43 protein-coding genes and 1 tRNA gene (1 of these 44 running past the window's edge) are annotated in these 57,671 nt (G+C 62.7%); 17 read left to right on the top strand and 27 right to left on the bottom strand.

Annotated features, from left to right (window positions below; all coding sequences use genetic code 11):
* The first annotated feature begins 139 nt into the window (after window positions 1–139).
* A complete protein-coding gene (locus NKI08_RS15665; protein ID WP_352770628.1) occupies window positions 140–802 on the top strand; it encodes a haloacid dehalogenase type II in 663 nt (220 codons plus the stop codon).
* Window positions 803–977: 175 nt separating this feature from the next.
* The gene (locus tag NKI08_RS15660; protein ID WP_352770625.1) at window positions 978–1,802 is read left to right on the top strand and encodes a L,D-transpeptidase; all 825 of its coding nucleotides are present in this window, start codon (window positions 978–980) and stop codon (window positions 1,800–1,802) included.
* Between the two features lie 357 nt (window positions 1,803–2,159).
* On the opposite strand, the gene NKI08_RS15655 is transcribed toward NKI08_RS15660, so the two are convergent.
* From NKI08_RS15655 to NKI08_RS15625, 7 genes are all read right to left on the bottom strand, one after another.
* A complete protein-coding gene (locus NKI08_RS15655) occupies window positions 2,160–2,579 on the bottom strand; it encodes an Ohr family peroxiredoxin (RefSeq protein WP_352743187.1) in 420 nt (139 codons plus the stop codon).
* Window positions 2,580–2,634: 55 nt separating this feature from the next.
* Window positions 2,635–3,696, bottom strand: coding sequence for an alpha/beta fold hydrolase (locus NKI08_RS15650; RefSeq protein WP_352770622.1), 1,062 nt, complete (start codon window positions 3,694–3,696; stop codon window positions 2,635–2,637).
* Window positions 3,697–3,742: 46 nt separating this feature from the next.
* The gene (locus NKI08_RS15645) at window positions 3,743–4,495 is read right to left on the bottom strand and encodes an SDR family oxidoreductase (protein ID WP_352770619.1); all 753 of its coding nucleotides are present in this window, start codon (window positions 4,493–4,495) and stop codon (window positions 3,743–3,745) included.
* 91 nt (window positions 4,496–4,586) lie between these two features.
* Window positions 4,587–5,243, bottom strand: coding sequence for a VOC family protein (locus NKI08_RS15640; protein WP_502899613.1), 657 nt, complete (start codon window positions 5,241–5,243; stop codon window positions 4,587–4,589).
* Between the two features lie 221 nt (window positions 5,244–5,464).
* Entirely contained in the window at window positions 5,465–6,112 is a 648-nt protein-coding gene (locus NKI08_RS15635; protein WP_352501766.1) for a cysteine hydrolase family protein, read from the bottom strand.
* A gap of 47 nt (window positions 6,113–6,159) precedes the next feature.
* Window positions 6,160–6,696, bottom strand: coding sequence for a hypothetical protein (locus tag NKI08_RS15630; RefSeq protein ID WP_352679875.1), 537 nt, complete (start codon window positions 6,694–6,696; stop codon window positions 6,160–6,162).
* 131 nt (window positions 6,697–6,827) lie between these two features.
* Complete coding sequence (locus tag NKI08_RS15625; protein ID WP_502899612.1) at window positions 6,828–8,147, bottom strand: epoxide hydrolase family protein; 1,320 nt, start codon at window positions 8,145–8,147, stop codon at window positions 6,828–6,830.
* A 207-nt stretch (window positions 8,148–8,354) separates the two neighbouring features.
* Between NKI08_RS15625 and NKI08_RS15620 the strand changes: the two genes are divergently transcribed.
* The gene (locus NKI08_RS15620) at window positions 8,355–11,216 is read left to right on the top strand and encodes an ATP-binding protein (protein ID WP_352770613.1); all 2,862 of its coding nucleotides are present in this window, start codon (window positions 8,355–8,357) and stop codon (window positions 11,214–11,216) included.
* A gap of 149 nt (window positions 11,217–11,365) precedes the next feature.
* On the opposite strand, the gene NKI08_RS15615 is transcribed toward NKI08_RS15620, so the two are convergent.
* Window positions 11,366–12,901 carry a helicase HerA-like C-terminal domain-containing protein gene (locus NKI08_RS15615; RefSeq protein ID WP_352770610.1) on the bottom strand — a complete coding sequence of 512 codons (1,536 nt, stop codon included), beginning with the start codon at window positions 12,899–12,901 and terminating at the stop codon, window positions 11,366–11,368.
* 275 nt (window positions 12,902–13,176) lie between these two features.
* Between NKI08_RS15615 and NKI08_RS15610 the strand changes: the two genes are divergently transcribed.
* The 4 genes from NKI08_RS15610 (at window position 13,177) to NKI08_RS15595 (ending at window position 17,484) form a co-directional block, all read left to right on the top strand.
* Window positions 13,177–14,619 (top strand): methylmalonyl-CoA mutase subunit beta, encoded by a 1,443-nt coding sequence (locus NKI08_RS15610; RefSeq protein WP_352770607.1) that lies wholly within the window; start codon window positions 13,177–13,179, stop codon window positions 14,617–14,619.
* Window positions 14,616–16,736, top strand: coding sequence for a methylmalonyl-CoA mutase (scpA, locus tag NKI08_RS15605; protein ID WP_352770604.1), 2,121 nt, complete (start codon window positions 14,616–14,618; stop codon window positions 16,734–16,736). Before NKI08_RS15610 ends, scpA begins: the two co-directional genes overlap by 4 nt.
* 134 nt (window positions 16,737–16,870) lie before the next feature.
* Window positions 16,871–17,101: an AbrB/MazE/SpoVT family DNA-binding domain-containing protein gene (locus NKI08_RS15600; RefSeq protein WP_352770601.1), complete on the top strand. Its 231-nt coding sequence runs from the start codon at window positions 16,871–16,873 to the stop codon at window positions 17,099–17,101.
* Entirely contained in the window at window positions 17,098–17,484 is a 387-nt protein-coding gene (locus NKI08_RS15595; RefSeq protein ID WP_352501760.1) for a type II toxin-antitoxin system death-on-curing family toxin, read from the top strand. The genes NKI08_RS15600 and NKI08_RS15595 overlap by 4 nt, the downstream gene beginning before the upstream one ends.
* Here the strand turns inward: NKI08_RS15595 and NKI08_RS15590 are convergent.
* On the bottom strand, window positions 17,481–17,954 hold the full coding sequence (locus tag NKI08_RS15590; protein WP_352501759.1) for a GreA/GreB family elongation factor: 474 nt from the start codon (window positions 17,952–17,954) through the stop codon (window positions 17,481–17,483). The two genes, NKI08_RS15595 and NKI08_RS15590, sit on opposite strands and share 4 nt — an antisense overlap.
* A 131-nt stretch (window positions 17,955–18,085) precedes the next feature.
* On the opposite strand from NKI08_RS15590, the gene NKI08_RS15585 reads away from it, so the two are divergent.
* On the top strand, window positions 18,086–19,462 hold the full coding sequence (locus NKI08_RS15585; RefSeq protein WP_352770597.1) for a TIGR03808 family TAT-translocated repetitive protein: 1,377 nt from the start codon (window positions 18,086–18,088) through the stop codon (window positions 19,460–19,462).
* Here NKI08_RS15585 and NKI08_RS15580 read toward each other — a convergent pair.
* Entirely contained in the window at window positions 19,455–20,459 is a 1,005-nt protein-coding gene (locus NKI08_RS15580) for an asparaginase (RefSeq protein WP_352770594.1), read from the bottom strand. The two genes, NKI08_RS15585 and NKI08_RS15580, sit on opposite strands and share 8 nt — an antisense overlap.
* 25 nt (window positions 20,460–20,484) lie before the next feature.
* On the bottom strand, window positions 20,485–21,651 hold the full coding sequence (locus tag NKI08_RS15575) for an acetyl-CoA acetyltransferase (protein WP_352770592.1): 1,167 nt from the start codon (window positions 21,649–21,651) through the stop codon (window positions 20,485–20,487).
* Window positions 21,652–21,874: 223 nt separating this feature from the next.
* Here NKI08_RS15575 and betI point away from each other — a divergent pair, with 223 nt between their 5' ends.
* The 5 genes from betI to betB are packed head-to-tail and all read left to right on the top strand — an operon-like array spanning window position 21,875 to window position 28,175.
* A complete protein-coding gene (gene betI, locus NKI08_RS15570) occupies window positions 21,875–22,465 on the top strand; it encodes a choline-binding transcriptional repressor BetI (RefSeq protein WP_352770589.1) in 591 nt (196 codons plus the stop codon).
* The gene (gene betC, locus NKI08_RS15565; protein WP_352770587.1) at window positions 22,462–23,991 is read left to right on the top strand and encodes a choline-sulfatase; all 1,530 of its coding nucleotides are present in this window, start codon (window positions 22,462–22,464) and stop codon (window positions 23,989–23,991) included. Before betI ends, betC begins: the two co-directional genes overlap by 4 nt.
* Window positions 23,991–24,998 carry a pyridoxal-phosphate dependent enzyme gene (locus NKI08_RS15560; protein WP_502899611.1) on the top strand — a complete coding sequence of 336 codons (1,008 nt, stop codon included), beginning with the start codon at window positions 23,991–23,993 and terminating at the stop codon, window positions 24,996–24,998. Before betC ends, NKI08_RS15560 begins: the two co-directional genes overlap by 1 nt.
* Window positions 24,999–25,001: 3 nt before the next feature.
* Window positions 25,002–26,654 (top strand): choline dehydrogenase, encoded by a 1,653-nt coding sequence (gene betA, locus NKI08_RS15555; protein ID WP_352501752.1) that lies wholly within the window; start codon window positions 25,002–25,004, stop codon window positions 26,652–26,654.
* 57 nt (window positions 26,655–26,711) lie between these two features.
* Window positions 26,712–28,175: a betaine-aldehyde dehydrogenase gene (gene betB, locus NKI08_RS15550; protein WP_352770581.1), complete on the top strand. Its 1,464-nt coding sequence runs from the start codon at window positions 26,712–26,714 to the stop codon at window positions 28,173–28,175.
* On the opposite strand, the gene NKI08_RS15545 is transcribed toward betB, so the two are convergent.
* A complete protein-coding gene (locus NKI08_RS15545; RefSeq protein ID WP_352540729.1) occupies window positions 28,139–30,409 on the bottom strand; it encodes an AGE family epimerase/isomerase in 2,271 nt (756 codons plus the stop codon). The two genes, betB and NKI08_RS15545, sit on opposite strands and share 37 nt — an antisense overlap.
* A gap of 17 nt (window positions 30,410–30,426) precedes the next feature.
* Window positions 30,427–31,941, bottom strand: a complete 1,515-nt coding sequence (locus tag NKI08_RS15540) for a phosphomannomutase/phosphoglucomutase (RefSeq protein WP_502899610.1) — start codon at window positions 31,939–31,941, stop codon at window positions 30,427–30,429.
* A gap of 205 nt (window positions 31,942–32,146) precedes the next feature.
* Between NKI08_RS15540 and NKI08_RS15535 the strand changes: the two genes are divergently transcribed.
* Both NKI08_RS15535 and NKI08_RS15530 read left to right on the top strand, forming a co-directional pair.
* A tRNA-Pro gene (locus NKI08_RS15535) sits at window positions 32,147–32,223 on the top strand.
* Window positions 32,224–32,775: 552 nt separating this feature from the next.
* The gene (locus tag NKI08_RS15530; RefSeq protein WP_352770577.1) at window positions 32,776–33,750 is read left to right on the top strand and encodes a site-specific integrase; all 975 of its coding nucleotides are present in this window, start codon (window positions 32,776–32,778) and stop codon (window positions 33,748–33,750) included.
* On the opposite strand, the gene NKI08_RS15525 is transcribed toward NKI08_RS15530, so the two are convergent.
* The 4 genes from NKI08_RS15525 to NKI08_RS15510 all read right to left on the bottom strand — a co-directional run bounded on the left by NKI08_RS15525 (window position 33,725) and on the right by NKI08_RS15510 (window position 39,139).
* Window positions 33,725–35,344: an ABC transporter ATP-binding protein gene (locus NKI08_RS15525; RefSeq protein ID WP_352503453.1), complete on the bottom strand. Its 1,620-nt coding sequence runs from the start codon at window positions 35,342–35,344 to the stop codon at window positions 33,725–33,727. The genes NKI08_RS15530 and NKI08_RS15525 overlap by 26 nt on opposite strands.
* Before the next feature lies 1 nt (window position 35,345).
* On the bottom strand, window positions 35,346–36,464 hold the full coding sequence (locus tag NKI08_RS15520; RefSeq protein ID WP_352770575.1) for an ABC transporter permease: 1,119 nt from the start codon (window positions 36,462–36,464) through the stop codon (window positions 35,346–35,348).
* Window positions 36,457–37,380, bottom strand: coding sequence for an ABC transporter permease subunit (locus NKI08_RS15515; RefSeq protein WP_352770573.1), 924 nt, complete (start codon window positions 37,378–37,380; stop codon window positions 36,457–36,459). The genes NKI08_RS15520 and NKI08_RS15515 overlap by 8 nt, the downstream gene beginning before the upstream one ends.
* Window positions 37,381–37,546: 166 nt before the next feature.
* Entirely contained in the window at window positions 37,547–39,139 is a 1,593-nt protein-coding gene (locus NKI08_RS15510; protein WP_352770570.1) for a peptide ABC transporter substrate-binding protein, read from the bottom strand.
* Window positions 39,140–39,520: 381 nt separating this feature from the next.
* Here NKI08_RS15510 and NKI08_RS15505 point away from each other — a divergent pair, with 381 nt between their 5' ends.
* Window positions 39,521–40,000, top strand: a complete 480-nt coding sequence (locus NKI08_RS15505; RefSeq protein WP_084641571.1) for a TadE family protein — start codon at window positions 39,521–39,523, stop codon at window positions 39,998–40,000.
* A gap of 1 nt (window position 40,001) precedes the next feature.
* On the top strand, window positions 40,002–41,786 hold the full coding sequence (locus NKI08_RS15500; protein WP_352770566.1) for a pilus assembly protein TadG-related protein: 1,785 nt from the start codon (window positions 40,002–40,004) through the stop codon (window positions 41,784–41,786).
* Between the two features lie 15 nt (window positions 41,787–41,801).
* Here the strand turns inward: NKI08_RS15500 and bglA are convergent, their stop codons facing one another.
* From bglA to NKI08_RS15450, 10 genes are all read right to left on the bottom strand, one after another.
* Complete coding sequence (gene bglA, locus NKI08_RS15495) at window positions 41,802–43,430, bottom strand: beta-galactosidase BglA (RefSeq protein ID WP_352770563.1); 1,629 nt, start codon at window positions 43,428–43,430, stop codon at window positions 41,802–41,804.
* A complete protein-coding gene (gene glgX, locus NKI08_RS15490) occupies window positions 43,420–45,453 on the bottom strand; it encodes a glycogen debranching protein GlgX (RefSeq protein ID WP_352770560.1) in 2,034 nt (677 codons plus the stop codon). The genes bglA and glgX overlap by 11 nt, the downstream gene beginning before the upstream one ends.
* The gene (locus tag NKI08_RS15485; RefSeq protein ID WP_352614900.1) at window positions 45,453–47,081 is read right to left on the bottom strand and encodes an alpha-D-glucose phosphate-specific phosphoglucomutase; all 1,629 of its coding nucleotides are present in this window, start codon (window positions 47,079–47,081) and stop codon (window positions 45,453–45,455) included. The genes glgX and NKI08_RS15485 overlap by 1 nt, the downstream gene beginning before the upstream one ends.
* A gap of 3 nt (window positions 47,082–47,084) precedes the next feature.
* Window positions 47,085–48,530, bottom strand: coding sequence for a glycogen synthase GlgA (gene glgA, locus NKI08_RS15480; RefSeq protein WP_352770557.1), 1,446 nt, complete (start codon window positions 48,528–48,530; stop codon window positions 47,085–47,087).
* A 3-nt stretch (window positions 48,531–48,533) separates the two neighbouring features.
* Entirely contained in the window at window positions 48,534–49,799 is a 1,266-nt protein-coding gene (gene glgC, locus NKI08_RS15475; RefSeq protein WP_023679306.1) for a glucose-1-phosphate adenylyltransferase, read from the bottom strand.
* Window positions 49,800–49,834: 35 nt separating this feature from the next.
* Complete coding sequence (gene glgB, locus NKI08_RS15470; protein ID WP_352770553.1) at window positions 49,835–52,048, bottom strand: 1,4-alpha-glucan branching protein GlgB; 2,214 nt, start codon at window positions 52,046–52,048, stop codon at window positions 49,835–49,837.
* Window positions 52,049–52,194: 146 nt separating this feature from the next.
* Complete coding sequence (locus tag NKI08_RS15465; RefSeq protein ID WP_352770550.1) at window positions 52,195–54,663, bottom strand: glycogen/starch/alpha-glucan phosphorylase; 2,469 nt, start codon at window positions 54,661–54,663, stop codon at window positions 52,195–52,197.
* 175 nt (window positions 54,664–54,838) lie between these two features.
* Complete coding sequence (locus tag NKI08_RS15460; RefSeq protein WP_352470952.1) at window positions 54,839–55,621, bottom strand: ATP-binding cassette domain-containing protein; 783 nt, start codon at window positions 55,619–55,621, stop codon at window positions 54,839–54,841.
* Between the two features lie 2 nt (window positions 55,622–55,623).
* Complete coding sequence (locus tag NKI08_RS15455) at window positions 55,624–56,685, bottom strand: ABC transporter permease (RefSeq protein WP_352503463.1); 1,062 nt, start codon at window positions 56,683–56,685, stop codon at window positions 55,624–55,626.
* Between the two features lie 154 nt (window positions 56,686–56,839).
* Window positions 56,840–57,671 carry the 3' portion of a sugar ABC transporter substrate-binding protein gene (locus NKI08_RS15450; protein WP_502893787.1) on the bottom strand. The gene runs 146 nt beyond the window's last position, so only the last 832 of its 978 coding nucleotides appear in the window; its start codon lies beyond the right edge, outside the window; it ends in the stop codon at window positions 56,840–56,842.

Raw genomic sequence — 57,671 nt, 5'->3', positions numbered from 1 at the left:
TTCGATGCTTGTTGCGGCGCATTGGAAGATGCTTTGGCGGCCGCCGTCAACCGGCTTGGCTGAGATTTGTTGAGGCCAGCGGGCTGGCGGACTGCAATCAGCGCTTGCGCCTTGCCTTACGCGGCCTCAAAATTGTCGAATGCAGTTCGCGGCTTACGTTTTCGACGCCTATGGCACGCTGTTCGACGTGCATGCGGCCGTGCGCCGTCACGCCGACCAGATCGGGCCGGACGGCCAGTTGCTGTCCGAGATCTGGCGCGCCAAGCAGCTGGAATATTCCTGGGTCAGGACGCTGATGGGGGCCTATGCCGATTTCTGGCAGCTCACCGAGCAGGCCCTCGACTTCGCCCTGCGCAAGGTTCCGTCCGCCGATGCCGGACTGAAAGCGAAGCTGCTCGAGGCTTATTGGCGGCTGGACTGCTATCCGGAGGTGCCGGCCGTGCTCAAGGCGCTCAAGGCATCGGGGGCAAGGCTGGCGATCCTGTCCAACGGTTCGCCTGAGATGCTGGAAGCGGCCGTCAAATCCGCCGCGCTCGACCAGGTCCTGGACGACGTCTTTTCCGTCGACAGCGTCAGGCGCTTCAAGACCGATCCGTCGGTCTACGACATGGTCACCACGGGCTGGCGCCTCTATCCGGGCGCTGTCTCTTTCCAGTCATCCAACCGCTGGGACGTCGCCGGCGCCACCAAATTCGGCTTCAGGACGGTGTGGATCAACCGCGCCAATCAGCCAGAGGAATACCGGGATTTTCCACCGGCCCTGATCCTGCCGTCCCTTGAAGGTCTGGTCGCCGGGGTTTGACGGCCGGACATGTTGCCTCGGCGCAACAGTGACGATCCAGTCACAGCTTTGCCTTTGTTTGTCCACCCTGCGGCCAGAATTGGAACCGCCTATCGCGCCGGGCATTGCTCGGGCAACCGCGCGCAACCGGGCGCATTCACGCTTTGTTGCGATTTAAGACTTAAAAAAGGCAATCATGTTCACATCCCCATCGTCCTCTCTGCGCCTTAGCCGTCGCGGTTTTCTCAACGCGGCCGCCCTTGGCGCCGCCTCGGTCGCGGTCTCCAGTTGCACCACGCTGTCGCAACAACCGGTCGAGCCGCCGCCGCCGACCTATGTCGAGCCGGCGCTCGGCGACTATGTGACGATGTATGGGCCGATGTCGGATGGCGGCTTCGAGCTGCCGGCCATACCGGTCGACAAGATCGACCCGCAGTTCCTGCGCCAGATCGTTGACGATCCGACCGGGCAGCAGCCGGGCACCATCGTCGTCGACACCACCAATCACTTCCTCTATCTGGTGCGCCCGGGCGGCCAGGCGATCCGCTACGGTGTCGGCCTCGGCCGCGCCGGCTTCGAATGGTCGGGCGATGCGGTGGTCCAATGGAAGCAGAAATGGCCGAAATGGACGCCGCCGGACGACATGATAGCGCGGCAGCCGGAGTTGAGACCCTACAGCGCCGAGAATGGCGGCATGCCCGGTGGGCTCAAGAACCCGCTTGGCGCGCGGGCGCTCTATCTCTTCCAGGGCAACCAGGACACGCTCTACCGCTTGCACGGTTCGCCGGAATGGCGGTCGATCGGCAAGTCGGTGTCGTCGGGCTGTGTTCGCCTGATGAACCAGGACATTATCGATCTCTACGACCGAGTGCCGAACAAGACCCCGGTCGTGGTGACGGCCGACATCGGCCAGCCGATGGTGGCCACAGCAAACCGCAAAGCCATCCCGATCGACGCCGGCGTGCCGGAAGGATCGATCCTGCTCGGCCCGGTCAAGGCGATCACAGACTCGATCTTCTGAGCTGACGGAAGCGCGGAGGCGGGATTGCTCACGGCTCCTGCTGGTTTTGCCGAGCGTCGGCTTGCCCGTTCCGGTGCCCGCCTTTGGATTTGACGCTTTCGTTGAGCAGCGGATTTTGCCGCGCCGTGTGCAGACGCCGGCGGTGACAGCTCATGAGCCAGAGCGGACATTTCGCGCTCAGAAGGGATTATCACGGTGACCGGAGGGATACCCCTCCTGTCATCCTGAGCGTATTTGTGCTGGATGCCCTCTCACAGGTGCGATGCCGTGGCAGGTTTTTGTAGACCTTGGCGAGAAGGAATGATCCAAAATGTAACCCTGGCCATGCCAATTGCTTCAACGATCGATGCAATCCACTCAGAGCAGGTTGATCGCAATTTGCACGTTGCCGCGCGTCGCTTTCGAGTACGGACAAATGTCGTGCGCCTCGTCGATCAGGGCTCGTGCGGTATTGTACTCCACGCCAGGCAGGCTGACGTTGAGCCGAGTGCTGAGAGAGTAGCCGTCGTCCCCGAGATTCAGATCAACCTCGGCATCGATTCTCACTCCGGCCGGCAGCGTAATTTTTTGTTCGTGAGCCACAGACGCAACCGCGCTTGCGAAGCTGGCCGACCAGCCGGCTGCAAGCAGTTGCTCCGGGTTGGTGCCGATGCGCGCCGATCCGGGTATGGAAAGCCTGATGTCCAGAAGGCCATCAGAGCTGCGCGAGGCGCCATTCTCGCGGCCACCTGTGGTTGCGGTCCTGGCCGTGTAAACAACCCTTGCGATCGGGTTCATAGGCATTCTTTTGGTGGTTGTCGTACCTGCCGGAGGGGCGGCGCCGCGAACTCGATCACGCGTCGACCTCGACAACGGCGTCGGCAAAGGCCTGTGGCGCTTCCTGAGGTAGGTTGTGTCCAATGCCGCCCATGACTACCCGGTGGCTATATTTGCCTGAAAACATCTTGGCGTAAGCGCTGGCGTCCGGATGCGGCGCGCCATTGGCGTCGCCCTCGAGCGTCATCGTGGGCACGGAGATGACGGGTGCCTGAGCAAGCCGCTGCTCCAGTGAATCATATTGCGCCTCGCCTTCTGCCAGGCCGAGCCGCCAGCGATAATTGTGGATGACGATCGCGACGTGATCCGGATTGTCGAAGGCCGCAGCACTCCGCTCGAACGTGGGCTCATCGAAATTCCATTGCGGCGAGGCGAGCTGCCAAATCAGCCTGGCGAAATCGCGCGTATATTTCTCGTAGCCGATACGGCCGCGATCGGTAGCGAAGTAATATTGGTACCACCATTGCAGCTCGGCCTTCGGCGGCAGCGGCAGTTTGCCGGCTTGCTGGTTGCCGATGAGATAGCCGCTCACCGAGACCATCGCCTTGCAGCGTTCCGGCCACAGGGCGGCGATGATGTTCGCCGTCCGAGCGCCCCAGTCGCAGCCGGCAATCGTCGCCTTCTCGATACCCAGCGCATCCATCGGTGCGACGATGTCGGCAGCAATGGCCGACTGCTGACCATTGCGCATCGTCTCGTCCGACAGGAACCGCGTCGTGCCGTATCCGCGCAGGTAGGGCACGATCACACGGCGGCCTTTCACCGCCAGAATGGGCGCAACGTCGACATATGTGTGGATGTCGTAAGGCCAGCCATGGAGAAGGATAACGGGCGGACCGTCGGCAGGGCCGCCCTCTGCATAGCCGACATTAAGGACACCGGCATCGATCTGCCTGGGTGCGCCGAACGAGTTCTTTGCCGTGTGCATCGCAGCCGCCGTCGTCTGGTCGACTCCGCTGGGCGCCGCCTTCGCTGTCGCGGTCATGCCGAGTTCGGCAAGCGTCATGCCCATTGCGGCTGCACCGATCAGGCGACGGCGGCGCTTATCGATTTTGTCGCAAACACTGATCGTGTTCATAGTGATGTCTCTTTGTGATGAGGCAATGTGCTTTGTTCCTGCGTAGTCACGAGACGAGCTGCTGGCCGCCGTCGACGTCGTATGTCGCGCCCGTCAGCGCCGTGTTGCTCATGATGTGAACGGCGAGCGCGGCGACATCAGCCGGTCCGACGACACGTCGGATTGGCAGCGTCCCGCGCAGTTCGTCGCGCCGCTTGTCGAGGTTGTCGCCGAGCAGCGACGCCGACAGTGGCGTGTCGACGAAGCCTGCGGCGATCAGGTTGACGCGTATCGGCGCGAGCTCGAGCGCGAGATTGGCGATGAGCGCGGGGAACGCGACGGTAACCGTCGAGACGATCGCGAGGCCTGGTTTTGGGCGGCGTGCGCCCGTGCCGCCCATGAATATCAGTGAGCCGGCCGACCCGACCTTGCCAGCGGCGCTGCGTGCCACATTGAGCGCGAGCAATAGGTGGTCCGTGAGATCGTGTCGTGCCTCCTCGGGAGGAATTTCGAGGGGTGAGCGATAATGGGGAGCGCCGGCAGTAACCATCACATGGTCGATCAAGTCCGGCAGATCTTGAAAGAACGACTTCAGCTGGGTCGCATCGTTGGCGTCGAAGGCGGCGGTGCCCTCAGCGCTAATCTCGCGCGCTGCTTGATCGAGGCGGTCGCGATTGCGTCCGGTGAGGATGACGCGGGCGCCTTCGGCGCGGGCACGCCGGGCGGTCTCCAGACCGATGCCGGCGCTACCGCCGATGACGACGACGGTCTGGCCAAGAAGTTCAGGTTCGCGCTGAGTGGGGATGGCTGCGGTACTCATGATTTCCTCCGATAAAGGCCGTCAGGCTGCCACGATCTCCGCAGGCCGCGGACGAATACGGCGGCAGTGTGCCGCCGTCTGGAAGCTCGTCCTACTGCGGCAGTTCCTCGCCAGACTGCTCGGCCACCATGTATTCGGCGTACCAGTCCGGCCAGTTCTCGTCGCGCTGGCCGCCGGTCCGCTTCTCGTGCTCTCCGTGGGCGACCGACGCGCGGCGCATTGCGGCGGCCAGGTCGCCCTCGGAGGCGAAGCTCGTCGCCTTCGAGTCGATCCGGCCCGGAAACCGGATGGTGATCTCCTGGAGCAGCCAGCCGTTCCCGTCGGGATCGCTGAACGTTGCAAAGGAGACGTAGCTGCGTCCCTCCGGGTCCCGACCATTGACAGCAGGCTGTCCCGGACCGGCACGGTGGAACACTTCGCTCACATCTGCACCGTGAGCGATGAGCTCGGCGCGCGCCGCTACGATGTCGGACACGATGAGATAGAGACCCTGTGTCGACCCCGGCGCGGCCGAGGTGACAGCCTTGCCGAAGTGGATCGAGCCAGGCGAGCCCGGAGGCGTGAACTGCACAACCCGGAACATGTCGCCGACCGCGAAGTCGGCATCGAGCCGCCAGCCGAGGCCCTCGTAGAACTGCTTGGAGCGGTCGACGTCTGCGACCGGAATAACGACAACCTCGAACTTCAGGTCGACGGGACGTGCGCTTGCGGTGTCGGAGGTCTTTTCGCCCTGACGGGCCGTTGCGATGTCTGACATGGTCGTTTTCTTTCCAGTTGGGTGGGACCTGGTCCTGCCCGATCGTTGCCACGTAATGACCGAGCCTGTTCTGGATCTCTCTGCTGCATGTCGGCCAGAGCCAAGTTCTCTTCGACGTATTTTGACGCATCGAGCGCACGGAAACGGTCCGCCGGTGTGCAGAGTGAGATGCGCACGGTTGGCCATTCCCTCGCGTGTGAGATCGATCATCACTACGCCTCGGCGGCCGAGGTCTGGACGGCAGAAATCGAGTCGATGATTTGGTCTGTCGTGACAATCGCGCTGGCGTAGTTCGGCATGTTGATGTCGAGAGCCGCGTGCATCTCCTCATCCGAGTAGTCTGCCGTCGCGTCCCTCACCATGGTTACGTCGTAGCCGAGCTCGGCGGCGAAGCGAACGGTCGCTTCGACGCAGGTGTGTGCGATCAGTCCGATGACAATGAGTTTCTGGATTCCGTGCCTTTTCAGCTGCAGATCCAGATCCGTATTGGCGAACCCACTGGAACACCAATGTTCGGTGGCGACGGTTTCGCCTGGCTTGGGCTCGAACTCGGACCGAATCTCGCCGCCCCAGGTGCCGTATTCAAAGCTCTTGCTCTTCCATGCTCTCTTCTGGACGGGCGCGACGTAAGTCCATGTCTCATAGTCGCCCGGACGGTATCGATGATGCATTGCATAGAAGACGCGAAGCTTAGCTTGACGCGCGGCATTCAGGACTTGCAGCATGTGAGGCACGCAGCCGTTCGCCTCTGCGACAGCCCGGATGCGGGGCCATATCTTGCCCCCATCGGAAATGAAGTCGTTGTACGGATCGATCACCAGAAGTGCGGTGACCTCCCGGTCATGTGCGTGCCTCGTCATTGTGCCTCCTCCATGGAGCGGCTACATCACAAGAAAGATGCTGCCGCTCAGTTCCTGAGCGCGGCTCGTTCGATGCTGGCCGCAAAAAGCGGCGTCTCGCCCTTGTTGTGAGCGATCGACATGGGCTGGCGCTGTGACCGAAGCACCTCGAACGGGATGCCCTGGCGCTCGAAGAAGGCCATGAATTCCTTCGTGGCCCAGGACCGGACGTGGTTGGTAAACTCACATCGGCGACTGTCGATAGCCTTGACGCTCAGCTCCCAATGCACATGGATCGTGGTGCGGCCCGTAGGCGTGAAGAGGTCTGAAACCGACTCCAGGATGAGGTGATCCTTGCGGCCAAGCGTCTCGACATAGTGTTGCACCATCAGGCTGCCGCCGATGATCTCGACATTGATCGACATGCGCTTGCCATCCGGCGCCGTCGTGAAACCCGCCGCTATGTGGGCAGGCGAACACCCCTGATATTCATGTTCGGACAGCGCGAAGCACCAGTTGGGAATGTCAATCTTCTCGATCGGCGCGTTGATGATAGCCGTAAAGCTTGAATCGACGATTTCATGGTCCTCGACGGGGGCTGCCATCTTCGTGATGGGTTCGTGCGATGCGGAAGATTGCGCGATTGCTGACATGGCGTTCTCCTTTATCCCGGGTTCAATCGGGTTGCCTTGGACAGTCGAGCAGGTGTGACTGCAAGCGGAACCCTGTGAGGGGTTCAGATTTGCTGGCGCAGCGGACGAAATGCCGTCCGGAGTTCGGCGGTGAAGGCCGCGGGCTGCTCCCAGGCTGCGAAATGGCCGCCCTTGGGGAGCCGGTTGTAATGGATAAGCTTCGGATACGCCTTTTCAGCCCAGCTCTGCGGCGCCTGGTAGATCTCGTCCGGGAAGGCGCTCACAGCGACCGGGATCTTGATGCCCCTGGGGTCGAAGAAGCCTCCCGTCGGGTGGTGCGCGTTGTCCCAGTAAAGACGCGCCGAGGAGATCGCCGTGTTGGTCAGCCAGTACATCGTGACATTGTCCAGGATATCGTCCTTCGTCAGCCCTTCCGCCTGCCCGTCGAAGACGCGTGCGATCAGCTCGTAGCTGCGGATGTCGTGGTCGAGCATCCACGCTGCGAGACCAACCGGCGAGTCGACGATGCCGTAGAGCGTCTGCGGGCGATTGTTCATCTCGATCGCGTAGCCCAGCCCGTTCTTGTAGAAGTCGTCGAGCTGGTCCCAGGCGCGCTTCTCGTCGGGCGAGAGGCCGGCGGGCGCCGGGCCGCTGGCGGCAAGCGCCTTCGAGATGTCGGCGGGCACGGTGGCAGCCATGTTGGTGTGGATGCCAAGCAAGCCCGGAGGCTCTTGCAGCGCCATCGTCTCCGACACGGCGTTGCCCCAGTCGCCGCCCTGTGCGACGTATTTCGTGTAGCCGAGACGCTGCATCAGCGTAGCCCACGCCTTGGCGATACGGGCAGGGATCCAGCCAGGTGCCGTCGGCTTGCCGGAGAACCCATAGCCCGGCAAGGACGGGATCACCACGTGGAACGCATCCGCCTCGGTCCCGCCGTATGCAGTTGGATTGGTGAGTGGCTCGATGACCTTCAGCTGCTCTATGATCGAGCCAGGCCAGCCATGCGTGACGATGATCGGCAAGGCATTCTCATGCCTGGAGCGGACATGGATGAAGTGGATGTCCAGCCCGTCGATCTCGGTGATGAACTGCGGCAGGGCATGGAGCCGGGTCTCCATCTTGCGCCAGTCGTAATCCGTCGCCCAGTACTTCGCGAGCTTCTGCATTGTGGCGAGCTGCACGCCCTGGGTGTCGTCGGCCACATTCTCCTGGTCCGGCCAGCGGGTCGCGGCGACGCGTCGGCTAAGCTCGTCGATTTCCTCCTGAGGAAAGCTGACCTTGAAGGGCCGGATCGCATCGCCCGCGGCTGCGGCGACCGATGGGAGCAGGCTGGCAGTACCTACGGCGGCAATGCCCATTGCGGCCGTGCTCAAAACCAGGCGGCGGTCCTGATCGATTAGTTCGGGAGTCTTGGTCGTATTCATGGGTCTCTCCTGGGGGGTGCTCGGTGCTGCCGAAAACTTACGCCCACAGGACGAGAATCGCCCGTTATGTGTTGTGAGCCCCCTGTTAGTGGCTGTCAGCGCTGGTGGCTCCGGGCAGCGGGGTCCTGCCACCGTTCGCCTATGGTGCAGGTGCTGTACTTGACTTAGACTATCGGCTTGGTGGCGGGCGGCTCCGAGAGAAGCGCCATGACGATAGTGGCAGGTCAGGCCAAGGACGGACTGTCGTTCGGTCCTTTCCATCTGGTTGCGCGCGAAAGGCTCGTCACAAAAGACGGCTCTCCCTTGGCGCTGGGCTCGCGTGCACTGGACATTCTCATTGCCCTGATCTCCACGCCGAATGAAATCGTCGGCAAAAAGGATCTGATGTCGCGGGTTTGGCCCGATGTCGTAGTCGAGGAAGGCAGCCTGCGGTTTCACATGACCAGGCTCCGCAAGGCGCTGGGTGACGGAAAGGACGGCGCACGATACATCGCGACACTACCAGGGCGGGGTTATTGCTTCATCGCGCCCGTCTCGCAGATCGGCGGTCCGCGCGATGAAGAGCCTGCAGCTGCCGCCAGTTTTCCGCACGCGAATCTTCCGAGCCGCTTGGGCCGAATGGTTGGCCGGGACGACGACGTTCTCCAGCTGTCGGCTCGACTGAATGCGGGGCGCTTCGTCACAATCGTTGGCGCGGGCGGCGTCGGCAAAACCACCGTCGCGATCGCGGTCGGACATCACCTCATTGACGCCTTCGCGGGCGCTGTGCTGTTCGTCGACCTGGGAATGCTCGGCGATCCCGACCTGGTGACGACAGCCGTTGCCTCCATGCTTGGGCTGTCGGTTCAATCGAGTGACGCGACGCCCAATCTGATCGCCTACCTGCGCAACAAGCGGATGCTTTTGATCCTCGATACCTGCGAGCATCTCGTCGATGCGGTGGCGCCTCTGGCCGCAAGCATCATCGACGCGGCGTCGCAGGTCCACATTCTGGCAACAAGTCGCGAAGCGCTTCGGGTCGAAGGCGAGCATATCTACCGATTGGATGCCCTTGCCTGTCCGCCGGACGACCCAAGGCTTACGGCGGCGGTTGTCCAGACGTTCCCGGCCATTCAACTGTTCGTGGAGCGCGCGGTGGCAAGTGGCGCGCGCTTGGATGTCAGCGATGCGGAGGCCCTGATCGTCGCAAGCATCTGTCGAAAGCTTGACGGTGTGGCGCTTGCAATCGAGTTGGCGGCCCGGCGGGTCGAGTCTTATGGATTGCAACAAACCGCCGCGCTTCTCGATCAACGTCTGACTTTGCTATGGCTGGGATCGCGGACCGCGCCACCGCGTCAAAAGACCCTGCAGGCCACGCTGGATTGGAGCTTTGGGCTACTTACCGACATGGAGCGCGCAGTGCTTCGCAGGCTCGCTGTATTCCTTGGTCATTTCACGCTCGATGCGGTCTTGGAAGTCGTCACAAGCGCTGCCCTCGACAGATCGACCGTTCTTAATGCAATGGATAGTCTTGTTGCCAAGTCGATCATAGCGACGCGCCCGCTCGGAGCGATGATGCGCTATCGGCTCCTGGATACCACGCGCGCCTACGTCCTCGATATCAGCATAGATGACGCCGAGGCCGCCGATCTAGCGGTGCGCCACGCCGCCTACTATCGAAGATGGCTTGAGCAAACAGGTATCGAGTGGCCAGGTCTGGCGACCGGCGAGGAGCGGGCTCCTCACTTCGCCGCCATCAACAATGTGCGGGCCGCTCTGGAATGGTGCTTCGGCGAGGGCGGAAACGCCGATATCGGCATCGGACTTGCCACTGCTGCCGCGCCTGTTTTCCTGGCGATGTCCTTGTTGCCGGAGTGTCATCGCTGGTCAGAACGCGCGATATTCGCTCTCGACGATGCCGCTCTTGGCGGACTTGACGAGATGCATCTCCAGGCAGCCTTGGGTGTGTCCCTGATGTTCATGCGCGGAGGGCGTGATGCGGCGCGCGTCGCCCTGGAGAAAAGCCTGGCGATCGCCGAAGAACGCGGTGATACGTTGGATCAAGTGCGCCTGCTGGGTCCGCTCAACATGTTCCACCTGCGGACAGGCAACTTCGTGACCGCCCTCCAGTTTGCAAAACGCTGTTCAGCCATAGCCGCGACCCTGGAGGATCCGGTCGCGATTGCGTTGGCGCATACCATTCTGGGGATATCGCTTCACCTTCGTGGTGACCTGGCCGAAGCCCGCGCGGAGCTTGAGGCAGCGCTGGATCGTGGGCCACGCTCTCAGCGAACCACAACGGTCTATCTCGGTTTCGAGGGCAAAATCCTGGCCAAGGCTATCCTGGCGAGGAACCTTTGGCTGCAAGGCCATCCGGACCAAGCCATGGAACGTGCTCGACAGGCCGTCGAAGAGGCCGCCGCCATGGACCACTCGCTGACTCTGGCGATCGCCCTGATCTGGGGAATATCGGTGTTCCTGTGGGCCGGGGAACTGGAGAGCGCGGAGGCACACATCGACATGCTGATTTCCCGCGCCGAGTCCCATTCCATGGCCCCTTATCTGCTGGTCGGTCGGGGATTCAAAAGCGAAGTCGCAATCCGGCACGGGGATGCGACAGGTGGGGTCGGGGGCCTCCAGAGTTCTCTCCAAAAGCTCCACGCAGCACCTTACGAATTGCTCACGACCGAGCTCAACCTCTCGCTGGTTAGAGGACTATCCGCGATCGGTCAGGTCGGCGAAGCAGCCGCGCTGATCGCTCATTCAGTCGGTCAAGTCGAAAAGAACGGTGACCAATTGTACCTTCCGGAGTTGCTGCGGATGAAGGGAGGCCTTCTTCTCCAACAACTGTCGGGACGCAATCGCGACGAGGTCGGCGCATACCTAATGCAGGCACTGGAGTTGAGCCGGAGTCAGGGCGCGCGGGCATGGGAGCTGCGAACCGCAATTGACATGACAACGTTGATGGCCGCGCGAGGCGAGATCGACGGCGCTCGCGAGCTCTTGCAATCGGTTGCGGAGCATTTCGTAGAAGGCGCGAGTACGGAAGATTTGAAGGCTGCCGCGCGCCTGTTGGCGACGCTGAGCTAGCTACCGCCGATACGCGTTTACACTTTTGCAGACGGTCCGACGGCAGCTATGGCGCATAGCCGCCGTCCGCTGTCCTCCAGATCTGCTACTGGCGCTTGATGCAAGACAGAATTGCCAACACCGATGCCCGCCTTCGGGTCCGATGCCCCTCACCTGCCCCTGGACAAGCTCCCCAAAATCCCGCGGACGATCGCCCGTCCGACCGACGAACCGATCGAGCGCACCACGGATTTGATCGCCGCCTCCGCCACCGTCTGCCGGTTGGAGGGGCGCGGCGCCCGCCGGCCGCCGGGCTGAGGAGCGGGCTCGTCATTGCCGAAACCGGGAATGGTCCAGCGCGAACGGCCGCTGTCCTGTTGCTGCGCCTGCGCCTCCTGGGCGTCCTTGGCCTTCTTCTGCAGCATCTCGAAAGCCGATTCGCGGTCGACGGTCTGGTCGTACTGTCCGGCAACTGGGCTCTCAGTGATCAGCTTGCGGCGCTCTTCGGGCGTGATCGGGCCAAGGCGCGAGGATGGCGGGCGGATCAGCGTCCGCTGCACCATGGACGGCACGCCCTTGGCTTCCAGCGTCGAGACAAGCGCCTCGCCGGTGCCGAGCTGCGTGATCACGGTTGCGCAGTCGAAATCGGGATTGGGCCTGAACGTCTCGGCCGCCGTCTTGACGGCCTTCTGTTCGCGCGGCGTATAGGCACGAAGTGCGTGCTGCACGCGGTTGCCCAACTGGGCCAGCACTGTTTCAGGGATATCCAGCGGATTTTGCGTGACGAAATAGACGCCGACACCCTTCGAACGGATCAGCCGGACCACCTGCTCGACGCGGTCGACCAACACCTTCGGCGCGTCGTCGAACAAAAGATGCGCCTCGTCGAAGAAGAAGACCAGCTTCGGCTTGTCGGGATCGCCGACCTCGGGCAGTTCCTCGAACAGCTCCGACATCAGCCACAGAAGGAACGTCGCATAGAGCCGCGGATTCATCATCAGCTTGTCGGCGGCGAGCACGCTGATGGCGCCGCGTCCATCGCGCGTGGTGCGCATAATGTCGGATATCCGCAATGCCGGCTCGCCGAAGAAATTGGCAGCGCCCTGCTGCTCCAGAACCAGCAGCGTGCGCTGGATCGTGCCGACCGAAGGTTTCGTTACATTGCCGTAGCGGGCGCCGATCTCTTCGGCGCGGTCGGCGATGTTGGCCAGCAGTGACTGCAGGTCCTTCAAATCGAGCAACAGAAGGCCTTCCTCGTCGGCGATGCGGAAGGCGATGTTCACAATGCCTTCCTGCGCCTCGGAAAGGTTCATCAAGCGCGACAGAAGCAGCGGCCCCATCTCCGAGATGGTGGCACGGATCGGGTGGCCCTGCTCGCCGAACAGATCCCAGAAGATGACCGGGAATTCCTGGAACTCATACGGATCGAGCTTGACCTGCTCGGCCCGCTTGACCAGGAAATCCTGCGTTGTGCCCATCATGGCGATACCCGACAGGTCGCCCTTGATGTCGGCGCAGAATACCGGCACGCCGGCATTGGAGAAACCCTCGGCCAAAATCTGCAGGGTCACCGTCTTGCCGGTGCCGGTCGCGCCGGTGACCAGGCCGTGACGATTGCCATATTGCAGCAAAAGCTGTTCGGGCCGCTGATAGCTGTCGTCCGGCTTGCGGCTGGCCCCTATGAAGATGCTGGTATCGTCGGCCATGTGTGCGGTCTCCGCAAACCTATAGGGTTGAATGCCCTGATCCCTTGAAGAAAAGGGAACCCCGCCGCAGGTATAGTGAGGCCGTTGCGCAGCGACAATGGGCGTTGTCGAAAATGGCTTTTGGAGCTTGCGGAACCTGCCCATGTTTGGCAATCGGTTAACGGTCGCCGTCACGGAAGGCGTGTTGCACGGGACGTGTGCTGCATTGTGATATGGGACCGCGGACCGTAGACTGACATAGTTGGCCGCTGCGGCCGCTAGAACGAGGAGAACCGATGGGTGCCGGTGCCTTGACCCAGGATGCCGAACTTCCGAACGCCGACCGGCAACGATGGCTGACGCTGGCGGAGAAGGCGCTGGCCGGCGGGTCCTTCGAGGAAAAGCTCGTCTCGCATACGGACGACGCCATCCGCATCGAGCCGCTCTATGAGCGTTCGGTAACCGCCGAGCCTGTCGTGCGCGCCAACCCGGGATCACCGTGGATCGTCAGCCAGCGCATCGACGATCCGGACGTAGGCCGCGCCAGTGCGCAGGCGCTGGAAGACGTCGCGCAGGGTGCCACCGGACTGTCGCTTGTCTTCGAGGGTGCGCCGAACGCCTTCGGCTATGGCTTGCCGAGGACGGCGGAGGCGCTGGAGGGCGTGCTCGACGGCGTGCCGCTCAACCGCATCCAGATCCGCATCGACGCCCATCCCTGGAGCCGTGCCGTGGCCGACTGGCTGGTGGCGTTTTTGACCAAGCGCCGCTCCGACCCGGCAAAGCTCAACCTCTCCTTCGGCATCGATCCGGCGGCGATCTTTGCCGGGACCGGCAGGCTGCGCATGTCGATCGAGGCTTTGCAGGCTTCGATGCCGCAGTCGCTGGCGCATTTCTTTTCGATGGGTGTGCCCGGCGTGTTGCTGGAGGCCGACGGGCGGGTATTCCACAATGCCGGCGCCACCGAGGCGCAGGAGCTTGGCACCATGCTCGCCTCGGCCGTCTCCTATTTGAGGCTGTTCGAGAAGGCGCGCCAGCCGCTCGTCTACGCGGCGCCGCATATCGGGTTTGCGCTCAGCGTCGACCAGGACCAGTTCGTGTCGACGGCCAAGGTCAGGGCGTTGCGCAGGCTGTGGGCGCGTGTCCAGGAGGCCTGCTCGATACCGCCCTCCACCGCCAGCATCCATGCCGAAACCTCCTTCCGGATGATGACGGCGGCCGACCCAGAAACCAACATCCTGCGCACCACCATCGCCGCTTTCGCGGCTGCCGCCGGCGGCGCGGATTCGATCGCCATCCTGCCGCACACGATCGCGTACGGCCTACCCGCGGGTTTTGCTCGCCGCGTTGCCCGCAACGCGCAACTGATCATGGCCAATGAAAGCCATATCGACCACGTGGCCGATCCGGTTTGCGGTTCGGGCGCCGTCGAAGCGCTGACTGCGGAGCTCTGCGCGGCGGCCTGGCAGGAGTTCCAGCAGATCGAGGCGGAAGGCGGCGTGCTGACCAGCCTTGAGCAAGGGCACATCCAGAGGCGCGTCCAGGCAGCTTCCGCCCGCCGCAACACAGCCTACCAGGCCGGCGAACGGGCGATCGTCGGCACGACGCTGCACCCGTCGAAGACCGAGCGTCCGGTCGAGACGCTGGCGGCTGAGCGGCGGCCTGCCTTCACCGAAGGCGTTGCGGTATGCGAGCCGCTATTTCCGATCCGCATCGATCAGTCGATCGGAGCCGTACCATGATCCCGGATTTCAGCCAGATCGCCTGGTCGCCGCCCCGGCGGGCGCCGGTCGAGATCAAAGGCCAGCGGATGACGCCGGAAGGCATTGCCGTCAAGCATCTCTACAACCAGGGCGATCTCAAGGGCTTGCCACATCTCGATACCTATCCGGGCCTGCCGCCTTTCGTGCGCGGCCCCTATCCGACGATGTATGTCCAGCAACCCTGGACGATCCGGCAATATGCCGGCTTCTCGACTGCCGAAGAGTCCAACGCCTTCTACCGTCGCAACCTTGCCGCCGGCCAGAAGGGCCTGTCGGTCGCCTTCGATCTCGCCACGCACCGCGGCTATGACAGCGACCATCCGCGCGTCGCCGGCGATGTCGGCATGGCCGGCGTCGCCATCGATTCCATTCTCGACATGCGCCAGCTGTTCGACGGCATACCGCTTGACGAGATGACGGTATCGATGACGATGAACGGCGCGGTGCTGCCGATCATGGCGCTCTATATTGTGGCGGCGGAGGAACAGGGCGTTGCGCAGAAGGACCTCACCGGGACCATTCAGAACGACATCCTGAAAGAGTTCATGGTGCGCAACACCTACATCTATCCGCCAAAACCTTCGATGCGGATCGTGTCGGACATTTTTTCTTACACGTCGAAGCACATGCCGAAGTTCAATTCCATCTCGATCTCCGGCTACCACATGCAGGAGGCGGGAGCGACGGCGGACCTCGAGCTCGCCTACACGATTGCAGACGGTATCGAATATGCCCGCGCCGGCGTCGCGGCCGGCCTCGACATCGACCGTTTCGCGCCGCGCCTTTCCTTCTTCTGGGCGATCGGCATGAATTTCTTCATGGAAGTCGCCAAGCTGAGAGCAGCGCGCCTTTTGTGGGCCAGCCTGATGCTGAAGAACTTTTCGCCGAAGGACGAGCGCTCGCTGTCGCTGCGAACCCATTGCCAGACTTCGGGCTGGTCGCTGACGGCGCAGGATCCCTACAACAACATCATCCGCACCATGATCGAGGCGATGGCCGCCACTCAAGGGCATACGCAGTCGCTGCACACCAATTCCTTCGACGAGGCAATGGCGCTGCCGACCGACCATTCGGCCCGCATCGCCCGCAACACACAGCTCATCCTGCAGAAGGAATCCGGCACGACGCGCATTATTGACCCGTGGGGCGGCTCCGCCTATGTCGAACGGCTGACACATGATCTGGCGGCGCGTGCGCTTGCGCATATCGAGGAGGTCGAGAGGCTCGGCGGCATGGCCGCGGCGATCGAAAAGGGTCTACCGAAGCTGCGCATCGAAGAGGCTGCCGCGCGCACCCAGGCGCGCATCGATTCCGGCGAACAGATCGTGGTCGGTGTCAATGCTCACCGTCCCGGCACGGACATCGAAGTCGACGTGCTGAAGATCGACAATGCCGAAGTCAGGGCGCGGCAATTGTCGAAGCTGCAGCGGCTGAAAGGCACGCGTGATGTCGCCGCCGTCGAGAGCGCGCTCGATGCGCTTACCCGTGCTGCCGGGAGTAACGCAAACCTGCTGGAATTCGCCATCCGGGCCGCACGCGCCAACGCCACGGTCGGCGAGATTTCGCTGGCGCTGGAAAAAGTTTTCGGCCGCCATGTCGCCTCGGTGCAGACGATCTCCGGCGTCTATCGCAACGCGCTCGGCGACAATCCGGTGGTCGACCGGCTGCAGGACAAGATCGTAGCGTTCGAGGAAAAGTCCGGCGGCAAGCCGCGCATTCTGGTCGCCAAGATGGGGCAAGACGGCCATGATCGCGGCCAGAAAGTGATCGCCACCGCCTTTGCCGACCTAGGCTTCGACGTCACCGTCGGGCCGATGTTCCAGACTCCGGACGAGATCGCCAGGCTGGCGGTCGAGCATGACGTGCACGTCGTAGGCGCCTCGTCGCTGGCAGCAGGCCATTTGACGCTCATTCCCGAACTTAAGCTTGCACTGAAGAAGCTCGGCCGCGACGACATGCTGATCGTCGCCGGCGGCGTCATTCCGCCGCAGGATTACGACGCAGTCCGGCAGGCAGGCGCCACTGAGATCTTCCCGCCCGGCACGGTCATACCGGAAGCGGCGGACCGGCTGATGGACCGGCTGCTGACTGACTGACTTGACAGGTAGAAGTTTTCCGTTATAATTGTTGTTAGAACAGTGCAATATGGAGTCTCCCTTCGCACTGCTAGTTGGACTGAGCCGGTGCTCAGTCCAACTAGCAGTGCGAAGGGAGACTGAAGGAGTTTTCAATGAACATTACCGTGCGTAAAATCGGCAATTCCGAAGGTGTGATCTTGCCTCGGGAAGTGCTTGATCGGCTAAATGTTCGGGCAGGAGATACGCTTGTGGCCGCCGAGAACGCAGGCGAACTTCGGCTTCGTCGGCTTGAAAGCGATCCCGAGAAATTCGAAAGCAAGATGAAGATAGCGCGTGAACGGATGAAGAAGTACGAGGTTGCCTACCGCGCGCTCGCAAAATGACCGAGCATCATTCGAGGGAGTTCGTGGAGGCGCTTCACGCCGAGCAGTTGCGCCTTCACGGAGGAGCAGCGGGAATCCGCGATCAAGGAATGCTGGAGTCGGCGCTTTACAGGCCGCAGCAAAGAGAAATCTATGGCGAGCCCGATCTCTGTGAACTCGCAGCCGCCTATCTTTTCGGCATTGCCAAGAACCATCCATTCGTCGACGGCAACAAGCGCACGGCTTTTGCGGCGGCCGATCTGTTCCTTTATTTCAACGGGCTGAGCATCGAAGCCGAGCAGGCGGACATTATTCAACTGGTCATGATGGTCGCCGCCGGCGAAATCGACGAGGCCGGCGCCTCAGCGTTCTTCCGCGATCATGTCGTCAAGCTCGAAGACTAACTGTCGGAGAGCTTGACGATCTCCCATTCCTTGCCATTGACCACGGCAACTTCGCCGACCTTCTTGCCGAACAAGGCCATCGCCATCGGCGACATATGAGAAATTGTCCCCTTAGCGGGATTGGCTTCGTCCTCGCCGACGATCTTCCAGTGCACCTTCTTGCCGTCGTGGCTTTCCAGCGTGACGCCCATGCCGAAGCGAACCATGTCGCTGCCCGGTTCCGGCACCGAAAGCTCGGCGCTTTCGCGCCGCGCCGTCCAGTAGCGGAGATCACGCGACACCAGCGCGATGCGCTCGCGGTCGGCCCTCTTTTCGGCTCTGCCCAGTTCGTCGCGCAGAGCGGCCACCTCCGCATCGATCAGCGTCAGGCCGCGTTCCGTCACCAGATTACGGTGATGACTGATCGGCCGCTCGCCGATGCCGGCGATGGCGTTTTCGCTGTCTTCCTCGCGGGTGAAAGCCCTGCTCATTTATCGAACTTATGCCTGACGCGACGACTCCACAAGCCGTAGCCGGCGAACCGACGTCGGAGCCGATCCGGGCCGATCCTGTCTGGCACGAATCCTGCGGCGCGACCGTTGAACGCAAGGAATCTGTGCCGATGTTGAACAGACGAACGCTGCTTGCGCAGACCGCCGGCTTTGCCGTCATGGGGCTTTCGCTCGGCAAGGCAGCGGCGAAAAACCTTCCCGGCATCGAGAAAGCCGCGATGCGTGGCGCGATCAACGCGACCGAGCTCGGCGTCCGGCCCGGTGCGCTTGACGATCAGAGCAAGGCTTTCACCAAGCTGCTGCGCGACGCGCACGACCGCGACATGCCGGTGTTCCTGCCGCCGGGGATCTATATCGTTTCCAACCTGTCGCTGCCCGGCCGGGTGCGCCTGTCCGGCGTGCCGGGCGCATCGCGGATCGTCTATGGCGGCAATGGCCATCTCATCATGGCCGAACGGGCCGAGCATATCGAACTCAGCGGGCTGGTGTTCGATGGCAGCAACCGCTGGATGGGCGACTACACGCAAGGCCTGCTCGATCTGCGCCGCATCGCCCATCTGGTCGTCGACAATTGCCAGCTTACCGGCAGCGGCAAGAACGGTCTGGCGCTCGAGCACGCCTCGGGCCGAATCCAGCGCTCGGAGATATCCGGTGCGGCCGATGCCGGCATCTATTCGGTCGAGGCCGATGGCCTGGAAATATCAGGCAATAGCGTCTCCGACTGCGCCAATGGCGGCATTCTCGTGCACCGCTGGCAGGCGGCTGAAGACGGCACCATCGTCAGCGGCAACCGGATCGAGCGCATCCAGGCGCGCAGCGGCGGAGCCGGCCAGAACGGCAACGGCATCAATGCGTTCCGCGCCGGCAACGTCATCATCTCCGGCAATATTGTCTCGGACTGCGCGTTCTCGGCGATCCGCGCCAACACTTCCAGCAATTTGCAGGTCACCGGCAACACCTGCTCGCGTTCGGGCGAGACGGCCGTGTATTCCGAATTCTCGTTCGAAGGCGCCGTCATCGGCAACAACATCGTCGATGGCGCCGCGAACGGCATTTCGATCGTCAATTTCAACGAGGGCGGCCGCATGGGCGTGTGCTCCGGCAACATCGTCCGCAATCTGTCGACCAGCGGCCCCTACCCTGCCGACGCGCCCGGCTTCGGCGTCGGCATCAGCGTCGAGGCCGACACCACCGTTTCCGGCAACGTCATCGAGAATGCGCCGCTCTGCGGCATGCAGATCGGCTGGGGACCGTTCATGCGCAATGTGGTCGCCACGGGAAACGTCATCCGCAAGGCGGGGACCGGCATCGTCGTCACCGTGGTCGAAGGTGCCGGAACGGCAATCATCTCCGACAATGTCATCGACGGAGTCCAGAACGGCGCGATCGTCGGCCAACGCTGGGCCGAGCCGGTGACCGGCGACCTCGCTGCATCAGGCAATACCGGCTATGCGCATTTGACCGTCGAGCGCAACCACGTCAGTTGAAGGTGGCCGTCGGCCGGAGCGCGCCAACCTTGGCGCCGATCCGGCTCTCGATAGGCGGATTTGCCTGTTCGGTCAGTTTCGCTGCGAGCGCCTGGTCGGCTTGCAAAAGCTTAGCCAGCACGGCCGCGACCATCACTTCAGCGGCGCGGCCGGCGCCATCGTCGCACTTCAGCGCGATGCCAAGGCCAAGCTCCGGAAGGGCTGCACAAAAAACACCTTCGGCGCCTCCCTTGACGAAAATCCGGCCCGGTGCGGCGTCCATCATCGCGACATCGGACCTGCCCGTGCCGGCGACGAAAAACGGCTCGGCCATGCAGACGGAAAGCAGCCGCTTCGCCGCCCGGGCGCGCACCGGCTCGAACCCGGCACCTGTCGCCATGCGGGCAAAGCCAAGGGCAAAGCTGCGCAGCGGCACGGCATAGGTCGGAATCGAGCAGCCGTCGGTGCCGCGGTGATCGGCGTCATGGGCAGCACCGGTCACCGCCTGCATCGCTTCGCGCACCATCTCCTGCGAGGCATGGCCAGCCTTGACGTAACCACGATGGGCGATGCCGCTGTGAACGCAGGTGCAGAGAAAGCCCGAGTGCTTGCCGGAACAATTGTTGTGCAGCGCGTTCGGCACGCTGCCGGCGCGGGCAAGTGCCAACGTCGCTCCATGGCTCGACGGCCAATGCGCGCCGCATTCGAGTGCCGTCTCGTCCAGGCCGGCCTTCGCCAGCATGGCGCGCGCCAGCTCGACATGTGGCGGCTCGCCGGAATGCGAGGCGCAGGCCAGCGCCAGCTCCCGATCACCGAAGCCGTAGGCATCGGCAGCGCCGCTCTCGACCAGCGGCAGCGCCTGGATCGCCTTGACCGCCGAACGCGGGAACACCGGTTGTGCCGTGTCGCCGATCTCCCAGACAGGCTTGCCGCCGGCGTCGAAGACGGCAACAGCGCCGCGATGGGCACTCTCGACGATTGCGCCGCGCAAGACTTCGACCAGAACCGGATTTGTCATGTCACCTCCCGCAATGCGGGCGGGTTTATCTGATCCGGTCGAGAATGGAAACGTAGTTGGCGACCGCGGCACCACCCATGTTGAAGATGCCGCCGAGTTTTGCTCCCGGCACCTGGATGCCGCCCGCCTCGCCGACAAGCTGCATGGCGCTCAGCACATGCATCGATACGCCGGTGGCACCGATCGGGTGGCCCTTGGCCTTAAGTCCACCGGACGGATTGACCGGCAGCCTTCCGTTTTTCGCCGTCTCGCCATCCAGGGCCAGCTTGGCGCCCTCGCCCGGCTTTGCCAGGCCCATCGCCTCATACTCGATCAGTTCGGCGATGGTGAAACAGTCATGCGTCTCGACGAAGGACAGGTCGCCGAGCGTCACGCCCGCCTGCTTCAGCGCCTGGTTCCACGCCTGCTCGCAGCCTTCGAAGGCGAGAATGTCGCGCTTCGACATCGGCAGGAAATCCTGCACATGCTCATTGGCGCGGAAGGCGACGGCGCGGCGCATCTTCAGCGCCGTGGCCGTGTCGGCAAGGACAAGCGCGGCGGCACCGTCCGACACCAGCGAGCAGTCTGTGCGCTTCAGCGGACCGGCGACGAAGGGGTTTTTTTCGCTTTCCTGCCGGCAGAACTCGTAGCCGAAATCCTTGCGCATCTGCGCGTAGGGATTGTCGACGCCGTTCTTGTGGTTCTTGGCGGCGATCATCGCCAGCGCATCCGACTGGTCGCCGTAGCGCTGGAAATAGGCTTGGGCGATCTTGCCGAAGACGCCGGCGAAACCTGCCGGCGTGTCACCGTCCTCCGGCAGATACGAGGCCTTGAGCAGGTTCTTGCCGATCTCGGGACCGGGCGTCGTCGTCATCTGCTCGGCGCCGACCACCAGCACGATACGGGCGGCATTGGCGTCGATGGCGCGGATGCCTTGCCTGACCGCCGCCGAGCCGGTGGCGCAGGCGTTCTCGACGCGGGTCGCCGGCTTGAAGCGCAGCCGGTCGTCGGCCTGGAGGACCAGGCTCGCGGTGAAATCCTGGGCGGAAAACCCGGCGTTGAAGTGGCCGAGCACGATCTCGTCGACGTCATCTGGACCGATGCCGGCATCATCGAGCGCCTCGACTGCCACCTTGGTGATCAGGCCCTCCAGCGTCTCGCCTTCGAGCTTGCCGAAGCGCGAATGCGCCCAACCGACGATGCATGCTGTCATGGCGATCTCCATTCTGTGGACCGGGCTACGCGATACTGCGCGCGCATCAGCATTGTTCAAGCATGAACCGTTCTGCCGGCCTCGCGAAGGGGCCAGAACCGCACAATCGCTTGATCTTGATCATCTGGTCATAGTGCCTGGCTTTTGCCAGCAAATCAGGGTGGATTTTTGTTGATTGATGCGTCAATAAAAAATAATCTTGCCCCAATAGGCCGGAGCAAGAATGCCGAAACTCGGAATGGAGCCGTTGCGCCGCAGGGCGCTAATCGATGCAACGATCTCGGCGATCGGCGAGCGCGGTTCGCTTGATGTGACGATGTCGGAAATCGCCGGGCGCGCCGGCGTGTCCTCGGCGCTTGCCCACCATTATTTCGGCGTCAAGGACGAATTGCTGTTGGCGACGATGCGGCACATCCTGAGCGAGCTCACCGCCGATACGCGCCGTGCACTTCGCGCGGCCGGCACGGCGCGCCAGCGCGTCTCGGCGGTGGTCGCGGTCAATTTTTCCGACATCCAGTTCCAGCCCGAAACGATCGCCGCCTGGCTCGCCTTCTATGTCGAGGCGCAAAAATCGGCAGCACTTCGACGGCTGCTCAAGGTCTATGCGCGGCGGCTGCATTCCAATCTGCTCAGCGGGCTGACCGGCATCCTGCCGAGAAGCGAGGCCGACCGGGTCGCCGAAGCGACGGCGGCGCTGATCGACGGGCTCTATATCAGGCGCGCGCTGAAGGACGGTGTTCCCGATGCCGCGACCGCGATTGCACTGGTCGAGGACTATCTCGAAACGAAGCTCAGCGGACGGCAGAAGCAGTGACATCCAAGCGACCCAACATCCTGATCGTCATGGTGGATCAGCTCAACGGAACGCTGTTTCCGGATGGGCCGGCGGACTTCCTGCACGCGCCGCATCTGAAGGCGCTCGCCGCGCGTTCGGCGCGTTTTTGCAACAATTACACGGCCTCGCCGCTCTGCGCGCCGGGCCGCGCCGCATTCATGAGCGGCCAATTGCCGTCACGCACCGGGGTCTATGACAACGCCGCCGAATTCGCGTCTTCGATCCCGACCTTCGCCCATCATCTGCGCGCCGCAGGTTATCACACCTGCCTATCCGGCAAGATGCATTTCGTCGGGCCGGACCAGTTGCACGGTTTCGAGGAGCGGCTGACCACCGACATCTATCCGGCCGATTTCGGCTGGACACCCGACTATCGCAAACCCGGCGAGCGCATCGACTGGTGGTATCACAATCTCGGCTCCGTCAGCGGCGCCGGTACTGCCGAGATCACCAACCAGCTGGAATATGACGACGAGGTCGCCTTCCATGCGGTGCAGAAGCTCTATGATTTTGCCCGCGTCTCCGACGATGCCGCACATCGGCCCTGGTGCTTGACGGTTTCCTTCACCCATCCGCACGATCCTTACGTCGCACGGCGGCAATACTGGGACCTCTACGAGGACTGCCCGGCGCTCGAGCCTGAGGTCGGCTTTATTCCTTACGAAAGGCAGGATCCGCATTCGCGGCGGCTCTACCGCGCCAGCGACTATGACAGCTTTGACATCACAGCGGAGCAGATCCGCCGCGCGCGCCGTGGCTATTTCGCCAACATCTCATATCTCGACGACAAGCTCGGCGAGCTGCTGTCGGTGCTCGAGCGCACGCGCATGCTCGACGACACGATCATCCTGTTCTGCTCGGATCACGGCGACATGCTCGGCGAGCGCGGCCTGTGGTTCAAGATGTGCTTCTTCGAAGGTTCGGTGCGGGTGCCGCTGATGATCGCCGGCAAAGGCATCGCCGCCGGGCTGATCGACACGCCGGTCTCCAACCTCGACGTGACGCCGACGCTTTGCGACCTCGCCGGCATCGACATCAGCGCGATTGCGCCGTGGACCGACGGCCAGTCGCTGCTGCCGCTGCTGAATGGAAAGAAGCGCTCCGCGCCGGTGCTGATGGAATATGCCGCCGAAGGCTCGAACGCGCCGATGGTGGCGCTGCGCGAGGGCCGTTACAAATTCATCCATTGCGAGATCGATCCGCCGCAACTGTTTGATCTTGAATCGGATCCGCTGGAATCGACCAACCTCGCCGCCGATCCGGCCAATGCGGCTTTGGTGACCGCTTTCTCCGACAAGGTGCGGGCGCGCTGGGACATGGCGGCGTTCGATGCAGCGGTGCGTGCCAGCCAGGCACGCCGCTGGGTGGTCTACCCGGCGCTGCGCAACGGCACCCATTATCCCTGGGAATTCCAGCCGCTGCAGAAGGCATCGGAGCGCTACATGCGCAACCACATGAACCTCGACCTTCTCGAAGAGCAGAAGCGCTTTCCGCGAGGCGAATGATGGCAGACCATCTCGTCCCCTCGCTCGACCATCTCAGGCAGGCCTATGCCGTCACCTCCAAGGCGACGCAGGTCACGCCGCTCCTGGAATCGGCGGCACTTGCCCGCGAGACCGGCGCCGCCCGCATCTTCGTCAAGGCCGAATCGCTGCAATGGGCAGGATCGTTCAAGGTGCGCGGCGCCTACTGGCGGCTGAAGAAGCTCTCGCCTGACGAAACCAAAAAGGGCGTCGTCGCCTACTCCTCCGGCAATTTTGCGCAGGGGCTAGCGGCGGCTGGCCAAGCGCTTGGCATTCCCGTCACCATCGTCATGCCGATCGACGCGCCGGCCGCCAAACGCGATGCCACGTCGGGGTATGGCGCGCGTGTCGTGCTAACCGACCATGGCGAGCGAGCGCGTGAGGAAGTCGCCGCCGCCAGAGCGCGTGAGATCGCCGCGAGCGATGGCTTGGCGCTGCTGCACCCGTTCGACGATCCGGAGATCGTCGCCGGCCAGGCCGGCGCCGGACTGGAGGCACTCGACCAGCTCGCCGCCAGGCAAGTGGAGGCCGATCTCTTGTTCTGTTCGGTCGGCGGTGGCGGGCTGATAGGTGGCGTTTCGCTGGCCTTCCACTATCTGTCGCCCGCCACGGAGATCATCGGCGTCGAGCCGGAAGGTTTTGACGGCATGGGCTCGTCGCTCGCGCATGGCGCCATCGAAACCATGCCGATCGGACCGAGATCGATCTGCGACGGGCTGATGTCGCGGCGGCCCGGCGACGCGCCGTTCGCAGCGGTGACGACCGCCGGCGTTCGCGGCGTCACTGTCGATGATGCGTCGGTGCGGCGCGCCATGCACATTGCCTTCGAGCGGATGAAGCTGGTGCTTGAGCCATCCGGCGCTGCCTCGCTGGCGGCGGTGCTCGGCGGCAAGGTCGACATAACCGGCAGGACCGTTCTGGTGATGGCAACCGGCGGCAACGTCTCGCTCGCCGATTTCATGGCGCATATGAACCATGGGCGCATATGAACCATGCTTGAAGCGGATTTCGTCATCATCGGCTCCGGCTCGGCCGGCTCGGCCATGGCCTACCGGCTGTCGGAGGACGGCAAGCATTCGGTGATCGTCATCGAATATGGCGGCAGCGATATCGGGCCGCTGATCCAGATGCCGTCGGCGCTGTCGATCCCGCTCAATATGAGCCTTTACGACTGGGGCTTCGTCAGCGAGCCGGAGCCGTATCTCGGCGGCCGCGTGCTAGCGACGCCGCGCGGCAAGGTCATCGGCGGCTCATCCTCGATCAACGGCATGGTCTATGTGCGCGGCCATGCACGTGACTTCGACCATTGGGCCGAACAGGGTGCCGCCGGCTGGGGCTTTGCCGACGTGCTCCCCTATTTCAAGCGCATGGAGGACAGCGCAGGCGGCGAGAATGGCTGGCGCGGCCACGGCGGCCCGCTGACTGTGCAGCGCGGCTCGAGGACGAACCCACTCTACGGCGCCTTCGTCGAGGCGGGCCGCCAGGCCGGTTTCGAGCTGACCGACGACTACAACGGCGCGAAGCAGGAAGGCTTTGGGCCGATGGAGCAGACCATTCGCGGCGGTCGTCGCTGGTCGGCGGCGAGCGCCTACCTCAGGCCGGCACTCAGGCGGAAAAATGTCAGTCTGGTCAAGGGTTTCGCCCGGCGGGTAATCATCGAGAATCAACGCGCCACCGGCGTCGAGATCGAAGTGCGCAAACGGATTCAGATGGTCAGAGCGCGGCGTGAGGTGATCGTTGCGGCGTCCTCGATCAACTCGCCCAAGATCCTGATGCTATCCGGCATCGGCCCTGGCCAGCACCTTAGGGAGAACGGCATCCCGGTGATTGTCGACCGGCCCGGCGTCGGTCGCAATCTGCAGGACCATATGGAACTCTACATCCAGCAGGAATCGACGAAGCCGATCACGCTGAACTCGGTGCTGAACCCGTTCTCGAAGGCGCTGATCGGGGCACAATGGCTGTTCTTCAAGTCCGGCCTCGGCGCCACCAATCATTTCGAGGCGGCCGCCTTCGTACGCTCGGGCGCCGGCGTCGACTATCCCGATATCCAGTATCACTTCATCCCGGCCGCGGTCCGCTATGACGGCAAGGCGGCGGCCAAGGCGCACGGCTTCCAGGCGCATGTCGGGCCGATGCGGTCGAAGTCGCGCGGTTCGGTCACGCTGCGCTCGCCCGATCCCAAATCGAAGCCGGTGATCCGCTTCAACTACATGTCGCATCCGGACGACTGGACGGAGTTCCGCCACTGCATCCGGCTGACCCGCGAGATCTTCGGGCAAGCGGCCTTCGATCCGTACCGCGGCAAGGAACTGTCGCCGGGCTCGCATGTACAATCGGATGAAGAGCTCGACGCCTTCATTCGCGACCACGCCGAAAGCGCCTACCACCCTTGCGGCACCTGCAAGATGGGCCGTGCCGACGATGCGATGAGCGTCGTCGATCCGGAATGCCGCGTCATTGGCGTCGAAGGGCTTCGGGTCGCCGATTCCTCGATCTTCCCGCGCGTCACCAATGGCAATCTCAACGCTCCGTCGATCATGACCGGCGAGAAAGCCGCCGACCACATTCTCGGGCGTACGCCGCTGCCACCTTCCAACCAGGAACCATGGATCAATCCGCGCTGGCAGGTGTCGGACAGATAGGCCATGATCCGGCGGACGCACAGTCCTCATGCCGCGACAACGATTTGGAGAACAGTCATGCGCGCCCAGCCAACGGCATCGCATTATGTCAACGGCCGCTATATCGACGACGAGCGCGGCGCAGCGCTGCCGGTTATCTATCCGTCAACCGGCGAGACCATCGCCATGCTGCGCTCGGCGACGCCGAACGTGCTGGAGCTCGCGATCGAGGCCGCGCGTGCAGCACAACCGGCCTGGGCGCGGCTGAAGCCGGTCGAACGCGGCCGCATCCTGCGCCGCGCCGCCGACATTTTGCGCGCGCGCAATGCCGATCTGGCGCGCATCGAGACGCTGGACACTGGTAAACCGATCCAGGAGACGCTGGTTGCGGACGCCCCGTCGGCGGCCGACTGCCTGGAATATTTCGGCGGCGCCGTCGCCGCCTTTAATGGCGAGGCCGTGGATCTCGGCGGACCCTTTGCCTATACCAGGCGCGAGGCGCTCGGCGTTTGCGTCGGCATTGGCGCCTGGAACTATCCGATCCAGATCGCCGGCTGGAAATCCGCACCCGCCCTCGCAATGGGCAATGCGATGGTTTTCAAACCATCGGAAAACACGCCGTTATCAGCGCTGGCGCTCGCCGAAATCTATACCGAGGCCGGGCTGCCCGACGGGCTGTTCAACGTGGTGCAGGGTTTTGGCGATGTCGGCGCCGGCCTTGTCGGCCACGATGTCGTCGCCAAGGTCTCGGTGACCGGCTCGGTGCCGACCGGCCGCAAAGTGCTGTCGCTCGCCGGCTCGAAGATGAAGCACGCGACGATGGAGCTCGGCGGCAAGTCGCCGCTGATCGTCTTCGAAGACGCCGACCTCGAAAACGCCATCGGCGGCGCGATGCTCGGCAATTTCTATTCGACCGGCCAGATCTGCTCCAACGGCACGCGGGTCTTCGTGCAGAGTAGCATCCATGACCGTTTCGTCGAGAGGCTGACCGAACGGACGAAGAAAATCCGCATCGGCGATCCGCTCGATCCGGACACGCAGATGGGGCCGCTGGTCTCGAAGGCGCAGCACGACAAGGTGGTCTCTTACATCGAGGCCGGCAAGCAGGATGGCGCGGTGCTCGCCTGCGGCGGCAACGTGCCTTCGCTGCAGGGTTTTCAGGGCGGCTTCTTCGTCGAGCCGACGGTGTTCACCGGTGTCACCGACACGATGCGCATCGCCCGCGAGGAGATTTTCGGGCCGGTTATGAGCGTGCTGAAATTCGACAGCGAGGACGAGGTGATCGATCGCGCCAACGACACCGAATTCGGCCTCGCCGCAGGCGTGTTCACGCGAGACCTGGCGCGCGCCCATCGTGTCATTGCCGAACTGCAGGCCGGCACCTGCTGGATCAACGCCTACAATCTGACGCCGGTCGAAATCCCCTTCGGCGGCTTCAAGCAATCCGGCATCGGCCGCGAGAATTCGCTCGCGGCACTGGCGCTCTATTCGCAGCTGAAGTCGGTCTATGTCGAGACCGGGGATGTCGCCAGCCCGTACTGATCCTTGGGCGCCGTGCCGTCCAGATACTGCGTCAGCGCGCAGACGAGATGATAGAAGATGCTGGCCGGCACCTCGCTCGCCAAGGAGCGGCCACGCTCGTCGATGCGGTCGATCCACAGGCCGAGCGGCGCCGGATTGATGTGCCAGCGGAACAGCCGGCCGACCCGTGCTTCGATCTCCGGCTTCAGGTCGGGACCGCCCGAACCGTCCAGCGCGATCGCCGCCTTGATCGCTTCGGCCTGCGGCCAGCTGCGCGAGACGCGGTCGAGCGGCAGTCCTTGCCGCGAGACGGCGCCGTAGGCGAGGCCCGTGGCGCGGTTCAGGCCATTGGCGATCGCCGACGCGTAGAGCTTCCGCGCAAGGCCGGTCAAGCCGCTCTGGCCGCTGCGGCCGGCGAAGTCGACCAGCAGCGAGGCCCATTCGAAATGATGGCCGGGTTCGGTCCACGTGCCCTTCTCACCAGGGGTCGGCCGCCATTCATGGTCGAAATACTCACCCAGCGTCCAGCTTTCCGGGTCGAAGAAATGGCTGCGAAACAGATCGACGATGCGCGCGGCGCGACGAAGATGGGCGCGCTCGCCGGTCGCCTGATGCCAGGCCAGGAATGCCTCGAGCAGATGCATGTGCGGGTTGGAGCGGCGCTCGCCCTCGCCGCTCGAGGTCTCGCGGAAGCCGGTCAGGCGTTCGTCCTCGAGATGCGCGTCGATGAACGCAAAGGTCTCCTGGCCAAGCCGCAACGCATCGGGATTGCCGCACATATGGGCATGCGCCAGCGCCAGGAGCACGCAGGAATGGTCATAGGCATCCTCGGCGGCGTCGGCGACGGTGCCGTCGACGTTGAGCGTGCGTACCCAGCCGCCATTGTCGGTACGCCCGTGCCTGGCCATGAATTCGAGGCCGTGGCTGATCAGCCGATCGGCCGGGCCGTTCCAGCCGCGCGCCTTGGCGACGGCGAAGGCGTAGATCTGCCTGGCCTGCGTGCGCATGCGCTTGGGTTTCATCAGAGGGGCGGCATCGAAGCCGAGCGCCTCGTGGAACCCGCCGTGGCGCTCATCGACGCCGACCGTCGACCATAAGGGCACCGTCTCCTCGAACAGCCAATGGTGCACGCGGCGCTGCCAGGCGCCGCTTTCGATGACGCGGTCGTCGGCGGGCGTGAACCTGGTCTCAAGGCGGCCGCTTTTTTCGAGCTGCTCGACGATCTTCTTGACGTTCTGGCTGTGACTGACCGGTGCAACGAAAGTGGCGTCGGCGGTCGACACGATGGCGACGTCCTTCAGGCCTATGGCCGACAGCAGGCGGCCGTCGCTGCGGATATAGGAGTTCTCGCAATCGATGGCGACGACATCGCCGACGATGACATTGCCCTGCGTGTCGGAGGGGCCGACGTCGAGCAGCGATTGCCAGGAGCCGAGATCGTTCCAGCGAAAGCCGGCCGGCACCATGGCGATGCCGCTGGCGCGCTCCATGATCGCATAGTCGATCGATGTCGATGGGATGGCGGCATAGAGATCCAGAGGCATGTAGAGGCCGGAAAGATCCGATGTCGCAGCCTGGTAGGCAGCCTCTGTGGCGCTCCAGATGTCGGGCTGGAAGGCCATGAACGCGTCGCGCATGGCACTTGCGCGAAACAGGAAGATGCCGGTGTTCCAGTAGAAATTGCCAGCCTTGAGATAGCTCTGCGCCGTGGCGAGATCGGGTTTTTCGACGAAACGCGAGACATCGCAGATGCCATCGCGCTCGCCGGCCACCTCGATGTAGCCGTAACCGGTCTCGGGTTGGGCGGGCTTGATGCCGAACACAACCAGCCTGCCTTGGCGCGCGGCCGCCGTGCCGGCCTCGATGCTCCGCCAGAATTGCTGTGGCGTCGCGATCTCATGATCGGACGGCACCACCAGCACCAGGCTGTCGCCGAATTCCGACAGCGTGCGCAGGCTTGCCAAGGCGACGGCCGCGGCGGTGTTGCGTCCGGTCGGCTCGAACAGCGGGCCGCCGCCGGAAAGCTCGTGACCGGCAATGTCGGCATGAACGCGGTCGGCATGCCTTTCCGAGGCAATCAGGAAAACCGGCGTTTCGCCTTCCGGCCGCGCGGTCAGCCGGCGCAGCGTCTTGGCCAGCATTGAGCCGTCGCCCGAGAAATCATGGAACTGCTTGGGATTGTCCTCGCGCGACAACGGCCACAGCCGCGAGCCGACGCCGCCGCTCATCACAAAACTGACGATCCGTTCGATCATGAAAACAAGCCCCGCGTTCAAAAAGTCTGATTGTAGGCGCCGACTTCGGGGCTGCGGCGCAGCACCGCATCGACGGCTTCGAACATCTGCCGGCGCCGCTCGGACGATACCGGGCTCTCCACCACCACCACAAGCTCCGGCTTGTTCGATGATGCCCGCACCAACCCCCATGTACCATCCTCCGCCACGACCCTGACGCCGTTGACGGTGATCAGTTCGCCGATCTTCTGGCCGGCGAAGACCGTGCCCTCGTCCTTCATCTTGCGAAAGTCGCCTACGACGCGCTCGACGACGCCGTATTTGAGCTCGTCGGCGCAGTGTGGCGACATGGTCGGCGTGCCAAAGGTCAGCGGCAGATCGCGATAGAGGTCAGCCATGCTGCTTTGCGGGCTGCGATCCAGCATCTGGCAGATGGCGATGGCCGTGACCAGGCCATCGTCATAGCCGCGGCCGATCGGAGGATTGAAGAAGAAGTGGCCCGATTTCTCAAAACCAGCAACGGCGCCGAGTTCGGCCACCCGCCGCTTGATATAGGAGTGACCGGTCTTCCAATAGTCGGTGACCGCGCCATTCTCCTGCAGCACCTTGTCAGTCATGAACAATCCGGTCGACTTGACGTCGACGACGAAAGTCGAGCCGGGATAGAGGTGCGAAATGTCGCGCGCCAGCATGACGCCGACCTTGTCGGCGAAGATCTCGTTGCCTTCATTGTCGACCACGCCGCAGCGATCGCCGTCGCCGTCGAAGCCTAGCCCGACATCGGCGCCCGTTTCCAGCACCTTGTCGCGAATGGCGTGCAGCATCTGCATGTCTTCGGGGTTGGGATTGTAATTGGGAAACGTATGATCGAGCTCGACGTCGAGCGGGATGACCTCGCAGCCGATACTTTCCAGTGCCTCGGGAGCGAAAGCCCCGGCGGTGCCGTTGCCGCAGGCGGCCACCACCTTGAGCTTCCTGGAGATACGCTTTCCCGCGGTCAGATCGTCAAGGTAGGTTTTGCGGAAATCCGCAACGAAGGCGTAGGAGCCACCACCGACAAGGTCGAAATCGCCTGACAGCACGATCGCCTTCAGCGCGCTCATCTCCTCCGGACCGAAGGTCAGCGGACGCGCCGCGCCCATCTTGACGCCGGTCCAGCCATTCTCGTTGTGTGAGGCAGTGACCATGGCGACGGACGGCGTGTCGAGCGCGAACTGGGCGAAATAAGCCATCGGCGACAGGGCAAGCCCGACATCCTTGACCCGTGCGCCGGCCGCCATCAGCCCGGAAACCAGCGCCAGCTTGATGGCAAGCGAATAGGAGCGGAAATCGTGACCGGTGACGATGTCGGGTCCGGCACCCAGGCGACGGATCAGCGTGCCGAGCCCCATGCCGAGCGCCTGGACGCCGATTAGATTGAGTTCCGGCGTTTCGTTCGAGCCGGGATGGCCGAACCACCAGCGCGCATCATATTCGCGAAACCCGGACGGCATGACGAGCGCCGAGGTTTCGAACTCGAATGTGTTTGGTCTGGCATCGCTAACGATCTTCATCGACAAGGCTGCAAACTCCAGGCGGCTGAATCAGGTGCTTCGAGGCAAGTGGACGGTTACCCAGATGCCCTTTAAGCCGTGTTTGTGCGACAGGAAACTGAAACCTGTATGACGTGGCGGCGAAAGCGAAAGAAATGCGACAGAAGCGCTGCCATTGGCGCTTGCAGTAACCAAACTCGGCGGCTATAAGCCCGCGGTCTGGTCACGGAGTGTAGCGCAGCCTGGTAGCGCACATCGTTCGGGACGATGGGGTCGCAGGTTCAAATCCTGCCACTCCGACCAGAAAAAACATTGTCCAACCCGGGAGGCAATGGCTCAGGGCTCGTAGGGGCTCTTCCAAGTTGCGCCTGTACATTCGACAAAAAGAGGTTTGGCCGAGGAGAGGCTACGCGGTGCCCGCAGTGGCATCGGATCGCGGCTATTGCTAACGCATGTTCGTCACCGAAAAAAGCGAGATTTCCAAGGCACCGGAAACCTCCCCCGCTTCGAAACGCCAAATCGTCCCGTGAAGGCCGGCGTGAGATTTACACCTCAGTTGCAACCGGAACATGGGATAGCCCGAGCCACCATTTTGATGCGGCTGTCAGCTACCCTCCGGGAATGCACCAAGACTCGTCGTCCGGCGGGAAAGCCAAGCCGGCGCGATTCTGCGCCGCCTTTCGCAAGTCTTTGCATCTCACGGCACTATCGCCCATTTTGCTTGTTGCAAAGCCGGTCTTGTCGCCTCTTCTAGTGATCCCCGTCCGCAGGACGAACAACTTCGGAGCAAAAAAGGGGACCATTGTGACGACCCATCATCATGCCCGCACGGGAGCGGTGTCTAGCGCTTCAGGTATGCTGCGCCCTCAACTCGGGCCTGCCGCCGCAGGCAAATATCAGCGCCCGATCTCCAGGGCCGATGCCCGCCGCCTGACTGTCGGTGACATCCTCGCCGCCTATACCGAAGCACGCCAGGCCAAGATTGCCGGTCGCAAGGAATTTCTCGCCAGGATGCGTTTTCTGAACGAATTCTTCGGCACCGAGCCGGTCGCCAACATCAATGGAGATCGCTGCCGCGCCTATGTCGAGCACCGTTCGCGCGAGCGCAATCGGGTAGAGCGTGAGCGAATCGCCAAGCTCAACGCTGCGGCGATGGAGACCCGCCGTGCGTTACTCCCGGCGTGGCGAGACAAGGACTTTACATCAGGCCCGCGTCGCGATCTTGAGGACCTCCGCTCGGCGATCAACTTTTGGGCCAAGGAATACGGTCTCGATCCGAAGCCGTCCGTCACCTTGCCAGACAAACCAGCAGCGCGCGAGCGCTGGCTGACGCGCGAGGAAGCAGCGGGACTGCTGCGCGCGGCATTGCGGCTGCGCCGGAAGCACGGTCAGTACGCTCATCTCTGCCGCTTTATCATTGTGGGGCTCTACACTGGCTGCCGACATCGTTCAATCCTGCAACTCAATTGGGATGGCGAGGCCGCAGAAGCTTGGCCGGACCTAGGCCGCGGCGTGCTCTACTGCAAAGATCAGCACGCGAAAAAAAGCAAGAAATGGCGTCCGCCGACGCGACTGCCGTCACGGCTGATCGCCCATATGCGCCGCTGGAAGCGTATCGATTGCGACTGCGGGCCGGTCGTCCATGACAGCCTGGGCGAACCGACAAAGCGCATCGAGAAGGCGTTCCGCACCTGCCGCGTGGAAGCCGGGCTCGGCGACGATGTCACCCCGAATGTGCTTCGCTATACCCGCGCCATGTGGCCTGTGCTGTGCGACGTCGACATGTGGCGCATCGCCAGCAAGGCTATGCGCTCAGGCGAAATCGCGTGACATCGATGGCCGCGGCCATCAGTGTCTGTGTGTAGGTTGCCTGCGGATTGCTGAAGATCGCCTCGGCCGGCCCCTCCTCGACGATCTTGCCCTGTTTCATGACGATGATGTAGTCGGCCATGGCGCGCACAACGGCGAGATCGTGGCTGATGAACAGATAGGACAGTTCGTGGTCGGCCTGCAGCTTGCGTAACAATTCGACGATCTGCTTCTGCACGGAGCGGTCCAGCGCCGAGGTCGGCTCGTCCAGCACCACCACTTTAGGCTTGAGTATCATGGCGCGCGCAATGGCGATGCGCTGCCGCTGACCGCCGGAGAATTCATGCGGATAGCGGTTGCGCGTGTTCGGGTCGAGCCCGACTTCGAGCAAGGCATCGACCGCGCGGAGATCGCGCTGCCTGCCCGACAGATTGGGCTCGTGGACCAGGAGCCCCTCGGTGATGATCTGGCCGACGGTCATGCGTGGCGACAGCGAGCCGAACGGATCCTGGAAAACCAGCTGCAATTCGCGCCGCAGCGGCCGCATCGCCTGGCGGTCGGCGTGGGAAATGTCGCGGTCACCAAGCCGGATGATACCGTCGCTGGGCAGGAGCCGCAGCAAGGCACGGCCGAGCGTCGATTTTCCCGAGCCGGATTCGCCGACGATGCCGATCGTCTGGTTGCGCTTCAGCCGTATCGAAATGCGATCGACGGCGCGCAGCAGCAGCGGCTCGCCGCCAAGAAATCCGCCGCCGATCTTGAAGGTCACCTCGACGTTTCTGCCTTCAAGCAGGACAGGGGCATTCGGAGGCGGCGGCGCCTTGGTGCCGGTCGGTTCGGCGGCAAGTAGCATCTTGGTGTAGCCGTGCTGCGGGTTGGCGAAGATCGCTTCCGCCTCGCCCTCCTCGACCACCTCGCCATAGCGCATCACATAGACCCGATCGGCAAAGCGCCGGACGATGCCGAGATCGTGGGTGATGAAGACGATCGCCATGCCGAGCTTGCGCTGCAATTCGGCGAGCAGCATGAGGATCTGCGCCTGGATGGTGACGTCGAGCGCGGTCGTCGGCTCGTCGGCGATCAGTATGTCGGGGTCGTTGGCCAGCGCCATGGCGATCATGACGCGCTGGCGCTGACCGCCCGACAACTCGTGCGGATAGGATTTCATCCGCCGCTCCGGATCGGGAATATGGACCAGCCGCAGCAGCTTGAGCGCCTCCTCGCGCGCCGCGGCGGCGCCAAGTCCGCGATGCTTGCGGATCGGCTCGATCAGCTGGTTGCCGATCGAATAGAGCGGGTCTAGCGACGTCATCGGCTCCTGGAAGATCATGCTGATCTTGCGGCCGCGGATCTTGTTGAGCTCGGGTTTGCTCAAGGTCAAAAGATTGCGGCCGCGATAATCGACTGTGCCGCTGGCTTCGCCGTTCGAGGCGAGCAGGCTCATCGCCGCCATCATCGTCTGGCTCTTGCCGGAACCGGATTCGCCGACGACGGCGACGGTTTCGCCTGATTTGACGTGGATATTGATGCCCTTCACCGCCTCCACCACACCGTCGAGGGTGCGGAAGCGGACTCGAAGGTCCTTGACGCTGAGAATGGTATCGGAAGCAGCCATCTCAACGATCCTTCGGGTCGAGCGCATCGCGCAGCCCATCGCCGACGAAATTCAGCGCGAACAGCGTGGAGACGAGAAAGAAGGCCGGGAAAAGAAGCAGCCAGTTGGCCGAGCCGATGTTCTGGGCGCCAACCGAGATCAGCACGCCCCAGCTGGTCATCGGCTCCTGGACGCCAAGCCCGAGGAACGACAAAAAACTCTCCAGGATAATGACCTGCGGCACCAGCAGCGTCATGTAGATCACCACCGGCCCGAGCAAATTGGGGATCACATGGCGCAGCAGAATGCCTCGCTGGCCGACGCCCATCGCTTCCGCCGCCTGGACATATTCCTGCCGGCGGATCGACAGCGCTTGTCCGCGAACGATGCGCGCCATGTCGAGCCACAGCACCGCGCCGACCGCCAGGAACATCAGCACGAAGTTCCTGCCGAAGAACACCACCAGCATGATGACGAAGAAGATGAACGGCAAAGAATAAAGCACGTCGACGACACGCATCATCACCTCGTCGACCCTGCCGCCGGCAAGGCCGGCGGTGGCGCCATAGAGCACGCCGATAACCACGGCCACAATGCCGGCAAGCAGGCCGATGGCTAGCGATATGCGCCCGGCCATCAGCGTTCGGGACAGGAGATCGCGGCCGGTATTGTCGGTGCCGAACAGGAAATATTGCTGCTTGATCGAGGCACTCATCACCATTTCGAGACCGTCCGGCGATTTGCTCTCGATCTTTGTGTCATCAAAGGTATCGGAACGATCAAGGTAGCGAATGTTGCGGTCATCGATCGGCTTGGACGATTTGACGGTAACGAACACACGGCTGTCCTCCTGCCGCCACTCCGTAATGTCGACGCGCATACGCCTGATCGCCTCATCGAGAGCGCCTTCGATCATGTCGGCCTTCGGATAGGCGGAGAAGCTCGGCGGCGTACGGACATAGTCGGCATAGATGGTGGTGTATTGGTGCGGCACGAGATAGGGCCCAAACACGCTGATGACGGCGATGAAGGCAAGATAATAGAGGCTGAACATGGCCGCGCGATTGGCCTTGAGGCGCGCCCAGGCGTCACCCCAAAGGGACCGGCCGACGACCGGTGCGGCAACTGCGATATCAGTCATAGCGCACCCTCGGATCGACGACCCCATAGAGGACGTCGACGATCAGGTTGAAGACAATGGTGAAGAGCGCGATGACCACCACCGTCCCCATCACCAGCGTGTAGTCGCGGTTGAGTGCAGCAACGACAAAATGGCGGCCGATGCCCGGGATAGAGAAGATGGTCTCGACGATGACCGAGCCGGTGAGAAGGGCTGCGGCTGCCGGACCGGTGAAGGAGACGATCGGCAGGATGGCGCCGCGCAGCGCATGCTTGACGACGACCGACCAGTCGGACAGGCCGAGAGCGCGCGCGGTGCGGATGTGATGCGAGTGCAGCGATTCGATCATCGAGCCGCGCATCAGGCGGGCAACGATGGCGATCTGCGGCAGAGCGAGCGTCAGTACCGGGCCGACCTTGTTGATGAGGGCTCCGTCGCCCCAGCCACCGATCGGCAGCAGCTTCCAGGTCAATCCGAATACAAGCTGGATTACCGGCGCGATGACAAAGGTCGGTATGGTGCTGCCGGCGGTCGCCAGCGCGATCACCGAATAGTCGGCAAGCTTGTTCTGGTTGAGCGCGGCAACAGTGCCGAGCACGCTGCCGAGGAGCAGCGCCAGAACGAGCGCCGAAGCGCCGAGTTGGATCGAGATCGGCAGGCCTTCCCTGAACAGCTCGCCGACGGTGAAATCCGGCATGTTGTAGCTGGGGCCGAAATTGCCGCGCAGAAGATTGCCTAAATAATGGAGGTACTGCAGCCAGAGCGGGTCGTTGAGCCCGAACTGGGCTTCGAGATTGGCCCTGATCTCGGGGCTCAGGCCCCGCTCCTGGTTGAACGGGCCGCCCGGCGCGACGCGTATCAGGAAGAACGCTATAGTCACGATGACGAACAGCGTCGGGATGGCGGTCAGGAGCCGCCGGAAAACGAATCGCAGCATCGATGCCCCGCTTGATCCAGAGCAGCGCGCGTCCGGCTGGACGATTGCGCTCTAGCCTTCAAATCTTCGCACCGACATTGTCGAAAATCGAATCCGGTTCCCGGGCCGATGCGATGGCAAACCGGCGCCGCCGCGCATTGAGTCGCGCGGCGGCCTGGCTAAGGTATCAGTCCTTGCTGATGAAGCGGGACGGATGGATGTCCATCACATTGTCGTCGAAGCCGTGCAGCTTCGAGGAAACGATGTCGTGGTAGCTGTAGTAGAGAAGCGGGATCTCGCCGACGTCGTCGACGAGGACGCGCTCGGCCTCGGCGAGTTCCTTCATGCGCTGGTCGGGCTTGCCGCCGGCGGCGGCAGCCTTGTCCATGGCCGCCTCGAATTTCGGGCTGTTATAGCTCGAATAATTGTTGCCGCTGGCCTTGCGAGATATGCCGAGGAAGGTTTCCGGGTCCTTGTAATCGGCGATCCAGGCGGCACGCGCCACATCGTAGTCGCCCTTCTGCTCGAGGAAGGAGTAGTGGGTCTTGGTGTCGGTGTTGAGCAGCGTGACCTCGACGCCAAGCGGCTTCAACTGTTCCTGGATGGCGACAGCGGTGTTCTTGTGGTTTTCCGAGGTGTTGTAGCGGATCTGCATCTTCAACGGATGCTCGGGTGTATAGCCGAGTTTCTCGAGGATCTTCTTGGCAGCGTCCTCGCGGTCGATCTGCGGCATGTCGGCGTATTTGGCCAGTGCCGGCGTGTAGCCCTGGATACCCGGAGGGACCATCGAATAGCCGGGCAGCATCGAATTCTGCCAGACTTTTTCAGCGAGGAAGTCGCGATCGATCGCCATCGAGATAGCGTTGCGCAGTTCGACGTTGTCCCAAGGCGCCTTGTCGGTCTTGATCGCGTAATAGTAGATGCCGAGATATGGCCCGACACGGACCTGGTCGCCGAATTTGGTCTTGAGATCGGCGAGCTGTTCGGTCGGCAGGTCACCGTAACTGTCGAATTCGCCGGCCTCGAAGCGCTTCATCGCGGACGAGCGATCCTCGGTCGGGATGTAGTTGACCACGTCGAACTTGACGCTCGCGGCATCCCAGAATTTCGGATTCTTGACCAGCTTCAGATGGTCGTTGGGAATCCACTCTGCCGCTGTAAAGGCCCCGTTCGAGACCAGCTTGCCTGCCTTGATCCAGTCGGCGCCAAGCTTTTCGATAGACGCCTTGTTAACTGGATAGGTCGCCTGATGGGTCAGCATCTCCAGGAAGTAAGGCGTTGGCGCCTTGAGCGTGACTTCGAGGGTATTTGCGTCAATCGCCTTGACGCCCATATCCTCCGGCTTGCCCTTCTTGGTGTTGACTTCCTCGGCACCCTTCACTGGATAGAGCATGGAAGCGTATTCCGCAGCGGTGGCCGGATCTTCCAGCCGACGGAACGAATAAACGAAGTCGTCCGCCGTCACCGGGCTGCCATCCGACCAGAGGCCGTCCTTGCGCAGCTTGAAGGTGTAGACAGTGCCGTCGTCGGACACCGTCCAGCTTTCAGCGGCGCCCGGAATGAGATTCGTCTTCTGGTCATGCATCACGAGGCCCTGGAACAGGTCGCGTATGATATCGGCTTCGTAGACCGTCGAGGTCTTGTGCGGATCGAGCGTCTCCGCTTCGGCGGCGGCTCCGCGGTTGTAGACGGTCTCGGCGAAAGCCGGCGTGTAGAACGTACCGGCAGCCAAGACCATGGTCGTGGCGAGTACCGTCGCCTTCAGCACATGTTTCAGCATGGAGTTCTCCCTAACGACGTCGCCCTTCGGCCACGTCTCTAAGTGTTGACGCCCCGAAACCGATTGGCTGGTTCCTTTCGAGCGCGCAGCCGGTTCCCTTTCCGGCAGCTGGTGGCCAAACAGTAACGTGGAGATTTTTTATTTCAACAGACTCTCGGGGTCACCCAAAGTAAGGGGGCCGGGGCAGTCGTTTTGCGGGCGGCCAATCAATGGTCGAAACCATGAGTTTGACTGGGTTTCCTGGCCAGAACGCCGATCTGGGAAATAATCTGGCCGATCTTTTCAGTTTACCGGAATGTATTAATTGGTTCTTAGGCAACCAAGGGTTACAAATTTCGATGGAATCGGCACATCGACCTTGGGTTCCAACGGGCAAGGGCAATGAACAAGATAGACAGTAATACTGTCGCATTGAAGCGTAAAATATTGCGCCACATACGGACGAATCTACGCAAAATTGGAGAAGAGTCCGGAACTTCCGCGGTCGAGTTCGCCCTGCTTTCCCCAATCTTTATCCTTCTTTTGCTCGGAATGGTTGCATATGGTATCTATTTTGGTGCAAGCAACTCCTTGCAGCAAATCGCCGCCGATGCCGCCCGCACCGCAATTGCCGGATTGAATCAAACCGAGCGCCAGGCGCTGGTGGCGAGTTTCGTCAAAAACAATGCCAGTGGATACCCGTTTGTCGATTCCGGCAAGCTGACCTATCAGGCGACGGACAGCACGGCCGACGGAAATCAGTTCGTCGTGTCGATCCAGTACGATGCCAGCAACCTGCCGATCTGGAACCTATTACCAAGCCTTGCGATGCCGCAAACCACGATGTCGCGCAGATCTACCATCAGGATTGGAGGCATTTGAAATGTCGCAGTTCTTGCTGAGGAGCATCGGGCGGATCGCTCGCTCGATGGTTGGCGACAAGAAGGCGAACTTTGCCGTCATGACGGCGCTGACAGCGCCATTCGCGCTGGGGCTGGCTGCCTTCGCTGTCGACGAAGGTTCGATCTACACGGAGCGCAGGGAAGCCCAGGCGATGACCGATCTGGCGGCGATCACCGCGGCGTCGAACATCAACAATATGGAAGCCGCGGCGGTAACCACGCTCAGTGACAACCGAATGCCCGGCATCATTGTTCAAAAGGCAGGTCAGACAATCGTTCCCACGGTTGGCAAAACCGTCGTGTCGGTCACCGGCGGCCGATACTCAGCGGCGTCCTCCGTTGGTGTCGACAAGCGCTTCGAAGCCGGCAAAACGCCTTACAACGCCGTTCGCGTCACTCTGCGAAAAATCCCCGCCCGGTATTTCGCCAGTTCGCTCATCCCTACTCCGGTTGTCGGCACCGAAGCCATTGCCAGCGTGACCCCGCAAGCGATGTTCTCGGTCGGGTCCAGGCTCCTCAGCGTCAATGGCGGCATCCTCAACGCGCTTCTCAGCAAGTTGCTGGGCGCCAACATTTCGCTCAGCGTCATGGACTACAACGCGCTGATCTCGGCCGATGTCAACGTGCTTTCGTTCGTCGATGCCCTTGCCGTACAGTTGCAACTGACAGGTGTCAGCTATTCCGACGTTCTGGCGTCAAAAGCGACGGTAGGCCAGATCGCGACCGCCATGGCCAATGCGTCCGGATCGGGTAGCGCCAGCAAACTTGTGCTGCAGACGATCGCGTCGAGGGCCACCAACACGGTCAAGATACCCCTCAGTCATCTTATCGATCTTGGCTCGATCGGCAGGCTCGGCCTCGGACAAAAGTCTCCCGGCTTTTCCGTCGACGCAAGCGCGATGGGCATGCTGGGTGCCGCCGCCTCGCTGGCCAATGGCTCAAACCAGGTCCAGGTCGATCTCGGCGCCACTATTCCGGGACTTACCTCCACCACGCTCGCCATCGCCATCGGTGAACCGATGCAATACTCACCCTGGCTGGCCGTCGGGGAAAAAGGCACCGTGGTGCGCACCGCGCAGACGCGCATCAAGCTGGTCACCACAGTGGGCATCGGCAATTCCAATCTCGGCGGCGGCATCAGCCTGCTGTCCGTCAACCTGCCTCTGCATGTCGAAGTCGCCTATGCGGAAGCCAAGCTAACCGACATCAGCTGCCCGACGGGCCGGCCGGATAGCATCAAGGTTTCGATCGCCGCGCAGCCTGGCGTGGCCTCGCTGCACCTTGCCACCAGCGACGCCGACAACAACCCATCGGCCTTCGCCGATTTCAGCAATCCGCAATCGTTCTCCGATGCCACGATTGCCCAGGTGAGCGTGAAGCTTCTGCTGCTTACCCTCAATCTGCTCGATGTGAAGGGTTCTTCATCACTTGCCATCACCAACAACGATCCGACCACATTGACGTTCGACAGCACCGATATCGCCAACAAGACGATAAAAACTGTTGCCACAAAAAACCTGACGCAATCACTCACGACATCGCTGGTCAGCGGCCTCTCGCTCTCGGTCAATGCACTGGGCCTCGGGCTGGACGTGACGGCCCTGCTCGGAACGGTTAAGCCGGCGGTGGTAACGGTTCTGAACGGCGTGACGGCGCCGGTCGACGAACTGGTCTATAACGTGCTTGCAGCTGTCGGCGTGCATGTCGGCGAGGCCGATGTGCGGGTTGTCGGCGCGACTTGCGGGCGCTCCGTGCTTGTTCAATGAGATGATGAATAGAGCTCAGCCAATCCGGCCGAGGAAGCAGCCCAGCGGCGGCAGCGACAGAGTTCTTTCCTGCAAGACGCCGGCAGCACCGCCAAGATCTCTCGGCTCTATCGCTTCCAGATCCGGTGGCAATTGCCAGCCGGCCGGCTCGTCGGCGAAATTGAAGACACTGAGCAGCTTTTCGTCACCGCCTTCGCGAATGAAGGCAAGGACGTCGCCTTCGGCATCGAGGAACCGGATCGAGCCTCGAACCAGCGCCGGATGCTGCTTGCGCAAGGCCAGCATCGCCCGGTAGCTCGCCAGGACGGAGGTTTGCTCGCCGTCCTGGACGTCGACCGCCCGGTCGCGATGGCTTGCCGGGACCGGAAGCCACGGCTTGCCCGTCGAAAAGCCGGCATTGTCGGCGCCAGTCTCCCAGACCATCGGCGTTCGGCACCCATCCCGCCCCTTGATCCCCGGCCAGAAGCGGATGCCGAAAGGATCGCGCAAGTCCTCGAACGCCAGTTCGGCCTCCTCCAGCCCGAGTTCTTCGCCCTGGTAGAGGCAGATCGATCCGCGCAGGCAGGAAAGCAGCACGATCGAGAATTTCGCCACCCTGTCCGGATCGCCGCCCGGCCTTTTCCATCGACTGACATGGCGCACGACATCGTGGTTGGAGAACGCCCAGCAAACCCAGCCGTCGAATACCTTACTCTCGAAGGCCTCGACACAGCCACGCACATGCGACGCCGAGAATTGCGGGCCGAGCAGGTCGAACGTGTAGGACATTTGGAGCTTGTCGCCACCGCCGGTATAGGCGGCGAGTGTCTGCAAGGAACGCGTTTCGTCGCCAATCTCGCCGACAGCGGCGCGGCCTTCATATTCGTCAAGCAAGGCCCGGAAGCGCCTGAGGAAAGCAAGGTTTTCCGGCTGGCTCTTGTCGAACAGATGCTCCTGATAGAGATAGGGGCTGGTTGCCGTATTGGTGCCGGCGACGCTTTCCGCCAAAGGCGGGTTGCTGCGCAGCCAGCGGTCGTGGACGTAATAGTTGACCGTATCCAGCCGGAAACCGTCGACGCCGCGCTCGAGCCAGAACCGCACCGTTTCCAGCAAGGCGTCCTGCACCTGTGGGTTGTGGAAATTCAGGTCCGGCTGCAAGGCGAGGAAATTGTGCAGGTAATATTGCCTACGCGTTGCGTCCCATTCCCAGGCCGGGCCGCCGAAAAGCGACAGCCAGTTGTTGGGGGCGGTGCCGTCGGGCTTCGCATCGGCCCAGACGTACCAGTCGGCCTTGGGGTTGTCGTGGCTCGTGCGGCTTTCGACGAACCATTCGTGCCGATCCGACGAATGCGACAAGACCTGATCGATGATCACCTTCAGGCCGAGCCGGTGCGCCTCCGCAATCAGTGCGTCGAAATCCTCTAATGTGCCGAACATCGGATCGACGGCGCAGTAATCCGAAACGTCGTAACCCATATCGGCCATTGGCGACTTGAAAAAAGGCGACAGCCAAACGGCGTCGGCACCGAGCGATGCGACATGGGCCAGCCTCGAGGTGATGCCGCTGAGATCGCCGCTGCCGTCGCCTGTCGTGTCCTGGAAGGAGCGCGGGTAGATCTGGTAGATGACGCAGCCGCGCCACCATTCGGCATTGTCAGCCATCATGGCTCTCCCCTGCGCCCGCACGCGCTGTCCTGCTTTCGATCATGAACAGGACTGTTCGCCCAGGCACCGGCCGCGAGATATCGCTACTATCCGGTTCGATAGCTGGGCGCCAATGAAAACCCGCCCGTTCCGGCAGCGTGAACATGCAGGCCCGGCGGTCGCCGTTGATGATCACGGCAAGGCGACTGTTCTCACCGCTACCGAGAACCGTGACCAGCCGGTGCCGCCTGGCATCGTGCCAAGCGGCCTCGTCGAGCGGCACGCCGGTTTCCGTCAGCCAGGCTACGTCTGGGATTTCCGAGCCCGCAGGCGGTTCTCCGGTCAGGAACATTGTGTCCAAGAGCGCCGGCACGACACGACGCATCCTGGCGAGCAGAGCCGTATGGTGTTCGAGCGCCAGGTCGCGCCCGGCCCAGTCGAGCCAGGTGATGTCATTGTCCTGCGCGTAGGCGTTGTTGTTGCCGCGCTGCGTGCGGCCGAACTCGTCGCCGGCCGTCAGCATGATCGTGCCGCGCGAGGCAAAGAGCGTCGCCAGCAGCGCGCGCTGGTCATCGAAACGGGCCGTAACGATTGACTGGTCGCTGGTCTCGCCCTCGACGCCATCGTTCCAGGACAGGTTGTCGTCGTGACCATCGCGGTTCTGTTCGCCATTGGCCTCGTTGTGCTTGTGCCCATAGGCGACGAGATCGGCCAGCGTCATGCCGTCATGCGCAGCGATGAAATTGACGCTGCGGCTCGTTGTCTGGCCTGCTTTGGCAAAGACGTCGGACGAACCGGCAAGCCGCGTCGCCAGGGCACCGATCATGCCGCCGTCGCCGCGCCAGAAGCGGCGGATATCGTCGCGGTATTTGTCGTTCCATTCGAGGAAGGGCGGCGGAAAATTGCCGAGCTGATAGCCATCCGGTCCGATATCCCAAGGCTCGGCGATCAGCACCCGGTCGCCAAGAACAGGGTCGTTGCGAATGGCGTTCAGCAGCGGCGCATCGGAGTCGAAGACGCCGTCGACGCGGCCGAGGATCGGCGCCAGGTCGAAGCGGAATCCGTCGACACCGGCGCGCTGGACAAAGTGGCGAAGCGTGTGGAGGACCATTTCCCGGACGACCGGATGCTCGCAGGCGAGCGTATTGCCGGTTCCGGTGTCATTGACCAGAGCGCCGTCGGCCTCGTGCCGGTAGTAGGCGCGACTGTCGAGCCCGCGCAGCGACAATGTCGGGCCGAGCCGGTCGCTTTCGCCGGTGTGGTTGAACACCAGGTCGAGAATGGTGCCGATGCCGGCCTCGCGCAGCGCGGCGACCGTTCCGCGCAACTCGGCCAGACCGCCGGGCGCCAGTCGCGGATCGAGCGCCATGAAGGTCACGGGATTATAACCCCAGGCGTTGCGCAGACCGAGCGGCGGTAAATGCCGTTCGTCGATCGATGCAGTCACCGGCATCAACTCAATGGCTGCCACGCCGAGTTTTTGCAGATGCTCGACAACGAGGGGGTGAGCGAGCGCTGCAATGGTGCCGCGTTGCTTCTCGGGAATGTCGGGATGCAGCTTTGTGAAGGCGCGTACCGGCACTTCGTAGATAAGGCCGCCGGGCCGAAACAGCGGCGGCAAGGCGGGCAAGGGTTCCGGCAAGGCGCCGGCGATGGCTTTCGGCATCAGCGGCGCCGTGTCGGCCCCCTCGCCCCGGCGCGCGGCGAGCCGGCCGTCATAGGCATAGGGCCTGTCGATCTCGACGGCATAGGGATCGGCCAGCAGCTTGTCGGGATCGAACCAGAGACCGTGTTCCGGCGCATAGTCGCCATCGGCGCGGAACCCGTATCGGGTCCCGGCGGCGAGACCGGCAACAAAAAGTGCATGGACGCCCTCGTCTTCCGACTGGAGTTCCAGCCGGTCGACTTCGCGGTTGCCGTGTTCGTCGAAAATCGAAACCCAGATGCGCCGAGCCGACGAGGACCATGCGGCGAAGCGGATACCGCCCTCCCCGGCAAGCCCGCCAAATCGCGGACGATAGCCGGCGGATAGTCCCGACGACATCAGGTGATGACGCTCGGCTTGGCGCGGCCGGTATGGCTGCGAATCCCGGCAATGTCGTCGGCCGCCGCGATCAGATCGGCAAGCGCCTCCTGGGTGTCGAGATCGTGGCGGTTCTTGTCCGGCTCGTAGCGCTCGACATAAAGCCGCAGCGTCGCGCCCGAGGTGCCGGTGCCGGACAGGCGGAAGACGACGCGTGAGCCGCCTTCGAACAACACCCTGATGCCCTGGTTCTTGCTGACCGAGCCGTCGACCGGATCGTGATAGGCGAAATCATCAGCGCTGGCGATCGTCATGCCGCGCACGCGGGTGCCAGGCAGCGAGCCGAGCTTGGCGCGCAACTCGCCGACAAGCGCGTTGGCACGATCGGTCTCGACCTCCTCGTAGTCGTGGCGCGAATAATAGTTACGGCCATAGGCCGTCCAATGCTGGGTGACAATCTGCTTGGCGCTTTCGCCGCGAACGGCAAGGATGTTGAGCCATAAAAGCACAGCCCACAGGCCGTCCTTTTCGCGGACATGGTTGGAGCCGGTCCCCGCACTCTCCTCGCCACAGATCGTTGCCATGCCGGCATCGAGCAGATTGCCGAAAAATTTCCAGCCGGTCGGCGTCTCGTAGATGCCGATGCCGAGCTTTTCGGCGACCCGGTCGGCAGCACCGCTGGTCGGCATCGAGCGGGCGATGCCTTTCAGCCCCGCCTTGTAGCCCGGCGCCAGATGGGCGTTGGCGGCGAGCATCGCCACCGAATCCGACGGGGTGATGAAAATTCCCTTGCCGATAATCAGGTTGCGGTCGCCGTCGCCATCCGAGGCGGCGCCAAAGTCTGGCGCATCCGGCCCCATCATCTCGTCGTATAGGTGTTTTGCGTGCACCAGATTGGGATCGGGATGATGGCCGCCGAAATCCGGCAGCGGAATGAAATTGCGGGCGGTGCCGTTGGGCGCGCCGAGCCGGTTTTCGAGGATCTCCTTGGCGTAGGGGCCGGTCACCGCATGCATGGCGTCGAAGCGCATGCGGAAGCCCGACCTGAACAGCGCCCGCAATGCGTCGAAATCGAACAGGCTTTCCATCAGTTCGGCATAGTCGGCGACAGGATCGATGATTTCGACGGTCATGTCCCCCGTCTTGACCGTGCCGATCGTGTCGATGTCGACCTGCCCGATATCGGCGATCTTGAAGCTTGAAATCGCCTTGGTTTTTTCGAAGATCGCGTCGGTCAGCTTTTCCGGCGCCGGGCCGCCATTGCCGGCATTGTACTTGATGCCGAAATCCTCATGCGGGCCACCCGGATTGTGGCTGGCCGACAGGATGATGCCGCCAAAGGTCTTGTATTTGCGGATGACATGCGAAGCGGCCGGCGTCGACAAGATGCCGCCCTGCCCGACCATCACCTTGCCGAAGCCGTTTGCCGCGGCCATGGCGATGGCCTTCTGGATGACCTCGCGGTTATAGAAGCGGCCGTCGCCGCCGATCACCAGGGTTTTGCCCTCGAACCCGTCCAGCGCGTCGAAGATCGACTGGATGAAGTTCTCGGCATAGTGCTCCTGCTGGAACACCGGGACCTTTTTACGCAGCCCGGAGGTGCCGGGCTTCTGGTCGGGATAGGGTTTGGTGGCGACGGTGCGGATCATCAGTCAGGCAGCCCTTTTCGAAAGCAGCAAGCGATAGAGTTGGACATATTTTTCGGCGCTTTTGTCCCACGAAACGTCGGCCTTCATGCCTTGCCGCTGCATCGACGTCCACACTGCGGGATTGGCATGCGCCTCGACAAGGCGGCGGACGGCGTGCAGCAAGGCGCCGGCATTGGCGGGCGCAAACTGGAAACCGGTCGCCACGCCGGCAGAGATGGCGGCTTCGTTGGCATCGATGATCGTGTCGGCAAGGCCGCCGGTGCGCGCGACGACCGGCACGCAGCCATAGCGCAGGCCGTAAAGCTGTGTCAGCCCGCAAGGTTCGAAGCGCGATGGGATAATGATTGCGTCGCAGCCGCCCTGCATGGTGTGGGAGAGTCCCTCGTCATAGCCGACGACGACGCCGATGCGGCCGCGATGGCGGGCTGCGGCGGCAAGCAACGCGCCTTCCAGCCCAGCGTCGCCGGAGCCGAGGATCGCCAGCCGTGCACCTGCCGCGACGATGCCGTCGATGGCCGCAGCCAGTATGTCCATGCCCTTTTGCCAGGTCAGCCGGCTGACGACGCAGACGATCGGACTGTCATCGCGATCGAGGCTGAAACGGTCCTCGACCGCGGCCTTGTTGGGCATTCGCGCCTTGAGCGTCTTTGCGGTGTAGTTGGAGACCAGATGCTTGTCGGTTTCCGGGTTCCAGATCTCGGTATCGATGCCGTTGACGATGCCATGGAGATCGACGGAGCGCATGTTGATCAGGCCGTCGAGGCCCATGCCGAATTCGGGCAAGCGGATTTCCTGCGCATAGGTCGGGCTGACCGTGGTGATCGCCCACGCCGCCTGCAGGCCGGCCTTGAGGAAGCCGACGCCGCCGTAATATTCGACGCCGTCGAGCGCCATCGCCGCCGCCGGCAGGCCAAGCTCGCCAAAGATGCCGGCGCCGAACTGGCCTTGGAAGGCTAGGTTGTGCACGGTGATCATCGACGGCGTGCCGACCGCCTTGCCGTAGCGCATGTAGGCAAGCGTCATTGCCGACTGCCAGTCATGGGCATGGACGATATCGGGCAGGTAGCCCGAGATCGCGCCGCCGGCAATATCACCGCCTACCTGGCTCAAGGCCGCGAACCGCCGCCAATTGTCCGGCCAGTCGGCGCCTGTCGCGTTGCCGTATGGGCCGCCGGGACGGTCGAAAAGATGCGGCGCGTCAAGCACGAACAGGTCGAGCCCGGCGATCTGGGCGGCATACACCGAAGCCTTGCCGCCCTGCAGCAATGGATATTGCTGAACCGGCTTCTTTTTCCTGAAGGCGCCCATCACCTGAGGATAGCCGGGGACGAGCGTGCGCATGGTGACGCCCTTGCCGGCCAATGCCACGGGCAAGGCGCCGGTCACGTCGGCGAGCCCGCCCGTCTTGACCAGCGGAAAGATCTCGGGCGCCACCGACAGAACCTGCATGCACTACGATCCCAGCCTGTTGATCATGTCCTGCGTGACGAGGCAGATGCCTTTTTCCGAAACGCGGAAACGCTTGGCGTCGAGGACGGGATCCTCGCCGACCACCAGACCCTCCGGGATCCTGACGCCGTGATCGATGACCACGCGCTTCAGCCTGGCGTTGCGGCCGACATGGACGTCCGGCAGCATGACGACCTCCTCCAGCGTCGAATAGGAATTGATGCGCGCGCCGGTGAAGATCAGGCTTCGCTTCAGCGAAGCGCCCGAAACGATGCAATCGCCCGACACGAGAGACGACACGGCCGACCCGCGGCGGCCATCCTCGTCATGCACGAATTTTGCCGGCGGCTTCAACTCGGCATAGGTCCAGATCGGCCAATCGCGGTCGTAAAGGTCGAGTTCCGGCGTGATGTCGGTCAGGTCGATATTGGCCTCCCAATAGGCGTCGACCGTGCCGACGTCGCGCCAATAGGCCTCGTTCTCGGCGGTCGAGCGCACGCAGGATTTGGCAAAACGATGGGCGATCGCCTTTCCGTGCTCGACGATGTAGGGGATGATGTCCTTGCCGAAGTCGCGGCTCGAGCCGGGCTCCGCCGCATCGCGACGCAATTGCTCCATCAGGAATTTGGTCTTGAACACATAGATGCCCATCGAGGCCAGCGCGAAATCCGGTTTGTCGGGAATGCCCGGCGGATCGGCGGGCTTTTCGATGAAGGAGATGATGGTGTCCTTGGGATCGACATGCATGACGCCGAAGCCGGTGGCTTCCATGCGCGGCACTTCGAGGCAGCCGACGGTGACATCGGCGCCGGCCTCGACATGCTGGCGCAGCATCATTTCGTAGTCCATCTTGTAGATGTGGTCGCCGGCCAGGATGACCATGTATTCCGGCCCGTAGGCCTCGATGATGTCGATGTTCTGGTACACGGCGTCGGCGGTGCCCTCATACCATTGCGTTTCCGACACACGCTGGCTGGCCGGCAGAATGTCGAAACTCTCGTTGCGCTCGGGCCGCAGGAAGTTCCAGCCGCGCTGCAGATGGCGGATCAGCGAATGCGCCTTGTACTGGGTGGCGACGCCGAGGCGGCGGATACCGGAATTGAGCGCATTGGAGAGCGCGAAATCGATGATGCGGGTCTTGCCGCCAAAATAGACCGCCGGTTTGGCGCGGCGGTCGGTCAGTTCCTTGAGCCGGCTGCCACGGCCGCCGGCCAGCACATAAGCCATGGCGTCGCGTGCCAGCGGCTGTGTTCGTTTTGTTTCAGCCATTCCTATCCTCCCAGGTTAGATGCTCCAGACATAGCTCAGTCCGGGACGAATTCGAGCATGATCGTCGACAGCGGCGGCAAAAGCATCGTCGCCGAAATGCCTCCTCCTTCCGCCTGAGCCTCGACGCCGCCGCTATTGCCCTTGCCGGAACCGCCATAATCCGTGGCATCGGTGTTGATGATCTCGCGCCATTTTCCGGCCTGCGGCAACGGCACGCGGTAATTGTCGCGCGGCACCGGCGTGAAGTTGGAAATGACGGCGACCGGGTTGCCGCCCGGCGCGCTGCGCAGCCAGGCAAATACCGAGTTCGCGCTGTCGTCGACGATCAGCCAGGAAAAGCCCTCCGGCTCGCAGTCGCGGGCATGCAGCGCGGGGCGCGAGCGGTAGAGATAGTTGAGATCGCGCACCGTCTGCCAGACGCCACGGTGGAGCCGGAAATCGAGCAGGTTCCAGTCGAGCGCGCGCGCCTCGCTCCACTCGCGGCGCTGTGCGAACTCTTGGCCCATGAACAACAGCTTCTTGCCGGGATAACCCCACATGAAGGCGTAATAGGCGCGCAGCGTCGCGAATTTCTGCCAGTCGTCGCCGGCCATCTTGTTGAGCAGCGTGCCTTTGCCGTGCACCACCTCATCATGGGACAGCGGCAGCACGAAATTCTCGCTGAAAGCGTAGACCAGGCCGAAGGTGATGTCGTTGTGGTGATGCTTGCGGAAGATCGGCTCCTTGGAGAAATACTCCAAAGTGTCATGCATGAAGCCCATGTTCCATTTGAAACCGAAGCCCAGTCCGCCTTCATGCACCGGCTGCGAGACTTTCGGCCACGAGGTCGATTCCTCGGCGATGGTCATCACACCTGGATGGTGGCCGTAGACCTCCTTGTTCATACGCTGCAGGAAGCTGACCGCTTCGAGGTTCTCCCGCCCGCCCTTCTCGTTGGGAATCCATTCACCGGCCTTGCGCGAATAATCGAGATAAAGCATCGAGGCGACCGCATCGACGCGCAGTCCGTCGACGTGATATTTCTCGGCCCAGAACAGCGCATTGTTGACCAGGAACGAAATCACTTCGCGGCGCCCAAAATTGTAGATCGCGGTGCTCCAGTCGGGATGGAAGCCCTTGCGCGGATCGGCATGTTCGTAGAGCGCGGTACCGTCGAACTTTGCCAGACCGTGTTCGTCAACCGGGAAATGCGCCGGCACCCAGTCGAGGATGACGCCGATGCCTGCGCGGTGGGCGCCGTCGACGAAGCGGGCAAAACCGTCCGGATCGCCAAAGCGGGCAGTCGGCGCATAAAGACCCGTCGTCTGGTAGCCCCAGGACGGGTCATAAGGGTGTTCGGCGATCGGCATGAATTCGATGTGGGTAAAGCCGGTCTCGACCACGTAAGGGATCAGCCTGTCGGCGAGCTCGTCCCACGACAGGAAGCTGCCGTCGTCGTGAAGCCGCCATGACCCGGCATGGACCTCGTAGATCGATACGGCTTCGCGCCTGTGGTCGGCATTGCGCCAGTAGTTCCGGTGCGCCTCGTCGCCCCATTCGTGCGCCGGCGGCAGCGCCGTCACCGAGGCGGTGGCCGGGCGCAGTTCGGACTTGAAGGCGAACGGATCGGCTTTGAGCGGCAATCTCACGCCATCCGGCCCGATGATTTCATACTTATACGGGCGGCCAGCGCCGATGTCGGGAATGAACAGCTCCCAGATGCCGGTATCGCGGCGGACGCGCATGGTATGCCTGCGGCCATCCCACTCGTTGAAGTCGCCGACCACCGAGACGCGCCTTGCATTGGGCGCCCACACCGCAAAATGCACACCCGATGCACCTTCATGGTCGATGAGATGGGCGCCGAGCTTGTCGAACAGCCTGAGATGCGACCCTTCGGCGATGTAATAATCGTCCAGCGGGCCGAGCACGGGACCGAAGGAATATGGATCGGTCAGCCACCAGTCACCGCCGGAATTCCTGGCGTGATAGCGCAGCGGCTGGCGTTTGCGCAGCGACAGTTTGCCTTCGAAGAAACCGCGGTCGTCGCGTCTCGACAGCTCGCCGGCCTTCTTGCCGGTCAGCGTATAGGCGGTGACGAACTCGGCATGAGGGACGAAGCAGCGGGCGACAAAGCCCTTTCCCGCCTCATGCACGCCAAGCACGGCAAACGGATCGCCGTGCGTGCCGGCGACAATCGCCGCGACATCGCCGGCTGGCGCCAGTCCGTCCGGCCCGTTTGTCGCAACGGTCGCGCGCGGCTTGCTCATCAGGCAGTGACCCTCCCCGGGCACCAAGTGTATGTTTCTAGTGGAGTTTTGAATTCGACATTCGCATGCCGCCTTACCCTCCAAGGGATGCGAGGGTCAAATCCACTCCACTAGGACCACATTGTTCGTAGTCTCATGCAATCATATCAGGCGGGCACGTGCCATATGTCTTTCGCATATTGGCGGATCGTTCGATCGGACGAGAACCAGCCGACGCGCGCGACATTGCGGATGGCTCTGGCGTACCAGTCCGGGCTGTTGCGCCAGACGGCATCGACGTCGCGCTGGGTGGCGGCGTAGGCATCGAAATCCGCGGCGACCATGAACCAGTCGCTCTGGTAAAGACCGTTGATCAGGTCGCGATAACGGTCCGGATCATCAGGTGAAAAAACCCCGGACGAAACCGCGGCCAGCGCCTGCGCCAATTCAGGCGATCCCTCGATCACAGCGCGCGGATCGTAACCATTGTTGCGTCGCTCGGCGACCTCATCGGTGGTCAGGCCGAAGATGAAGATATTGTCATCGCCCACGCATTCCTTGATCTCGACATTGGCGCCGTCGAGCGTGCCGATGGTCAGCGCGCCGTTCAGCGCGAACTTCATGTTGCCGGTGCCGGACGCTTCCATGCCGGCGGTCGATATCTGCTCCGAAAGATCGGCGGCCGGCATCATGATCTCGGCTAGGCTGACATTGTAGTTCGGCACGAATACCATTTTCAGCAAGCCGCGCACCGCCGGGTCGCGGTTGATGACCCGGGCGACGTCATTGGCAAGTTTGATGATCAGCTTGGCGTTGTGATAGCTGGGCGCCGCCTTGCCGCCGAAGAATTTGACGCGAGGCATCCAGTCGCGCTCCGGATGCGAGCGGATCTGGTCGTAAAGCGCGACCGCCTCGAGAATGTTCAAGAGCTGGCGCTTGTATTCGTGGATGCGCTTGACCTGGATGTCGAACAGCGCCGATGGGTCGACCTTGATGCCGAGCCGGTCGGCAACGAGCTTGGCAAGCCTCATCTTGTTCGCCCGTTTGACGGCGGCGAACTTGTCGCGGAAGGCTGCGTCCTCAGCGAAAGGATCAAGCCGCTTTATCTCGTCGATGTCGTCGAGGAAGCCGTCGCCAATCGCCTCTCGGGTGAGTGCAGTGAGGCCGGGATTGCACTGTATCAGCCAGCGCCGTGGTGTGATCCCGTTGGTCTTGTTGTTGATGCGATCCGGGTAGAGCCTGTGGAGGTCGGCAAACACCGTCTCCTTCATCAATTCCGTATGCAGTGCCGACACGCCGTTGATCGAGTGCGAGCCGACAAAGGCCAGATTGCCCATACGCACGCGCCGATCGCCATTTTCCTGGATCAGCGAGATGCGGCTGATCTGCTCGTCCGAGAACTGGTCGGAGGCGCGCGCCTCGAGCAGCACCTCGGCGTTGATGGCGTAGACGATCTGCATGTGGCGCGGCAACAGCCGCTCGAACAGCGGCACGGGCCAGCTTTCCAGCGCTTCGGGAAGGAGCGTGTGGTTGGTGTAGCCGAAAGTGCGCTTGGTGATGCTCCAGGCCTGGTCGAAATCCATGCCATGGACATCCATCAACAGGCGCATCAACTCGGGGACGGCGATGGCCGGATGGGTGTCGTTAAGATGGATCGCCGCCTTGTCGGGCAGCGATTGCAGGTCGCCATACTGGCTGAGATGACGCTGGACGATGTCCTGCAGCGAGGCGGTGGAGAAGAAATACTCCTGCCTGAGCCGCAACTCCTGGCCGGCCTTGTGGGAATCGGCCGGGTAAAGGACGCGCGACAACGCATCGGCCTTGTTGCTTTCGGCGAGCGCACCGATGTGATCGCCGGCATTGAACTTGTCGAGCAGGATCGGGTCGACCGGCATGCCGGACCACAGACGCAGCGTGTTGACGCGGTTGGCCCGCCAGCCAACCACCGGCGTATCGTAGGCAACGGCCAGAACATGTTCGGTCGGCTTCCAGACGTGCCGCTCGAGCCTGCCGTCCTTCGAGGTGATCGATTCCACCGAGCCGCCGAAACCGACCTCGAAGGAGCGTTCGCGGCGCTCGAACTCCCAGGGATTGCCGTGATCGAGCCACGTCTCGGGCAGCTCCACCTGCCAGCCGTCATGGATCTCCTGCCGAAACATGCCGTTGGCGTAGCGGATGCCGTAGCCATGCGTGGGGATATTGACGGTCGCCATGCTTTCCATGAAGCAGGCGGCGAGCCGGCCAAGACCGCCATTGCCAAGGGCAGCGTCCGGTTCGAGCGCTGCAATGATGTCGAGGTCGACGCCAAGCGACGACAGCGCCTCGCGCATATTGTCCATCAGGCCGAGATTGGAGAAGGCATCGCGCATCAGGCGGCCGATGAGGAATTCCAGCGACAGGTAATAGACGCGCTTTTCCTGCTGGGCGTAGGCCTCTTGGGTCGCCTGCATCCAGTGATCGACTATGCGGTCGCGTACAACCTTGATCGAGGCGGTGAGCCAATCGTACTGGGTTGCAACGTTGGTGCCCTTGCCGAGCCTGTATTTGAGGGCTTGCAAGACTTCCTCGGCGAGCGTCTTGGGATCCGGGTTTTTGAGCGTGGGCAGAGGAGCTTCGGTTGTCATCGCGCGCGTCATGCTGCCTCTCGTGACGTTGCCAGGATCATGCGGCTTTCACCATCTCTGCCAATGCTAGTGCATCCCACCGGATGTTCAATCGATTCAGGTGATCGCAAGCCGGGTTGCCCTGCGGCAATTTGGCATTTGGAAACAGCGCGTTTGGGACCCTTGGCGATGGGCCTCAAGTTCTTGCTCAAGCCGCCAGCGCCGCTTCCGGCGGCACCTTGGCGCCCGTCATGAAGGCGACCGCGTCGGACATCGTATACTGCTTCGGATCGATGACGCACAGGCGACGGCCGAGCCGGTGAATGTGGATGCGGTCCGCCACCTCGAAGACATGCGGCATGTTGTGTGAAATCAGCACGATCGGCAGGCCTCGCTTCTTCACGTCGAGGATCAGTTCGAGGACGCGGCGGCTCTCTTTGACGCCAAGCGCCGCCGTCGGCTCATCCATGATCACCACCCGGCTGCCAAAGGCGGCGGCGCGCGCCACCGCCACGCCCTGACGCTGGCCGCCGGAAAGCGTTTCCACGGCCTGGCTGATGTTCTGGATGGTCATCAGGCCAAGCTCCGTGAGCTTGTCGCGGGCGCGCTTTTCCATCGCCGGGCGGTCGAGCATGCGCAGCCATTCGCCGAGGAACCCCGGCTTGCGGATCTCCCGGCCGAGGAACATGTTGTCGGCGATGGACAGCGCCGGCGACAGAGCCAGGTTCTGATAGACTGTTTCGATGCCGGCCTCCCGTGCCTCCATCGGCGACTTGAACGCAACGGGCTTGCCTTCAAGTCGTATCTCACCTTCGTCGGGCACGACCGCGCCGGAAATCGCCTTGATAAGCGACGACTTGCCGGCGCCGTTGTCGCCAATGACGGCAAGGATTTCGCCCGGATAGAGGTCGAAATCGGCGTTGTCGAGGGCGGTGACGCGGCCATAGCGCTTGACCAGACCGCGCGCGATGAGGATGGGTTCCTGGGTCATGGCTATGCCGAAACCTTTCTGATCCATTGATCGATCGCCACGGCGCCGATGATCAGCACGCCGGTGAGCAGCACCTTCCACTGCGGATCGGCGCCCAGCATGTTGAGGCCCATCGAGACGACGCCGACGATCATGGCGCCGAACAGCGTGCCGAGGATCGAGCCGCGCCCGCCGAACAGAGAAATACCGCCGATCACCGTCGCGGTGATGGCCTGAAGATTGTAGTCGGTGACAGCGGCGGAAGGAGAGATCGAGCCATTGCGGCCGATGGAGACCCAAGCTGCGAAGGCGGCGATCAGCCCGGCAAGGGCATAGACGGTCATCAGCACCTTCTTCGTCTGGATGCCCGACAGTTTCGCAGCCTCCTGATCGTCGCCGACCGCGTAGACATGGCGGCCCCATGCGGTGTGGTTGAGCACGTACCAGAGGACCAACACGAGAACGACCATGGCAATGACGCCAAGCGTCAGCACGGCCGTGCCGACCTTAAAGCTCAGGGCAAACAGGTGCAGCAGAGGCGCCTGGACGTCGACGTCGGTGTCGCGGATCGTCTCATTGGCCGAATAGATGAAGTTGGTGGCCATGACAATGTTCCAGGTGCCGAGCGTCACGATGAAGGGGGGCAGCTTCATGTAGGCGACCAGCACACCGTTGAGCAGGCCGCACGCGCCACCGGCGAGAAGCCCGATCGCCACCGCGAGCACGGCCGGCATACCGTAGCTGACCGCGCAATTGCCCATGATCACAGCCGAAATCACCATGATCACGCCAATCGACAGGTCGATGCCGGCAGTCAGGATCACCAGCGTCTGTGCGGCGCCCAGAATGCCGACAATGGCGATCTGCTGAAGGATCAGCGTCAGCGTATAGGATGAAAAAAAACGCCCGCCGATGGTGATACCAAAAATAATGATAGCCAGAACCAACACGATAAGCGGCACTGCTGCCGGCGTGGAATGCAGGAAATGCTGGGCACGCTTGACGGCCGATTTATGGTCGTCGAACGCGGCGACGCTTGTGTCGCTGCTCGATAGAACTTTTTCGAATTCTTGTGCTTGAGCCATGTTTCCTCCCCTGGGCTTCGGCCAACCGCCGACGCCATCCACGCCTTCCGGTCTGCCGCCGGCACTATTTGCGTTTAGATCGGCACATCGTCCACCCGGAGCGGCCGGGGATCAAGCCCCGGCCGATCGCGATCTGTTGCCGGTCAGGCCAGGCTCAACCCCAGCACTTGGCGAGGCCTTCCTTGGTGTCGATGGACTTCACACCGTTGGCGGGCTTGTCGGTGACAAGATTGACGCCGGTATCGAAGAAGTTCTTGCCTTCGGTCGGCTTCGGCTTCGTCCCGTCCTTGGCGAAAGTGGCGATCGCCTCGATGCCGAGCGCCGCCATTTGCAGCGGATATTGCTGCGAGGTAGCGCCGATCACGCCTTCGGTCACCGATTTCACGCCGGGGCAGCCACCGTCGACCGAGACGATCAGCACCTGGCTTTCGAGACCGACGGCCTTCAGCGCCTGGTAGGCGCCGACAGCTGCGGGCTCGTTGATGGTGTGGATGACGTTGATGGTGTTATCCTTCTGCAGAAGGTTCTCCATCGCCTTGCGACCACCCTCTTCATTGCCGTTCGTCACGTCGTGGCCAACGATGCGCGGATCGTCCTCGTCGCCGATCTTGTTGGGGTCCTTCACGTCTATGCCGTAGCCCATCATGAAACCCTGGTCGCGCAGCACATCCACCGTGGGCTGCGACGGCGTCAGGTCGAGGAAGCCGATCTTGGCATCCTTGGCCTTATCGCCAAGCGTCGCGGCGGCCCATGCGCCGATCAGCTTGCCGGCTTCCAGATTGTCGGTCGCGAAGGTCGCGTCAGCCGCATCGATCGGATCAAGCGGGGTGTCGAGCGCGATCACCAACAGCCCGGCGTCCCGCGCTTTCTTCACGGTCGGCACGATACCCTTGGTGTCGGACGCGGTGATGAGGATACCCTTGGCCCCGTCGGCGATACAGCTCTCGATTGCAGCCACCTGGCTCTCGCTGTCGCCGTCGATCTTG

The organism is Mesorhizobium sp. M0768, assembly GCF_040320195.1.
Lineage (GTDB): Bacteria > Pseudomonadota > Alphaproteobacteria > Rhizobiales > Rhizobiaceae > Mesorhizobium.
The sequence above is the reverse complement of the archived record's forward strand: the minus strand, read 5'-3'. Positions and strand labels throughout refer to the sequence as shown.

Coding starts and splice junctions, on each gene's coding strand:
- NKI08_RS15580 (WP_352770594.1), bottom strand. CDS start 20,459: ATGACAAATCCGGTTCTGGTCGAAGTCTTGCGCGGCGCAATCGTCGAG.
- NKI08_RS15630 (WP_352679875.1), bottom strand. CDS start 6,696: ATGGCAGCCCCCGTCGAGGACCATGAAATCGTCGATTCAAGCTTTACG.
- glgB (WP_352770553.1), bottom strand. CDS start 52,048: ATGAGCAAGCCGCGCGCGACCGTTGCGACAAACGGGCCGGACGGACTG.
- NKI08_RS15615 (WP_352770610.1), bottom strand. CDS start 12,901: ATGGCCGACGATACCAGCATCTTCATAGGGGCCAGCCGCAAGCCGGAC.
- NKI08_RS15485 (WP_352614900.1), bottom strand. CDS start 47,081: ATGATCCGCACCGTCGCCACCAAACCCTATCCCGACCAGAAGCCCGGC.
- NKI08_RS15635 (WP_352501766.1), bottom strand. CDS start 6,112: ATGACGAGGCACGCACATGACCGGGAGGTCACCGCACTTCTGGTGATC.
- NKI08_RS15660 (WP_352770625.1), top strand. CDS start 978: ATGTTCACATCCCCATCGTCCTCTCTGCGCCTTAGCCGTCGCGGTTTT.
- NKI08_RS15525 (WP_352503453.1), bottom strand. CDS start 35,344: ATGGCTGCTTCCGATACCATTCTCAGCGTCAAGGACCTTCGAGTCCGC.
- NKI08_RS15540 (WP_502899610.1), bottom strand. CDS start 31,941: ATGAAGATCGTTAGCGATGCCAGACCAAACACATTCGAGTTCGAAACC.
- betA (WP_352501752.1), top strand. CDS start 25,002: ATGCTTGAAGCGGATTTCGTCATCATCGGCTCCGGCTCGGCCGGCTCG.
- NKI08_RS15455 (WP_352503463.1), bottom strand. CDS start 56,685: ATGGCTCAAGCACAAGAATTCGAAAAAGTTCTATCGAGCAGCGACACA.
- NKI08_RS15575 (WP_352770592.1), bottom strand. CDS start 21,651: ATGACAGCATGCATCGTCGGTTGGGCGCATTCGCGCTTCGGCAAGCTC.
- NKI08_RS15530 (WP_352770577.1), top strand. CDS start 32,776: ATGCTGCGCCCTCAACTCGGGCCTGCCGCCGCAGGCAAATATCAGCGC.
- NKI08_RS15645 (WP_352770619.1), bottom strand. CDS start 4,495: ATGAGTACCGCAGCCATCCCCACTCAGCGCGAACCTGAACTTCTTGGC.
- NKI08_RS15510 (WP_352770570.1), bottom strand. CDS start 39,139: ATGCTGAAACATGTGCTGAAGGCGACGGTACTCGCCACGACCATGGTC.
- NKI08_RS15625 (WP_502899612.1), bottom strand. CDS start 8,147: ATGAATACGACCAAGACTCCCGAACTAATCGATCAGGACCGCCGCCTG.
- NKI08_RS15520 (WP_352770575.1), bottom strand. CDS start 36,464: ATGACTGATATCGCAGTTGCCGCACCGGTCGTCGGCCGGTCCCTTTGG.
- NKI08_RS15460 (WP_352470952.1), bottom strand. CDS start 55,621: ATGACCCAGGAACCCATCCTCATCGCGCGCGGTCTGGTCAAGCGCTAT.
- NKI08_RS15595 (WP_352501760.1), top strand. CDS start 17,098: ATGACCGAGCATCATTCGAGGGAGTTCGTGGAGGCGCTTCACGCCGAG.
- NKI08_RS15600 (WP_352770601.1), top strand. CDS start 16,871: ATGAACATTACCGTGCGTAAAATCGGCAATTCCGAAGGTGTGATCTTG.
- NKI08_RS15585 (WP_352770597.1), top strand. CDS start 18,086: ATGTTGAACAGACGAACGCTGCTTGCGCAGACCGCCGGCTTTGCCGTC.
- NKI08_RS15500 (WP_352770566.1), top strand. CDS start 40,002: ATGTCGCAGTTCTTGCTGAGGAGCATCGGGCGGATCGCTCGCTCGATG.
- NKI08_RS15590 (WP_352501759.1), bottom strand. CDS start 17,954: ATGAGCAGGGCTTTCACCCGCGAGGAAGACAGCGAAAACGCCATCGCC.
- NKI08_RS15650 (WP_352770622.1), bottom strand. CDS start 3,696: ATGAACACGATCAGTGTTTGCGACAAAATCGATAAGCGCCGCCGTCGC.
- NKI08_RS15665 (WP_352770628.1), top strand. CDS start 140: ATGCAGTTCGCGGCTTACGTTTTCGACGCCTATGGCACGCTGTTCGAC.
- glgX (WP_352770560.1), bottom strand. CDS start 45,453: ATGTCGTCGGGACTATCCGCCGGCTATCGTCCGCGATTTGGCGGGCTT.
- NKI08_RS15465 (WP_352770550.1), bottom strand. CDS start 54,663: ATGACGCGCGCGATGACAACCGAAGCTCCTCTGCCCACGCTCAAAAAC.
- glgA (WP_352770557.1), bottom strand. CDS start 48,530: ATGCAGGTTCTGTCGGTGGCGCCCGAGATCTTTCCGCTGGTCAAGACG.
- bglA (WP_352770563.1), bottom strand. CDS start 43,430: ATGATGGCTGACAATGCCGAATGGTGGCGCGGCTGCGTCATCTACCAG.
- scpA (WP_352770604.1), top strand. CDS start 14,616: ATGATCCCGGATTTCAGCCAGATCGCCTGGTCGCCGCCCCGGCGGGCG.
- betB (WP_352770581.1), top strand. CDS start 26,712: ATGCGCGCCCAGCCAACGGCATCGCATTATGTCAACGGCCGCTATATC.
- NKI08_RS15655 (WP_352743187.1), bottom strand. CDS start 2,579: ATGAACCCGATCGCAAGGGTTGTTTACACGGCCAGGACCGCAACCACA.
- NKI08_RS15560 (WP_502899611.1), top strand. CDS start 23,991: ATGGCAGACCATCTCGTCCCCTCGCTCGACCATCTCAGGCAGGCCTAT.
- betI (WP_352770589.1), top strand. CDS start 21,875: ATGCCGAAACTCGGAATGGAGCCGTTGCGCCGCAGGGCGCTAATCGAT.
- NKI08_RS15620 (WP_352770613.1), top strand. CDS start 8,355: ATGACGATAGTGGCAGGTCAGGCCAAGGACGGACTGTCGTTCGGTCCT.
- NKI08_RS15505 (WP_084641571.1), top strand. CDS start 39,521: ATGAACAAGATAGACAGTAATACTGTCGCATTGAAGCGTAAAATATTG.
- NKI08_RS15610 (WP_352770607.1), top strand. CDS start 13,177: ATGGGTGCCGGTGCCTTGACCCAGGATGCCGAACTTCCGAACGCCGAC.
- NKI08_RS15545 (WP_352540729.1), bottom strand. CDS start 30,409: ATGATCGAACGGATCGTCAGTTTTGTGATGAGCGGCGGCGTCGGCTCG.
- NKI08_RS15515 (WP_352770573.1), bottom strand. CDS start 37,380: ATGCTGCGATTCGTTTTCCGGCGGCTCCTGACCGCCATCCCGACGCTG.
- glgC (WP_023679306.1), bottom strand. CDS start 49,799: ATGGCTGAAACAAAACGAACACAGCCGCTGGCACGCGACGCCATGGCT.